The following is a 56,714-nucleotide window of genomic DNA, read 5'->3' on the forward strand; positions in this document are numbered from 1 at the left end:
CTGGCTGATGTCGTAGCGACTGAACTGGGCGAGGGTTTTGTTGTCGTCGGAGAGGAGGAATGTAATGGGCTTGCCGGTCTGCCCGTCGGCGGCGAAGTTGACGCTGATTTCGTCGTAGCCGGGGATCTCGCTCTTATGACGGTCGGAGACGGAGAGGACGTAGTCGGGTGGGATGTTCGACTTGGAGCGGATGAGGACTTCAATGCGGCGGGTGAGTTCGGGAGTGAGGGTGGCTTTCGGGGCCTGTGCGTGGCAGCTTAGGGTGCTCAGGGCGAGGGCTAAGGCGAGGGCGCGGAATGGAGTGACGGCAGTCAGCACAGTCTTTGATTATCGCATGTTGAGGTTGCGCGGGTGGGTTGGGTGCGGGCTCGCTTAGAAGAGGCGTTCGGCGCGTTTGAGGTTGCCGGCGGTGCCTATGTTCGCGAGGGTGATGTTAAAGCGATAGACGTTTTCGTTGCGGACGGAGCCTAGTTCGTACTTGCGGTACTCGACGGAGAAGCCGCAGCAGTCCCAGTTGTAGGAGGTCTGCAGAGCGGCATACTGGACCGAACCTACGTTGAGGTCCAGGCCGGCGTTTCCGGCGACCGAGAGGCCCGCGCGAGTGGGGGCGCCGAAGCCCAGGAGTACGCGCATCTGGCTGAAGTCGGAGACGGCGGATGCGATGCCCTCGGAGTATGAGCGGCCGGGTGCGTTGAGGCGGGCGTAGGAGAGGCCGGCGAAGGTGACACCCTCGTGGACGTCGACGAAGACGTTTGAGGAGGTGAACTTCTTTGCGCCGGTGTCGTAGTCGACGTCCCATTCGAAGTCGACCTTTTCCGAGGCGCGCATGCGGAGACGGGAGATGAGCGGGGAGATCTCGCGGGGCTCGGTGAGGAAGGCAATTCCGGAGAAGTCGAGGGTGGAGTCGAAAAGGTTGCGGCGTCCGTTCTGGACAGCTCCGCCGAAGGTGGGGTTGAAGAAGTATTTCTGGGTGAGACGCCAGGTGATCCACTCGCGAGTTCCGCAGCCGGGCTGGGGGGCGACGCTGTCCGTGGGGGTGTCGATCATGCTGTCGACGGAGCTGAGGAGGGGATTTTCGATCTGTTCGGCGTCGGTGGTGCAGGGGGCCTTACGCGCGCGGGGGCGGAGGAAGAGGCGCTGCGTGACGCCATATTCAAGCTCGTTGGTGTTGCTGGCCAGGTCTCGGTCGTCGAAGCGGAGGATGTTGGCGAAGTTGTTTATGCCGGTGACGTAGCGGTAGGTCACGGAGGGCTCGACGGTGTGTTTAACGTCACTGCCGAGGACGCGGCGGATGAAGCCGGAGTCGAAGGTGCGTTCGATAACGGGGGCGCGGGCGTCGACCTGGATCTCGACGTCGGAGCGATTGATGCCGGCGGTGCTCTCGGTAGGGTTCGGGATGATGTTGGAAGAACGGCTGCGGTTGTAGTAGGTTTCGCGGGCGCCGATGCTTGGGCGGAGATGCCAGCCTCCGGCGTTCAGAGGGTAGGCAAGTTCGGGATGGAGATCGAATCGCTCGACGACGCCAGCGGTCTGGAAGTTGGGCTGAACGCGCTTGAGACCCGAGGCGTCGACGTCGAAGTTCCAGACGAAGCCGCTGCGGCCGAGGGCGTGGTCGACGGAGGAAAGATCGAGGGATGGGACGTGGAAGATCCGGACTTGCTGGCCGACAATGATGGAGCCGTCGGCGGCGACGGAGGCGATTCGTTTGAGGCCCTGGTAACGGTCGACGAGGCCGGTGGCGACGTATCCGTCGTGGTCGTGAGTGACGTAGACGTCAGAGAGGATGTCGGAGGAGACGGCCTGGTTGAAGCTCTCGGAGAAGGCGGCGCGGTAGGTGAAGGAGGAGAGGTACTCGACGTCGGTGGCGACGCGGGTGTGAGGGGTGAAGTCGTGACGGCCGGAGAGAAGGAAGTCCTCGCCGCCCTGGTTTGCGGAGCCCTGGAGACGATCGAGGAGGCCGGAGTAGTGGGCGCGGACGAAGTCGTCGTTGCGGCCACGAAAGCGGAAGGTGGCCATCTGGGAGTAGCCACGGAGGGAGAAGTACTCGGCGCCGACGGTGAGGTCGGTGCTGCGGTTGATGGCGAGGTAGACCTGTTCGCCGATGATGAGGCCCTTGGAGGAGGACTGTGAGATAACAGGGATGAGGAAGCCGCTCTGCCGGTCCTCGGTGTCAACGGCGTGGGTGACGTACGGCAGGTAGAGCACGGGGACGTTGACGAGGTGAAAGATGCTGTTACTGGCCCTAGCGCGTTCGCCGTCGATGTTGAAGTGGCCGGCGGAGAGGATCCAATCGGGATGGGGCAGGGCGCAGGAGGTGACGGAGCCGTCGTACACGTCGTAGGCCTGGGGGCCGGTTTTGACGACAAGGCGGCCGTTGAAGAGGAAGGGGTTGCCGTTGGTGTAGACGAGGCGGGAGTTTTTCTTCTTGATGCCGACCGAGCCCTTGACGTCGTAGAAGCGGCCAGTCTGGGTCTTGAGGTTCATGGTGCCGTGGGAGGCTTCGATACGTTCCTGGTTTGTGCCCCCGGTCGCGACGAGATGGCCGGTGGCGACGAGGTCGCCGGATTCGCGGTCGTACTCGACGTGATCGGCCTCGACGGTGCGGTCGCCGTAGGTGATGACGACGCTGCCATCGAGGGTGAAGTGGCCGGCCACCGTGGTCTGGGTATCGGCAAGGATCTTGATGTCCGAGGCTTCGTCTTTGGCGGGAACGATCCGGGCGACGGGGTATTGCGGGGGAGCTTCTGGAAGGTCTTCCGCTGTTGCCTGGGGGGGTGCCTTGGTGGTCAACTCCTGGGCCGAGAGTTGTGCCCTCGATAAAGAGAGCAGCGTGGTAGTTAAGAAGATGAAGCTACCCAATTGAGATTTCAAGCGGGGCAAGCGAGGCTTTCCTGGTTGCGTAGGCTGAGTAGGGAATGGAATGCAGGGAATGGGCTCCGGAAGTGGAACCAACTGCCGGCCGCCTGCTGAACTGCCTTGATTCATGCTTGTACGCGTACCACCAGATTCAGGCTAAACGATTTCACGGAAGCGGGTCAGGGTTTGAGCAAAATGAGCGCTGCACAACTGGAGACGTCCGATCACGACGAGGCGTTAGCGCACATGGTGTCCTCGCCACTGAAGCAACAGGTGGCGGAACGGCTGGCGGCGCATCGGGCCCGGCGCACGAGGATTGGCCGGGAGCAGACGAGTCACCAGCCCACGCTGCTTGAGGCCCCGGCTCCTGCCCCGGCACGTGTGAACAAGATCGCCGCCGCGGTGGCGGAGCGATATGCGCAGTCGCAGAGCTACAACGCGTTTCTTCAAGCCGAAGCGGAGAAGGCGCTGCAGCAGGCGCAGGCGGCGGCGGAGGTCGCGGCACGCAATGCCCGAGCGATCGCCGAGGCGCAGAGAGAGATGCTCGCTGAGATGGCGCACAAGGCAGAGATCGAGGCGGCGGAACGGGCTGTGTTTGCGCCAGTTCTGGTTGAGCCGATCGCGCTCGCACCGGTCGTGGTTGCGCCAGTCGTGGTTGCGCCGGTTGCGTTCACTCAAGTTGCCGAGATCTATGTAGAGCCAATTGCGGAGCCGTTGGCTGTAGAGCCGCAGGCGCGGTGGTTCAAGGAAGAGATGCCACCAGCCGCCGCTCCTGTTGCGCCGCCGGTGGCGAAGCAGAAAGTGACCGTGAAGCAGACGTCGTCGTCCGGGTTCTCGGTGCGGCTGTATGAGGATGTTGGACGGCCTCACAAAGATGTGTCGCGGCGGGAGGGGAGTCTCGATTTTGAAGCCGAGGTTCGCCTGGATGACGAGGAGAGACGGGCGCTCGATGAGGAGATCGAGTTTCGGCAGGCTCCTACGTTTGAGCTGGAGCGGCCCACGACTCCTATTCCGGGAAACCTGCTCGAGTTTCCCCGGCAGCTTGTTGCGACGCGGAAGGCTCGGCCTCGGTATGCCGAGGGGCCGCTTCGCGAAGATGGCGCGATGGCCCATGACGGAGCACAGCTTCGAATCTTCGAGGTCGAGGCGACGCAGATCTCGGCGGCTCCGGCAGGGGAGTCGGTGGCGCCGGAGTGGTCTTCGATCTGGCTCGATGCGCTGAAGCCCGAGGTGCAGGAAGAGGTTGTTGAAGAGAAGGAGTACTCGGTGGTGCTGCCACCGCAGACTGCTCCGGTTTCGCGACGGGTCATGGCTGGGTTAGTTGACGGATGCCTGGTGACTGGCGCTACGGTGGCGTTTGGGACGGGGTTTGCGTATTATGCGCCCGCACTGCCTTCGCTGCCGGTGATGGGCATTGCGGCGGGTGGGGTGTTGGCGGCATTCTTCCTGATATACCAGATGCTCTTCTTTACCTTCTCGGATTCGACCCCTGGGATGCGGTACGCGCGGATCGGGCTGTGTACCTTCTCGGACGACAACCCAACTCGTGCAGCGATGCGGCGCAGGACGTTTGCCATGCTGCTGGCCTTGCTTCCGCTTGGTTTTGGATTCCTGTGGGCTTGTCTTGACGATGATCGGCTGGGGTGGCACGATCGCATCTCGCGGATGTATCAGCGAAGCTACTAAAGGCGCGTCGGGTATCCTGATGCAAGGAATACCCAGGATCCCGGTGCCTCATCTCCCTTTTAGTGTCCATCTGACCTCACACCAACAGGCGGCGGCCGCCGGTGTGGGGTTGTTCGCCGTGGCGGCAGGCGTCTTCCTTATGGTGCTTCGGAAGCCGAGACCGACTCCGGAGCAGGTGGAACGAGCTCGGCGGGAGAGACTGGCTCTGACCGGGCGGATCACGGATGGGAGTCTAGTGGATACGACCATGGTCGATGGGAGTTTTCTGGGGGAGGATTTCCGGACGGACGAGACGTCGCCGCACAAGCTGATGTATCACTACGGGATCGCAGGAGTGCGGTATGAGGCGGTGCAGGATGTGTCGGTGCTGCAGGATCGGGTGCGGGGGGTGCGGATCGACCTGCCGATCCAGGTGCGGTACGACCATTTGAATCCGGCAGATTCGATTGTGGTGGCTGAGGATTGGAGCGGGTTGCGGCTGCGGCGTGGCGATGAGACGGACCAGGCGCAGGCTTGAGTTGGCTTACGGCATGCCCATCTGGGCGTTGCCAGCGGTCACCATGTTGACGATGCGCTGGATGAAGATGGCGCGGGTGTTGATGTGGCGGGCGACGTCGGGTAAGAACTCGGTGATGAGATTGTTGACCGGGTCGGTGGCGAGGCCGGTGGCGATGCGCTCTACCGTGGATGGGCCGTTTCCATGGACGCCGGGGACGTAGAGGTTGCTGATCTCGGCGCTGATGGGGTAGGTGAAGAGGACGGCGTAGTTGGGCATGGAGGAGCCGTCGTCGTGCTGGGCGATGATGGTGCGGGAGAGAGCGTGGACAAGGCGGTGGCGGAAGGGGGCTCCGGGTTCGCGGTGATAGTGGGGATCCTCATGGAAGAGTGAGGGAATGAGAAAGGTTCCGAAGAACTCGCCGGTGACGTCCTGGGAGAAGCTGTAGCCGGTGTCGCGAAGGAAGCCACCGAAGCCCGGGCCATAGGCGGTGTGTGAGTTGGTGTCAACGGTGAAAGCGGCAGTGCCTACGATGGTGATGATGTTGCCGGGATCGCGGAAGTTATGGAAGGCGAGGTAGGCCTTCTGGGTGGGCGTCATGGGAACGGGCGCGGTGGTGTCGAGGAAGCGGTGGTAGGGGTTGATGGCGATGCAGGGGGGCTGGGGCTCGCCGGTGACGAGGGCCGAACTGGGGCAGGGTGGCAGCGGTGCGGGGGCGGTGGGGAGACTCCAGCTTGGAGCGTTGGGGAGGGCTTCCGTGTGGAACGCGGGGAGCGCGTCGACGTAGGCGAGGGTTTCGTTCTCGCGGACGATCGCCGCGATGGTTGATTCGGCAGACCCGGAGCCTTCGGTGAGGACGGTTGCGCTGACGGCGTGCGGGGTGGAAGTGTGAAACGTGGTCTGAGCGTGGAGCGCAAGACCGGGCAACAGGAGGAGGGAGGTGATATCGAGGCGTCGTCTTCGCGGCGTCATGGTCTTGCTCCTTCCGGTTCCTTTCTTCCTATCGACGGATTCCTTTTCTTCTGCTTCGTAAGACGCAAATCTTTCGGGTCGGGTTATGACGCTTTTGGGGAGTTTTTTGGGGTGGTGGGAGTCACCGGTCGTCGTGGCCGATCAGCGGCGATGGGGAGACGCGGCTCCGAGGAATCTCACGAGGCGGACCTCTTCCTAAAAATAGACGAGTGATGCAGAAACGGTGTCCTTCCCCTGATCACTATGGGAATGGCCGATGATAAGCATCGTCCTATCTCTCGAGCACCCTGGAAGGACCGTATGTCTTATCTTTTCAAAGGAAAGCTTTGCGGCTATCTCTGCGTCGATTGTTCCGAGCCTCTTTCGGACATCATCGTCCGTCTCTATCGTCATCAGCCGAATCAAAATGTGACAAGACTCGCCGTGGCCAATCCCAAGGACACGCTTGCCGTCCTCGATGCCGAGACGCTGCGCGGCAAAGAAGGTTCTCTCTTGGCGGAGGGCCGGACTGACGCGCAAGGCGCGTTCGCCATCGAAATCAGCGAACGCGGCTACGAAGGGGAAGCGTTCGAGGTCGATATCTATTGCGGCACCGTGCCGCACCGTAAGGTGGGCCGCAGGGTAGCGGAGCCGCGGCAGGCGACCATCACCACGATTCAGCCGATCTGGGGACGCACAGACGGCGGGTTCGTGGCGGGTTGGAATTACTGCATTCCGTACCGGTTCTGGTGCTACTTCCGGAGTCTGTTCGATGCGTGGGTGATCTGTGGGCACGTAACGCAATGCCAGACGAAAGGCGCGATCGCAAATGTGAAGGTCACAGCCTTCGATACGGACTGGATCCAGGACGATGATCTTGGCTCTGCGTTCACCGACGCCAGCGGCCACTTCCGCATTGACTACACGCATGAAGACTTCGAGAAGACACCGTTCCCTTTCATCAGCTTCGAGCTGTCCGGCCCGGACCTCTACTTCCACGTGGAGGACTCCGGCGGCACGGTGCTTCTGCAGGAACCCTCATCGCGCGGCCGCGACCGCGATAGGGAGAACTCGGGGCCATGCTTCTGCGTCGACCTGTGCGTTGACGTCAACCCTACCCCGCCGTTCAACAATCCCCTGTTCACGCACGTCGGTGACTTCGACATCAGTGGCGACATCAGCAGCACGAATGGACTCACCAATAAGATGGTGCTCGGCCACGGCGGTCCGAACTACGGATTCACAGGCGACCTGAAGCTCAAGGGCTTCTGCCCGAAGACTTCGCCCGTGGGAAGCCCCGATCCGATGCAGTACCGCTTCCTCTACACGACTCCGACGGTTCTCACCCAGCAGCCGATCACCGGCGGGATGCTGACTCCGGTCGTCGTAGGAACACGGCTCATTCAGTGGGACGTGTTTGGCACGGGCCTCGCCTATACCTTCCAGGACCTTTACATTCAGGGTTCGGGCGCGACACCGGATCCCACGCCGACGCCTGTGCTGCCTCCCGGAACACCGTGGGGTGCGCCGCCACCACATATCATCGTTCCCGACGCGGATGGATGGATCGCGGTCGACCAGAATGGGCTGGATAGCGGATTCTATGGCCCTCTGCTACGCTTCGTCTCGGCCTCCGTCGTCACCGGAGGGGTCGCGCCCGGGAACGGGGCGGGCCTTGCTCTTACGACGCCCGAGGGGGGGATGAGCATCAGCATCTTCTTCGAGGCCGGTCCCATCGGTCAGCCTGCTACCTTCACGAACAACCTGCCGAATATCTTCATCAATAACTGGACCCAGGTCTCGGAGCTGGACTTGACGGAGTTTCATACCGTCGGGGCTACTGCCTGCTCGGAGATCACGAACAGCCTGGATATCCTTTACACAGCCGACCACGAGCTCATGGCTTCGTGGGGCCTGGGAATCAGTAGCGCGGCGACTATCCCACTTCCACTGCCGGTATATCCAAGCGGCTCGGCACCCCGAGGCGGAATAGGAACATTTCACATCGATGTGTCGCTGTGGCCATCCTGCTCGTACCTGATCGGATTGACCACACGCAAATCGCTCACCGACGGGGAGACAGATGACTCCGGCGCAACAAGTCAACTGACGTTCTGTAAATAACCCAGGGAATTCTGGAGCGGGCCATCAACTAACGGCCCGCCCTGTTCTCTATGTCGTACTCAAGAAGTTGGTTATTCGGTCCAGCGCTTGAAGACTAACGAACCATTTGTGCCGCCGAAGCCGAAGGAGTTCGACAGGGCGTAGTCGATCTTCGCGGGTTGGGGCTTGTTTGGGACGTAGTTTAGGCGGCACTGAGGGTCCAGTTCGACGATGTTCATCGTTGGGGGGGCGATCTGGTGAAGCATGGCGAGGATGGTGATGCCTGCTTCGAGGCCGCCGGCTCCACCGAGGAGATGGCCGGTCATGGACTTTGTCGAGCTGACGAGGAGCTCGTGATTCTTCGCGCGGTCGCCGAAGAGGTTCTCGATGGCGCGCGACTCTAAAGCGTCGCCCAGGGGCGTCGAGGTGGCGTGGGCGTTGAGGTAGTCGATTTTGCCGGGTTCGATTCCAGCCACCTTGAGGGCAGCGTTCATGGCACGGTAGCAGCCTTCGCCCTCGGGAGCCATGCCGGTCATGTGGAAGGCGTCAGCGGACATGCCGTAGCCGATGACTTCAGCGAGGATCTTGGCTCCGCGAGCCTTGGCGAACTCGAGTTCTTCCATGATGAGGATTCCGGCGCCTTCGCCGACCACAAAGCCATCCCGGTCCTTGTCGAAGGGGCGGCAGGCGTGTTCGGGATCTTCGTTACGGGTGGAGAGTGCCTTCATGGCGGCGAATCCGCCGACGCCCATGGGGGTGATGGCAGCTTCAGTGCCTCCGGCGATCATGGCGTCGGCGTCGCCGCGCTGGATGATACGGAAGGCGTCGCCGATGGAGTGGGCGGACGAGGTGCAGGCGGTCGCGGTCGCTTCGTTCGGCCCGCGGGCCTTGTAGCGGATGCTGACGTGGCCGGCGGCGAGATTGACGATGGAGCCGGGGATAAAGAATGGACTGATCTTACGCGGACCTCCGGCAAGCATGGCGGAGTGCTCGCGTTCGATGACGTCAAATCCGCCGATGCCGGAGCCGATGTGGACTCCAAAGCGGTCGGAGTTTTCATCAGTGATCTTAAGGCCGGAGTGCTCCATGGCTTCGTGGGAAGCGGCCATAGCGAAGTGGATGAAGCGGCCCATCTTGCGGGCTTCCTTCTTGTCCACGAACTTGTGCGGGTCGAAATCCTTGACTTCGGCCGCGAATCGGACGGGGTGGCCGGTGAGATCGAAGGCCCTGATCTCAGCCATGCCGCTCTTGCCGGCCAACAACCCGTCCCATACCTCAGGCGCGGTTTTTCCCACGCCGCAGACGAGTCCGAGGCCGGTTACAACTACGCGACGTGGTTCCACCGGTTACTTACCTTTCTGGTTCTTTTCGATGTAGTCGACGGCATCCTTGACGGTCTTGATCTTCTCAGCATCTTCGTCAGGGATCTGTATGTCGAAGGCTTCTTCAAACTGCATGACGAGCTCGACGACATCGAGGGAGTCGGCGCCAAGGTCTTCCTGGAAGGAAGCGCCCGGGGTTACTTCGGCTTCATCCACCTGAAGCTGTTCGACAATGATTTGTTTTACTTTTTCGTCTACTGCTGCCATGACTTTCTCCTGATGCTTTCTAAAAGCTCAAACTTGAGATGTGTGCTGCAAAATACCCGGTGCACAAAGATCAACGATACCGAGCGCCTAGGTGAGTGTAAAGCAAAGGGGCCGACTACGTGGGTTGGTACCTGCCGGTTCGGCACGTCGTGGGAACGCTTCTCCCTTGGACGCGTAGATGCAGATTGATGCCTACACGATGGACTGGATGGGGTGCGAAAGGTCCGTTTATGTTGTTTTCGGGGTTGCGGAGACTGACTCACGGCGGCTGAAGGTGGAGAGGAGGGTCTTGAGGATGACGTAGAGGACAGGGATGAAGAAGAGGTTCAGGACTGTGGAGAGGAGCATGCCTCCGACGACGGCGGTGCCGACAGAGTGGCGTCCGTTGGCTCCGGCACCGCTGGCGAAGTAGAGAGGAAGGACGCCGAGGATGAAGGCGAAGCTGGTCATGAGGATGGGCCGGAGGCGGAGTTCGGCGGCGGTGATGGCGGCGTCGATGATGGATTTGCCTTCGGCGAGCTGTTGCTCGGCGAACTCCACGATGAGGATCGAGTTCTTGGCAGAGAGACCGATGAGCATGACCAGGCCGATCTGGACGTAGACGTCATCGACGAGGCCGCGGGCGGCGATCAGGGACAGGGCTCCAAGGATGGCGGTGGGGACGGCGAGAAGGATGATGAACGGAAGGGCGAAGCTCTCGTACTGGGCTGAGAGGGTGAGGTAGACCACGAGGAGGCCAAGGCCGAAGATGATGGTCGCCTTGCCGGCGGACTCGATCTCTTCGAGGGCGAGTCCGGTCCAAGAAAAGGTCATGCCCTGGAGCTTATTTTTGTCGAAGAGCCTCTGCATGTTTTCGAGGCCCTGGCCGGAGCTGAGGCCTTCAGCCGGGGAGCCGTCGATTTCGGCAGAGCGGAAGAGGTTGTAGTGGAAGATGACCTGGGGACCGGAGGTTTCTTTTGCCACGACCAGGTTGTCGAGGGGGATCATCTGGTTGGTGTCTGAGCGGACATAGAACTGGCGGAGATCCTGGGCGGTGCGGCGGAAGGGCAGGTCTGCCTGGACGTAGACGCGGTAGGCGCGGTTGTTGAAGTCGAAGTCGTTGACGTAGGTGGAACCCATGAAGGTGCTCATGGCGGCGGTGATCTGGGATAGTGGGACACCGATCGCCTTCGCCTTCTGGCGGTCGATGGTGACATAGAGTTGCGGGTCATTGGCAGTGAAGGTGGTGTTCAGGTTGGCGACTCCGGCTCCGGGCATGCGGGCCTCGCCGACCATGGTGTGGGCTACGCGGTCGATGTCAGCGAAGGTGTTTCGGCCTGCGTCCTGAAGCATGAACTGGAAGCCGCCGACGGAGCCGATGCCCTGAATGGCGGGTGGTTCAGCAGCGAAGGCGATGCCGCCGGGGATGGCGAAGAGCCTGGGCGAGATCGATGTCACGACATCGTGGGCGGAGTGCCCGGGGCCTTTCTTTGTGCGCTCATCGATCGGCTTGAGAGGGGCGAAGATGATGCCGGAGTTGGGGCTGCTGCCTCCGGAGAGCGAGAAGCCGATGATAGAGAAGGTGCCGAAGACGTCCTCGTTGTTGCGTACCTCGATGGAGACGCGGTCGGCGAACTCGGAGGAGTAGGAGAGCGAGGCTCCGGGGGGTGTCTGGATGATGAGGAGGAAGTAGCTCTGGTCTTCGGCCGGGACGAAGGCGGTGGGGACGTGGTTGTAGATCCAGGCGGTGGCGGCCAAGCCGGCGAAGAAGAGGAGCAGGACGGCGTAGCGGACCTTGACGACCCAGGTCACGGCTATGGCGTACCAGGCGATGACTCGCTTAATTCCTTTGTCGATCAGGCCGAGAAGGCCGCCGTGGCGAATTTCGGGGCGAAGGAGGATGGCCGAGAGCGCGGGCGAGAGGGTGAGGGCGTTGACGGCGGAGATCGCGATCGAGAAGGCGATCGTTAGGGAGAACTGCTTGTAGAGGATGCCGGTGGTTCCGGGGAAGAAGCTGACGGGAACGAAGACGGAGATAAGCACAAGCGAGGTCGCGATGACGGCGCTGGTCACCTCAGCCATGGCGACGCTGGTGGCTTCGTGGGGGTCGTGGATGGCTGCGCTGACGGGGACGCCGGGTTCGGGCGTCAGATGGTCCTCGAGGTGGCGCTGCACGTTTTCGATGACGACGATGGCGTCGTCGACCACGAGACCGGTGGCGAGGGTGATCCCGAAAAGGGTGAGGGAGTTGATGGAAAAGCCGAAAAGCTTGATGAAGGCGAAGGTTCCGATAAGCGAGACGGGGATGGTGACGGCGGGGATGATGGTCGCGCGCCAGTCCTGGAGGAAGAGGAAGATGACGAGGATGACGATGCCGATGGCTTCGCCGATGGTGACTTCGACTTCCTTGATGGAATCGGAGACGACGGTCGTCGTGTCGACCGCGATGATGCCCTCAAGGCCCGGCGGGAAGGATTTTTTGAGCTCGGCCAGGACGGCGCGGCATTGCTTGTCGACGTCGAGGGCATTGGCGTTCGAGAGCTGCTGAATGCCAAGGCCGACGGCCTCATTTCCTGAGAAGCGGAGACTCGTGCTGTAGTCCTCGGCGCCGATCTCGGCCCGGCCTACGTCTTTGAGGAGCACGAGGCCGGAGCCGTTGGTCGTGGTGGTAGCGTTTTTGAGAATGATGTTCTCGAACTCGCGCGGGTCGGAGAGACGGCCGACCACGCGGACAGCCATCTGGTAGGACTGGTTCGGGTCAGATGGCGGAAGGCCAAGCTGGCCTGCGGCGACTTCGACATTCTGCTCGGCGAGAGCGTTGGTGACGTCAAGGGCGGTGAGTTGACGGGCGGCGAGCAGGGCCGGGTTGAGCCAGATGCGCATGGCGTACTTGCGCTCGCCGAAGATGAGGACGTCACCGACGCCGGGAACGCGTTTGAGGGAATCTTTGACGTAGACGTCGAGGTAGTTCGAGATGAAGGCCTGCGAGAGCGAGTGGTCGGGCGAGACGAAGCCGGCGGTGAGGACGAAGTTGCTGTTCGCCTTGGTGATGGTGATGCCGGTGTTGTTGACGGCGGCGGGAAGGCGTCCCTGGGCGGCCGCGACGCGATTCTGAACGTCAACGGCGGCGATGGAAAGGTCATAGCCGGTGCGGAAGGTGATGGTGATGGAGCTTGTGCCGTCGTTTGAGCTTGTGGAGTTGATGTAGCGCATGCCCTCGACGCCGTTGATCTGCTGTTCGAGAGGAATGGTGACGGCGGATTCGACGATGGCGGAGTTGGCTCCGACGTAGTTGCAGGTAACGACAACCTGCGGGGGCGCGAGCTCGGGATAGAGCGAGATGGGGATCGTCGGGATGGAGACGGCGCCGGCAAGCACGATCAGGAGTGCGAAGACCGTGGCGAAGATGGGGCGTCGGATGAAGAAATCTACCAAGGGAGGGCCTTCAGTGCAGGGAGTAGGTAAGAGGGAGTAGGGAGTAAAAGACCGGGAGGCGATTAGGCTAAGGGCCTTACGGGTGCTCCTTCTTGCAGGAACTGGAGGCCGGAGAGGATGACCCGGTCGGATTGCTTGAGGCCAGCCAGGATGGGGTAGTTGTTGCCTACGGTTTCGCCGAGGGTGACGGCTACCTGGTGGGCGACGAAACCGTCTCCCTTGGGTTGAGCGACAAAGACGAACGCTTGGCCGCCGATACGGGTCACCGCGAGAATGGGTACGACCGGGGCTGGGTTGGTGTTCCAGGTGACGCGGGCGTTCACGATCTGCTGATTACGGAGCTTGCTGGACGAGGGAATTTCCGCCTTCGCCAAGATGCTTTGGAGGCCGTTGTCGACCTGAGGAGAGACGAAGGAGACGGTAGAGCGGGTGGTCACTGTGCCGGAGGTGTCTACGAGATCAACCGGGATTCCGGTGTGGACGAGGCCGGCGCGGTCGGTGGGAATGTAAATGTATGCCTCGAGCTGCTGATTCTCGTCGAGGGTGGTGAGGAGTGTAGTGGAGGAGACGTAGTCGCCCTGGTGAACGGGGATGTCTCCGACTATTCCCGCGAATGGGGCGCGGATCTGGTAGTAGGCGAGCTGCTCACGCTGGGTGTTGGTGGAGGCGGCGGACGAGTTGAAGGAACCTTTGGCGTTCTCGAAGGCCTGCACAGCCTGATCGTAGACCTGACGTGAGGTGATGCCGGACTGATAGAGGTTCTTCTGACGTTCAACCTCGGCCCTGTTGTAGTCGTACATCGCCTTCTGCTGCGACTCAAGGCCTTGTTGCGACTCGACCGTCGCAAGCTGTTTGAGGGGATCGATCTGCATGAGTACCTGGCCCGCCTTGACGCTTTGTCCAGAGGTTACGAATATGCGGGTGATATTACCGTCGACCTGCGGCTGCATGGTGGCGGAGCGACGGCTCTTGATGGTGGCGACGTAGGTGTCGCTATTAGGAACAGGGGTGAGCGAGACAGGCGAAACCTTGACCGGCATCGCCTGCGGAGGTAGTGCTGGCGGTGCGGTGGCCTTGCAGCCGGAGAAAACCAGGGCGAGACATGCCAGGGTTGTGAGCAGTGCTGCGGGGTGTGTGGTCCTGAACAAGGTGATCTCCTCAAGCGGCTGCCCTGAGTCGCGAACTGGCATGCTGCGTTGCTGGCTTTGGATTCGCGTCGAAAACTGATTCGTTCCTGGACTTACGTGGGTCTGGCATGCTGGCGGGCAGACATTACAAGTTTACTTTTGCCGAAAGCGCTTTCTTTGGCTATCGTTGCGGAGCAGCGAAGAGCGGCGGTCCACGCCGTTTTCGGAACCTCAGACTGTGCTGGATGGCCTCGCTGAGGATTATTGCTCATGGCGTGGCTTGATGTCGCGATGCAGGTTCCGAAGAAGTGAAATTTGGCAGGACATATGAAGCTCCTGTATATATCGCATCACAAGGAGTTGAGCATTTCTCCGGGCGCACTGTTTCCAGTTGTCTCGTGCAAGTGGCGAGGCAGTTTCTTCTCTAGTCACTTTTCGCATCTTGCCGTTACAATCAAACGGCAAGCACGAAAACCTTAGCTCTTGATTCGATTTTCGACTTCCGACATCCCACGTCCGACGCACTGCGCGCCTTTGAAGGAGACTACACGCCCCATGAAACTGACTGCACGGATTCCTGTTACGGCCGCACTGTTGGCGTTGACCCTGGGTAGCGCGACCGGTTGTAACAAGCTGAAGGCTCGCGATGAGCTCAACAAGGGCGTTCAAGCCTTTAAGAGTGCGCGCTTTGAAGACGCGACGAACCACTTTCAGACAGCGATCGCGCTGGATCCGGCGTATCAGGATGCCAAGCTGTACCTTGCGACGGCGTACGCCTCGCAGGTGGTGCCGAACCTCGAAACCCCCGAGAACCTGAAGATCGCGCAGAATGCGCTGGATGGCTTCAATGCGGTTCTGGCTAAGGACCCGAACGATCTGACGGCGCTGAAGCAGATCGCGTCGATTGACCGGAACATCAAGAAATTTGATGAAGCGAAGGAATATGAGAAGAAGGTCATTGCGATTGCGCCAAACGACCCCGAAGCGTATTACACGGTTGGATTCGTGAACTGGACGCTTGCGTACAAGAATGCCATTGCGATCCTGGCGGCAGACGGCTTGACCGACGCTGGCGACGGAAACCCGAAGAAGAGCAAGGACGCCTGCGCCAAGCTGCAGGCTGCGAATACGGGCCTAGTGACCGAGGGCATTCAGTACCTGAATAAGGCGATCGAGCTGAACCCGAACTACGACGATGCGATGCAGTACATGCAGTTGACCCTTCGCCGGAAGGCCGATCTTGAGTGTGGCAATGAAGCCGCCCGCAAGGACGATATGGCCCAGGTGGACATGTGGATCCAGAAGGCGATGGGCGCTCGTAAGGCAAACGAACTCGAGAAGGAAAAGAAGAACGCGGGTGGCGTTGTGATGCAGTAAGGTTCTCCCATGGCTGTGCAGTGAGGCCTCCCGGTCCCGGGGGGCCTTGTTGTTTTTGCTGCTGATTCCGAGGCGAAGGTGCCTGCGGATTCTTCCTTTCGAGGCGGGTTCGCGCGGCTACAATCCGGCTGAACGCCAGATCGGTAAGGAGTCGCGATGAGCGAGGTGGTCGGTGCAAAGCCGTTGAGCGAGGCGGAGCGCGTGGTGGATATGTTTATGGCGCCTTCGCTGACATTCGCTGACATTCTGCGAAGCACGACGTGGTGGCTTCCGTTTGTTCTGCTTGTGGTGGTGACGACAGCGGCGACGTTCACGATCGATCGGGAGGTGGGCTTCCAACAAGTTGCGGAGAATCAGATTCACCTGAGCCCGAAGCAGGAAGAGGCTTTGAATTCGCTTCCGCCGGCCGATCGGGCGACGCGCGTCGCGATCTCGGCGAAGGTGACGAAGTACATCTCTTATGCGTCGCCGGTGTTGATTCTTCTGTTTTCGGCCATTGGGGCTCTCGTGCTTTGGGGGAGTTTCAACTTCGGGCTGGGAGCGAGGACGAGCTTCGGTCAGATGTTCGCCGTGTGGATCTATGCTTCGCTGCCTCGACTGCTCTCGGGTGTCCTCGAGATCGTAACGCTTTGCTTCGGGAACAATGCCGATTCGTTCAATCTGAAGGAGCCGGTTGGGACAAACGTTGGGTACTACATGGCGGATTCGGCGCCGTGGCTGCGTACGGGGCTGGGGTTTCTGGATGTGATTGGGATCTGGAACATGGTGCTCTTGATCATTGGGACCGCCGTGGTTGCCAAGGTGAAGATGGGGTCGGCTGCGGCGGTGATTGTGGGCTGGTGGCTTTTGGTTCTTCTGCTGAGCGTAGGGGCTTCGGCGGCGTTCAATTGACTTGAGTCGACAGTATGCAAAAGGCCCATTTCAGGGGCCTTTTGCTCTTTGTGGACAGGTCGCACTCTAATCCGGTACGGACTTGGAGTTGTGGATGATGTTGAGGGCGCCACTAAGAAATTCACTGATTCCGAAGCCAACCGCTGAACCTGCGAGTGAGCCGCCGAAAGTCTTGAAGACCTCCGTGTTGCTCGTGTTCAAGCTGGGGTAGTAGGCCTTGGTGAGGAAAGCGCCTCCGAGGTTCCCTGCGAGAAGAGATATGTTCGGGGTAGCTCGCCCGCTGTCGGTGCGGCTGATGAAGACCCGCGAGATTGCATATGCGCCACGCTTTAGGGGGCTGTTGCCACGGCCCATTCGGTAGTAGCGGGGATCCTCGCGGAGGATGCTGGCGGCGATGGAGTCAGAAAAGATGGACTCGGAGCTGGCGCGAGCCGCCGATGCTCCGAGGCGCTGAGCGAATCCCCTGGCGTTGCCGCCGTAGTTCGGGCTGCCGTTGGTCGCCTGCTCATAGCCTGAGGAGATGAGCCAGCCGAAGGCCGCGAGGGGCGAGACGGAGTCCTTGAGGCCGAGGAAGACCTTGTTTCCGACGGAGAGTTGCGGGGCGGGTTGGCCGGGGGCGATGTACTTGTCCGTTCGGGCGGCCATGGGCTTCGTCGCCGATGTGTACTGGCCGCTGTCACGCCAAGCGGGATCGAGGAGCGTCGTGAGAGAGGAGGACGTTCCTTCAGTATCGGGTCGGGCGGAGGCGGCAAGGAGAGCGCCTGGGGAGTCAGGCAGGGAGTTCCCGGCTAGGAGGATCGGAGAAGAGTTGACCTGCTGGGCCACGACGCTCGAGGCAAATGCAAAAGCGAGGGATGCGGCGATCGCGAGGGCAGGGCGGCGAAGGGGTTGGGATGCCGCAGCCTGGTTGTGGCTCCTGGGTGTTTTCTTGTTCAAAGTCTCGTCCTCGTTCTATTGGTGTCTAGGAAGTGTGATGCTTGTTTTGCCGAAAGGACCTACCCGAAGGACAGATCTCAGCGCAAAGTGTAGATTCGAAGCCGATTTCGCGAGAGAGCCGGGTGTGGCGTCGTTGACGTGAAGGGTTCCGGTGCCGAAGTTGTGAGCACGAGCTTCCGAAAGAGGCGCATCGTAGGAGCAGCGAGGTAGCGCTATGACGGGCGAGACAAAGAGGCCGTGGGAACAGAAGCTGCAGGACGCAGGCGCGCGAGTCGAGGAAGACTTGAAGCGGTTAGTCAACTACATCAACGACGAGGTGGTTCCGGATGTCCGGCGCAACAGTTCCGAGGCGCTGCGGGCTGCTGCGATCGAGCTTCATCGCCTTGCGGAGAAGATGGACGACCGGCGGGGTGGAACGGCGTCCGCGCCTCCACCACCCTCATCGCCATATACAGCAGACGGGCCGAAGAGGTGATGACGCTGCGGAAGAGTCCGAGCTATGTGATGGTGAGCTTATTGACGATTGCGGCAATGGGGCTCGCCGGGTGCCATCACGATACGCGGGCTTATCAGCCTCCAGTGGCACCGAGCTATCCGTCACCTGCGTCAGGTGCTGGATCGCGTGGTGCGGATACAAGTGTTGGAGCAGTGCGGGTCCCAGAGTTCACGCCTGTGATTCCGGCTGATGCGTCTCTGCTTTCGAGTGAGGTGGGGCTTGCGAGCTGGTATGGTCCAAACTACAACCACGGCAGGAGTGCGAACGGCGAGGTATACGACCAGGACGGGATGACTGCCGCGAGCAGGACGCTTCCGTTGGGGGCGATCGTGCGCGTGACAAACCTCGCAAGCGGAGAGGTGGCCGTCGCGAGGATCACCGATCGGGGCCCTTTTATCCCGGGAAGGATCATCGATCTTTCACTTGGGGCGGCGAAGGCGGCCGGCCTTTATAGGATTGGTGTGGGGAAGGTGCGGGTGGAGGCGTTCGAACTGGCCGGTGCGGTGGTGCCTCCAGCGAAGTGGTGTGTGCAGATCGGGGCTTTCATGGATCCGGACGATGCGTTGCAGATGAAGAACGATCTGAAACGACGATACGGAGCGGCGAACGTGATCTCGTTCAAGGGGCCGACCGGAAGCTGGGTTCGGCTGACGCTGCCGGTGCCGGATAAAGAACCTTCGGCGGAAGTGGCGGCCACGGTTCGAGTTCCGGACCCGGGAGTCGAGGCGTATGTCACGAGGACGAATTGAAGTGGCGCGAAGGCTTGTCTGGTGCCGGTTTCGGGGGGCTCGCCGTTTGACCCTGTGTTTGGGGACACCTATAATTCAGGTGTTCTGGTAGTTCTCTCGCTCCCTGGCTCGTTCTGCTCCTGGTGCGTTTGGAGCGCCTCTTTCGGGCCCTCCGTTTGCACATCCCGGGTGGAATCAAAGGTCAGGGTGCCGCGTTGTGACCAGCGCGATTTGGGTGAGTCAAACAGGGCGTGGCCGGGAAGAGCGGCCGGTTGATGTTTTTCCCCCGGAAAATTCTCGATCTTATCTGATTTGCAAGGAGTTCTACCCCGCATGAATCGCACTCAAAGTCTTGTCTCCGCCTTTGGCGCGGGAATCGTTGCCTTGTCCACCCTGTCTGGCGTGGCTCAGACCGCACCCGCCCCGGCTCCCGCTGCAGCGGCCCCGGCGGCGGTCGCTCCGCAGGCGATCCCGGCGAAGATCGCACTGATCGCGTTCGAGCAGGCGGTCGTTGCGACGAACGAGGGCCAGCGGAGCGTGCTGGAAGTGCAGAAGAAGTATGAGCCGAAGAAGGCGCAGATCGACACGCAGTCGGGCGAAGTGGAATCGCTGAAGAAGCAGCTTCAGGCAGCCCCTGCGACGATGACCGACGAGGATCGTCAGTCGCGCCTGCGGACGATCGACACAAAGGAAAAGCAGCTCAATCGCGACGCGGAAGATGCGACCAACGCCTACAACACCGACCTGCAGGAAGCGCTGAGCAAGGTCGCCCAGAAGGTTTCCGTGACGATGCGCGACTACTGCCAGAAGAATGGATATACGCTTCTGCTGGACGTGGGAGGTCAGCAGAGCAACGTGCTTTGGGCAAATCAGGGAACGGATGTGTCGCAGGCTGTCGTTCAGGCCTACAACACGACTTCGGGCGTAGCGGCTCCCGCACCGTCGGCACCGTCGGCGACTGCGACCCCGCGTCCCCGCGCCACCACGCCTGCCGCTCGACCGGCTGCCAAGTAGCTCCATTGAGTACGATTGGAGTAGTGAAAAGGGAGGTCCCCACGGGCCTCCCTTTCGCGCTGTTAGCAGGCTAAATTGTGGAAAAGTGTGTGGAACGCTTTGGACAGTCCAAGCCAGTCCAGATGAGGAATGCGGAGCAGCATTACTTTCGTCGGTTCACTTTGGGCATTGTGGCCTAATAGAATCATTGAGATAAATAGCTGCCTGTGAGGTCATGGCAAAGCAAAAGCGAACATCTTTGTTTCCAACTGAAAATTTCTTGTTTCCACAGGCAAACGTTACGATTTGGTGACGCGAACATATACCTGTGTGGCGTTGTCAAAGGTAAATTCGTGGAGACCGGCCGTCGTCTGCGGCGGCTTGTCGTCCGGTAGGCGCGGCCCGGGAACAACGTAGTATGGAGTTAAGGGAGCTATTGATGGATCACATGGTTTACTGCGCGAAGTACAAGGCGGAGATGAAGGGATTGGCAGAGCCGCCGTTCGACTCTGATTTCGGTCAGAAGATCTACAAGAACGTGTCGGAGAAGGCGTGGGGCGAATGGGTGGAGCGGCAGAAGATGCTTTTGAATGAATACCGACTGCAGCCTTGGACACGCGAGGCGCAGGAGTTTCTCGTGGAGCAGATGAACGAGTTCTTCTTTGGTGAGGGTGGTGCATTGCCGAAGGAGTACGTGGCCCCCGAGTAGAGTGTTTTCGCGGTTGTTCGCCTCGGTTTGTACGGGTCGCTCGTGTACACTTAGGTCTGTAGGATAACCCCACCGTTGGCACACTTCGCGAACGGGCAGTACAGTCGGGACGTGGCTCAGCCTGGTAGAGCGCACCCTTGGGGTGGGTGAGGTCGCTAGTTCGAATCTAGTCGTCCCGACCATTCATTTGTAAAGTTCAAGTCGGAATTTGCAGACAACGCCCGGACATGTGTTCGGGCGTTGATGCGTTTGGGCGCATTTCCGGCTGTGTTTGGATAACGCCGGTGCCAGATCGGTTTAGACGAGAAGTTTTTCCGGTCGATTACCATTTTCCTGTTGCCAGCGGGGATGTGCATTCGTAATCTCCTATCGCAAGCGAAGAGTCTGGGCGCGAGGTGCTGTCACGGATTTGGCTTTGGCGACAGCAGAGCGTTTTCTTGAGGCGATGACCTAGGGAAGATCCGGTTGGAACCTATCCAAGCAAGGGAATCGGGAGTGGCTGCGTCTCTGATGCAGTTCATGCTTTCGATGCTTTACCCTGCGCGACTTGCTTGAGCTTCGCAGCCAGCGCTCGGACGTTCGACACAAAGTTTGAAAAAAGTTACGCGTAGGAAAACCGGGATTCGATCCGGGACGTTAGTAGATCAAAGGGCGGGCTTGATGATGATGGTCAACAGGGTTCCAGTGGTTCTGAAAGGGTTAGGCGCCACCGCGCTTGCCCTCCTCCTGACTGCCTGTAACAACGGCAGCAATAGCGCAAACAACACCACCACAACATCCCCGGCCACCTTAACGACGGCTGACCTGAGCGGGACTTATATCTTTTCCGCGGCCGGAACCGATTCGAGCGATGGCGATTACTTCGTGGCGGGAAGCCTCGTGGCGGATGGTAAGGGCAACATTACGAGCGGGATTGCCGACTACAACCTTGGCTCTGGGATCGACTCCAGTGTTCCATTGACCGGGACCTATACAGTTTCCGGTGGCGTGGCTTCCTTCAAGATCACAGATTCCGGCTCGGTGACGGACACGTTTACCGCCTCGGTGATCAAGACGGGGTCGACCGCTTTGACCGCCTTTGACGGTACGGGCACCGGCACGCTGTATGCACAGGGGTCGGGCTTCACGTCGCCTGGTAGCTACTTCTACACGCTGAAAGGCGAGGGGCAGGGAATCGTCACAGGAAGCGGGGAGTTCGTCGTCGGGGCGGCACAGACCTTGACGAGCGGAACGCTCAGCTACACAGATGGTTCGAACACCATGACCTACCCGACGATCACTGGATTTTTATTTGCTCCTGATCCGAACGGGCGCGGACAGGCTGCGCTTGGCGGCAATGACTTCAGCTACTATCCGGTGTCCTCTACACAGGTTCTTATGGTGGGCCTGGATGACAGGAACCTTCTTATGGCATCGGCGCAAAAGCAATAGATGATATCGGTCGATTTTCTTGATAGTTAGGGGACAGCAAGGAGGCTAGATATGACGGGCAAAATGGGCTGGATTCGAGGAGTTGCGACGGTTGCGATCGCTGCGATGACGTTCACGATGGTTTCACCCAAGGTGTTTGCTTCAGACCACCGTGAGGCTCCAACAGTCGATGGGATCCCTGAAGGCGATCTCACCGACGTGTATGTCTTTACTGATCCCAACGATTCGACGCGGTGCGTTCTGATCATGAACGTCAATCCCTTCTCGAACTCCTCCGAGGCCGCGAGCTATGCGTTCTCGCCAGACCTTCTCTATCAGTTCAAGATCGATAACACGGGCGACGCGAAGGAAGACCTGGTGATCCAGGCGGTGTTCGACCAAGCAGGACAGTCGCAGACTGCGTCGATTTACGGTCCGGCGCTTCCGACAACGACCGGGGCTCGGAACACACTGCTTTCTTCGGCTCCGACCGCTACTGGCAAATTCGGAACGGTATTCGGGACTTCGGGTGCGGTGCAAGCGTATTTTGGACTGCGGGACGATCCATTTGTGTTCGATTTCGCGCAGTTCAACCGGATTCTGAATAATACGCAGGACTTGTTCCGCCAAGTTGGGACATTTCGAGGTCGTCCCGTGCGTACGGATGGAACGTCAGGAGTAGATAGCTTCGCCGGATTCAATGTGACGTCGCTCGTGGTGTCGGTACCGAAGTCGATGCTGCGTGGGTCATCCTCGAAGATCAACGTCTGGGCGACGGTGAGCTCTCGAGTCCCGACGCGACAGGGTGCGAAGACCTACCAGCAGTTCGAGCGTCAGGGGCAACAGGCATTTGCGACGATCTTCATCCCAAAGGGCGCGGCACGCGATGCGGAGAACTTCGAGATTCCCGAACACGATGTCGCGAACTACTCGGCTCTCATTCCTGATGCGTTGACCACGGTCGACAATGACGGGAGTGGAAACACGATTGCGGGACGCGCGGCTGTGCTGACCTCGCTTGGTCTGACGGCCCTTCCAAACGGAGCGCCACTGCTTCTGCCGGCGAGCTTCAACAATCCGAGCAAGGATCTGTTGCGTATTGCGCTTCTGCCAGACGTACTGCGATTCGATCTCGACCTCGATCCAAGCAATCCAGCGATTGGGCAATTCGGCTTGCAGAACGGGCGTACGCTGAGTTTTTCGTCGATCGATGTGCCGTTGCAATTATTGCGTCAGCTCTCGGATGTTCACTTCCCTTCGGGAATTCCGGGTGGTGGTTCGCTAGGTTCGCGTGTCGCGCTTGATTGCAGTGGATTCAATCCACCCACAACGACATGCACGGATCGTCGCGTGAATGTAGTGCTGCAAGGGACGCAATTCATCAAGCCGGACTCGACGATTGCGAACTATGTCACAGTCGGTAACGATCAGCCATTCCTGACGACGTTCCCGTATGTCGCGAATCCGGCTCCGCTGCCTGGTGAGCCGGGTACGATTGGATATCCTCCGCAGCAGTAAGGAACGGGCCATGACTCACACGGATATGAATGTGAAGGGCCGGCTCTGGTGGCCGGCCCTTGCTGTCTTCGCTGCTTGTTCGGGGCTGGGCTGGAGCCAGGGGACGAGTGCTTCGGCTGGCGCAGTTAAGCATGTGGATCCGGCGGATCAGAGGATCTGGTTTTATCAAGCACAGTTGAAGCGCGATCCAGACTATTGGATGAACTACAACCGGCTTGCCTCGGCGTATGCGCAGAAGGCTCGGGAGACGGGGGACATCAGCTATTTCGAGTTGGCGGAGACAGCGCTGAACCAGTCGTTGAAGCTGGAGTCGACGCATACGGACGCTGCTCCGGCTTATACGCAGTTAGCTACGGTGCATCTTGCGGAGCATAAGTTCAGCGAGGCAGGGGAGGATGCGGCGAAGGCAATTGCGCTGGAGCCTTCGGAAATGTTCGCGTACCCGTCTGCCGGGGATGCGGAGCTTGAGATGGGGAACTATGCAGCTTCGCGGAAATATTATGAGCAACTGACCGAGCCTCGGGACGGGAGGCCACATCTGGGGATTGCGTTTCTAGCGGCGAGCCATGGGGCTGGGCTGGACTGGATTAGAGGAGATACGGCGCAGGCGACGGCGGATCTGGAGAAGGCGATTCAGCTTGCCAAAGAACTGCACCTTCCTGCGGAGAATCTGGCGTGGACACAGTTCATGCTGGGCGAGCAGTTCTTTCAGATGGGAGATCTGGTTTCGGCGGAACGGGAGGAGATGGCTTCTCTGAGTGCGTTTCCGCGGTATCACCGGGCACTGGCAGCGATGGGCCAGATCCGGGCATCGCAGGGCCGTTACCCCGAGGCGATCTCTTTCTATAAAGATGCGGTCTCGATCATCCCTCTACCGATCTACATCGCCGCGCTTGGGGATGTCCATGCGGTGAGTGGGGATAAAGCGGAGGCGGAGAAGGAGTACTCGCTGGTGGAATACATCGGAAAACTGAGCGCGATCAACAAGCAGGTCTTCAACCGGGAGCTTGCACTCTTTTATGCGGACCATGACCGAAAACTGGCGGATGGGCTTGTGCTCGCACAGAAGGAGCTAGAGGTGCGGCACGATGTGTACACCTCGGATGCGCTGGCGTGGGCTCTGCTGAAGAATCGGCAGGCGGCGAAAGCGAAAGAAGAGATGGAGAAGGCGCTGCGGATGGGGACGCAGGATGCTTTGATGGAGTATCACGCGGGGTTGATCTACGGGGCGCTTGGAGACACGGCACAGGAAAGCGCACATTTGAAGCGGGCGCTGGCGATCAATCCTGGGTTCCATGTCATCTTCGCGGGGCAGGCGGCTAAGATGCTTGCAGGGCTCGAAGGACACGGGACAGGAGCCACGGTTACGGCCGCCGGAGTAGCAGATGCGCATTAGGATTGGTTTCGCGGCGGCGGTGATGCTGGTGGCGATGGCTCAGGTGTGCCTCGCTCATCCGATGGGGAACTTCAGCATCAACCACTATGCCGGGATTCACGTGGAGCGGGATGCAGTTGAAGTGCGGTACATCGTCGATTTTGCCGAGATTCCGACCTACCAGGAGATTCAAGACGCAGGTATCGTGGCGCAGGTCGGGGATGCTTTTCTGCCGAAGTATCTCGCGAAGCAGGCTTCGGTCTGGGGTAAGAACCTGACGGTTCAGGTGAATGGCGATCCGGTGCGTCTGGTAGCGGCTTCGGAGAAGGTGATCTTTCCCCCCGGAGCGGGTGGGCTGCCTACGATGAAGATCGGGGTGGTGTATCGGGGGGTAATTCGGACTAAGGGTCATGGGCCGCTGCGGCTGCATTACGCGGATGGGAACTTCGCGGGGCATGCGGGTTGGAAGGAGATTGTCGTTACCGCTGGTAGCGGGGTGACGCTCGAGGGAAAACAGCGGTACATGGTGGATCGCAGCGGGCAGCTTACGAACTATCCGACTGATCTGTTGAGTAGTCCTCCACAGGATCTGGAGGCGGAGTTTAGCTACTCTGTTGTGGGCCTGGCTCCGATGCTGGCAGAGAAAGCTGGTTCGGTTAGGGCGAAAGCAGTTGCGGTTGTGCCAGAGGTTGCGTCTGCGACGGTTCCGGTGGTGGCTGCACCTGCTCCTGTGCTTCTTCTGGAAGCGAATAAGCAGGCCACTCCGCGAAGCCGGTTTACGGAGCTGATTACGACCAAGGAGACTAGTCTCTGGTTTCTGATTACCGCGGCCTTCTTTGCCGCTGGTCTTGGGGCCATGCATGCTCTCGAGCCCGGGCACGGGAAGACGATCGTGGCGGCCTATCTGGTTGGCTCGCGGGGGCGGACGCGGCATGCGGTTGGATTGGGATTGCTGGTGACAGCGGCGCATACGGCGGGGGTGTACCTGCTGGGAGCGGTGGTACTGTATGCGTCGAAGTATGTCATTCCAGAGAGGATCTATCCGTGGCTGAGTATCTTCTCCGGGCTTGTGATCGCTGTGCTTGCGGCTTACCTGTTTCTGCGGGCTTGGACTGGACTTTCGGAGCCTGAGGAGCATGCGGAGGGAGTGCTGCATACGCATTGGTATTCGGTGCGGCGGGATCCGGTCACCGAGACTGCTGCGAGTCCTGCGGATGAGAAGACAGTTCCTCTGAAGCAATTGATCGTGCTTGGGATTACCGGTGGGATTATTCCTTGTCCCGCAGCGCTTGTAGTGCTGCTGAGTGCGGTTTCGCTGCATCGGGTGGGGCTTGGGTTGTTCCTGATCGTGGCGTTCAGTCTTGGGCTGGCGGCGGTGTTGATTGGCATTGGGATCCTGATGGTTCGTGCGAGAGGGCTGCTTTCGCGATGGAGGAGCGATGCTCCGTGGATGCACCGCTGGCTTCCGCTGGCTTCGTCTTCGGCTATGTTCCTCGCCGGGTTGGCGATTGCGGGAGCGGCGATTCCTGCTATCGGCTCATCGGGGAATCTGTTTGCCAGGATTGAGACGCTGGCGCATGAGCATCTGGCTTCGTTTGCGGCGATCGTTGGCCTCGGACTTTTTCTCGGGATGCGGCACTCGACGGATCCGGATCATGTGGTGGCGGTTTCTACGATAGTGAGCCGGGAGCGTTCGGTGGGACAGGGTGCATTTATCGGGATGATGTGGGGGTTGGGGCATACGCTGACCATCTTCATAGTCGGGGCGGCAATCATCCTGTTCAAGCTGACGATTCCTCCACGGCTTGGGCTGTCGATGGAGATGGCTGTGGCGGCGATGCTGATCCTGCTTGGGGTGCTGAACCTTACCGGGGTGCTTCAGAGGCTCACGGAGCGGTTTGCTCCGGCCTCTTGGAAGAAGGATTCGATCGAGGCTCCCGTTGGGCGTGGGCGGCTGCTCGAGCGGTATGGATGGTTTCACCTAATGAGGCCGTTGGCGATCGGGCTGGTGCATGGACTTGCTGGATCGGCTGCGGTCGCTCTGCTTGTACTTTCGATGATTCGCAGTCCGGCGTGGGCGGTTGCTTACCTTGTGGTGTTCGGGCTCGGGACCGTGGTTGGAATGATGCTGATGACGACCGCGATGGCGATTCCGGTGGCGCTTACCGGGAAGAAGTTTTCGCGGTCGCTGACGGTGGTCTCCGGGCTGGCGAGTGTCTGCTTTGGGCTGTTTCTCGTCTACCAGATCGGGTTTGTGGATGGGCTGTTCCGGAGCCATGTGCACTGGACGCCGCAGTGATGATGTTGTTCGTCCCGCTTACGCCGGTAAAAGACCGGACGCGCGGTAGTTTTCGATGAGTGCGTCGTAGAGCGCGATGTCGGAGCGGCTCCTCGCCATAAGCTGAGCGCCGGAGACGGCGGCGAAGATGGCGCGGGCGCGTAGTTCGCTCTCTTTCGGGGGGACCATCTTCGCAGCGGAAAGAAGCCTGCTCAGCCAGGCTACGTTGACGTCAGCGAATCTCTGAACTTCCTCTTTTACAGGGCCTGGCAGGTCGTCGTATTCGGCGGCCATGAAGCCGCTGAGGCACATGCGGTTTTCGTTCTCGAGCGCGTAGCGAAAGGTCTGGGGATATTGTCGCAGAGCGGCGCGAGGATCGGCGGACTTGACCAGGAGAGCTTCGAGGCCTAACGCTGCGTCCTCCCAATAGCGTTTGGCTACCGCCGTGGCGAGATCGGCTTTGCTGGGGAAGTGGTGGTAGATGCTTGCGGCGCGGATGCCGACATCTTCGGCGAGATCACGAAAGTTGAGCCCACTATAGCCGTGCGCCTGCGCCACCAGCCTGGCGGCCGCCAGGATTTTTTCCCGTGAATCTGAACTCACCCTATGCCTCGATGTCCTAAGGAAAAATAATATTCCGAATTTGAGAATCTACCAAGTGGCAGGTAGTATCTACTCATTAGCCTACCAAGTGGCCGGTAGGTTAATGAGAGTAGCCCTCGTTTTTCTTCGCGACTGAGCCTTCTCCACAGGCGCGGTCGCCCGCTTCGCTTCTTCTTCACCGAACTTTGCAACACAAGGAGAATGTCATGCCGTTTGCACGTATCGATCTGGCTCAGGGAAAGACCACCGAGTATCGCGCCACTGTGGCCGACATTGTGTACGGGGGGATTGTGGGAGTGCTGAAGGCCCCGGATGGCGACCGCTTCATGGTCGTCGGCGAGCACAGCCCGGAGAACCTCGTGTTCGATCCAAACTTCCTCAACATCAAGCGCTCGCCCGACCTGATTTTTATCCAGGTGACCAGCACAGTCGGCAATACGAAGGAGCAGAAACAGGCCTTCTTCCGGCAGATGGCGGATGAACTGAACCGTCGGCTGGGGGTGCGGCGTGAGGACGTGTTTGTGAGTTTGGTGTTTGTGGACCGGGATGATTGGTCGTTTGGGAATGGCGAGCCTTGGTGATGGCTTTCCTGATGGTGGAGCATAGAACCTCGTGCAAGAACAAAGGCAACGGCGAGATACAGGGGTCCTTCGCTTCGCTCAGGATGACGACGTAAAGCGGGCAACGGCAAACGCAGATTCCCTTCAGGAATGACAACCAAAGGGACAATGGCGACGGCAACACTAACTGCAACTGCAAGGCGAATAGAACGGAAAGAAAAGACTATGAGATCTAATTTGATTTACTTCGACGCGACTAAGCTGGCTGAACTGATTCGGAACCGCGAGGTCTCGCCGGTCGAGGTGGTGCGGGCGCACCTTGACCGCATCGAGGCCGTCAACCCTCAGCTCAATGCGGTTGTGACGATCGCGGATGGGGCGCTTGCTGCCGCGAAGATGGCGGAGGCAGAGGTGATGACGGGGGGTGAGTTAGGTCTTTTGCATGGGGTTCCGTTCACGGTGAAGGACTCGATCGATACTGAGGGACTTCTGACGCAGCGCGGCTCGCCGATCTTCAAGGGCCGGATTCCGGAGGCAGATGCTACGAGTGTGGCGCGCATGAAGAGTGCTGGAGCGATTCTGCTGGCGAAGACGAATCTGCCGGAGTTCTCTTACTCGACCGAGACGGACAACCTGCTGACGGGACGGTCTAACAATCCGTGGAACGTGGATCGGACACCGGGCGGGTCGAGCGGCGGCGAGTCGGCTTCGATTGCAGCGGGGATGTCTCCGCTTGGGCTTGGGACGGATCTTGCGATCTCGGTGCGCGGGCCGGCGGCGAATACGGGCATTATCGGGTTCAAGCCTACGCATGGGCGCATCCCGATGACGGGAGTTTGGCCTCGGGTGCCGCGCCGCAACTGGCATGTGGGACCGATGGCTCGGAGCGTTCGCGATGTGGCCCTGGCGTACTCGCTTCTTGCTGGACCGGATGGTGCGGATAGCTTCTCTACGACTCCTCTCCGTTTCGACGTGGGAGTGGGGGCGTCACCGGTGCAGCCAATTCGGGTGGGCTGGCTGGTTGAGCCCGGGTTTGGGCCGATCGACGCCGAGGTTGCAGCGACGGTGCAGAAGGCGGCGGAGGCGTTGCATGGCGCGGGCTGTGTCGTCGAGCCGGTTCGGATTCCGGCGCTCGAGCAGGAGGATGCGCTTGATATCTTCTGGAAGCTGCACCGGATGGAGGTGAAGCCTGCGTTCGCGGAGGTGACTGCCGGGCATGAGGACCAGATGTTCACGATCTCCAAGGCTATGCTCGCGACGCCGGATACGACGATGGTCGAGTTCGTGCTCGCGGAGCAGGCGGCGGAGAGGCTGAGGGATGGGTTCGCGGAATACTTCCAGCGGTATGACGCGCTGCTTTGCCCGGTGTTGCCGCTTCCGGCGCATGCGCATGGGCTGTCGGAGTTCGTGATCAACGGGCAGAGGGTGCCGGCGGCGCATAGCCTGAGCGCGACGGTGCCGTTCAACGTGACGGGGCTTCCGGGGTTGTCCATCCGGTTTGGCACGAGTGGGGAAGGGCTGCCGATTGGGGTGCAGTTGGTGTCGAGGTGGTTTGCGGAGTCGACTATTTTGTATCTGGGTTCGGTGCTGGAGGGAGTTAGTCCGGCGCGGAATCTTTGGCCAGCGATCTGATTGGATTGGATCCCAGGCGACGGGAGCTTTGCTTATTGAGTGTCAGCGATCGAGGCCTTTTGTCGCGACATCGGACGCGGGCGGTACGTGGAATGGTTCCACGGAGATGCGCTCGTATCGCACCTCCAGCACAGTCAGGGTTTCCATGCCGCCCGGCGCACGAAGAACCACTTCGTCGTCCTCTGCCGCTTTCATGAGTGCGCGGCCGAGGGGGGAGTCCCAGCTGATGTGGTTGCGGTCGAGATCGACTTCATCGGTGCCGACGATGCTGACCACTTTTTCGGCACCTGCGGCATTCGCGTAGCGTACGGTGGCTCCGAAGAAGGCTCTTGTCGCCCGCTGGCCTGTTCTTGGAGCTTCCGGATCGATCACCTCCGCGGCTTCGATTCGCTTGGTGAGGAAGCGAACGCGTCCATCGATCTGCCGCAGACGCCGCTTGCTGTACTGATAGTCGGCGTTTTCGCTGCGGTCGCCATTACTCGCAGCCCACGCCACCACCTGCACTACGGCCGGGCGGTCCTTGGTGAGCAGGAAGTGGCGCTCATCTTTCAGGCGTTCGATCCCGGCTGGAGTGATGTAGTTTTTGCCGTGGTTGGCGGCGGGCTCTTCTGCTTTCGGTCTTCTTGTAAAACCTTTTTGCATCCTGCGGCCTTCTCTGCGCGATTTGAGTATCGGCGTTTACCGATACTAATCCGGCATGACTGCACCTAAGAATCGGAAGGTCGCCATTGCCGTAACACTGACTTTCGGGAGGTTATCCTTTAGCAATTGGGATGAGAGTGAACGAGCACTGCTGTGACATGATGACGACCAATCTTGCGGGAGGCGAGACTGCCATCCTGTTTGTGCCAAAATTTCGGGAGTATGGCATTCGAGTGCTCGACGGAGGCTCCGGTTTCATCGCGATTGAGCATTGTCCGTGGTGCGGCAAAAGCCTTCCCAGTGCACTCCGTCACGTTTGGTTCAAGGAGATTGAATCCAGAGGGTTCGAGGTTGGCGACGAAGCCATTCCTACAGAATTCCTCTCCGATGCATGGTGGAGAGCACGGCCTCAGCAGTGAAGTTGCCGACAACAACGACTTTCCGGGAGTGTCATTGGAGACAGAGCTGATGACCCTTTAGAGTGTAGGGATGTTTGGTATTGAGCCTCAAGAGCAGTGGACAGAAGAAGAGCAGGCTGACTTTGAGGAACATGCCGCTGCGCGCCTAAAAGCGTGCAAGTCTTCTGCCTCTAAGGCAGGAGTAGCCCTGCTGATAAACATTGCGATCATAGTCCCCTTCAGCGCTGGACAGCAGTTCCATAGTCATTGGCGGCAAACTCGATTTCTCGTCTTTACCGCCGAACTGATCTTTCTCTGGTTTGTGATCAGGGTCGGCTTCGTTTGGAGTTCATGGCAGAGTTCTCGCGAAGTGAGGCGCGAGTACGAAAGGCCGAGCGTGATTGAAAGGCAAGCTGACTACATACGCGCTCACAAACACTGCATCGAGAACCGTGCTGAGGTCGAAGCGAGCGTTCTTTGCGGATGTTTCTACTGCATGTCCATCTATCCACCCTCAGAGATCGTGGACTGGATAGAAGATAGAGAAGCTCTCACGGCTGACTGCCCCCGCTGCGGGATCGACGCGGTAATAGGATCAGCTTCCGGATTCCCGATCACACCCGAGTTCCTGAACCTCATGAATGAACACTGGTTCGAGGGACATCGCCCTTCATAAGTCAACTCGGCATCCGTTCTTCTCGCAAGACGGCGTTTTCGGAAATGACACCGTGATGAGACAGATGTCGGCTTATTGGACGAGTAAGACGGGAGCTCGCCAGAAGTTTGCCTTCTGCGTGGCGGGGTCGAGGATGGTGACCTGGCAATCGTACTCGCCGGGGGGGAGGCCGTTCATACCTAGGTTGAAGTTCAGGGGTGTGGTGCCGAGGCGGGAGGTGGCGTTGGCGGTGACGGCGGTGGGGGAGCTTTCGAAGGCTTTGGCGCCGTTGCGGTAGAGGGTTACGAAGGCGAAGAAGGGTTGTGGGGTGGGTGCCGAGGTTGCGGGTGGGGTCTGGGGTTTGTAGGCTTGCAGGAAGACGTACATCTCGCATGTGGTGCTGAAGACGCGCGTTACGCTGGGGACGAGCTTTTTGCCCTCGGTGACCAGCGGGTTGACGGCTACTTCCTTCTCTTTATCCTTGCCCCTCATGACGTCGAAGAGGGCATCTTTGAGGTCTACGCGCTGGCTGCTCAGGATGACGGAGCTTATCGGGATGCGCTGGAGTTCCTTGTTGAGGTTGGGGATGACGAAGGTGGTCTGGTAGGTGCCGATGCGGCCGGTTTCGTCGTCGCGGGCGAGGAACTTGATCATGTACTTGCCGGGCAGAAGGGTGAAGCCGGCGTCGTACTCGATGGGGCGGTGGGCGAGGTCGGCGGCGGTGGCGTCGGAGAGCTTGATGTTGACGTTGTCGCGGACGTTTGAGACTGTCGTGCCGCCGACCAGGTCTTTGATTTCGCCTACGAAGTCGATGAGGGTGTGCTCGGCTCCGCCGCGCTTGGCGAGGGCTAGCTCGCGGCCGGGGATTTTGACGACGATGGGGACGAAGTACTCGGCGCGGTTGAGCTGGAAGTGGTCGATCTCCATGGCGATGGAGAGCTCGGTGATGGGGTTGTCGAGCATGAGGGCGTCTTCGAGCTGGCGCTCCTTGTCGACGGTGGTGAACTTGGTGAACTGCTTGTCGGCGTAGTAGCCCTTGCGGTAGTCGAGGGTGGCGGCCTGGTTGTCGGCGAGGGTGACGTTGACTTTGCGGAAGCGGCCGTTTTGGGCGGTGTTGGTGGTGTAGTAGCCGATGAGGTAGTAGTCGGAGATGGATTGCTGGGCCTGGACGATGCCTCGGGTGAGGTCGTTGTTGTCGAAGAGGGCCTTGCCGCCGGTGTCGCCGGCGAGGGCGAAGAGGGTGTCCTGCGACTGCTGGAAGTTGGTGGTGTTGGCCTGGGCGGCGGTTCCGCTGTAGACGCCGGCGTTGCCGGGCGAGCCCTGGGTGGGGTCGCCTGACGGGGCCATGGCGACGAGACCGCGGGCGTCGACGGGCCAGAAGGAGACGCCTGATTTGATGGCGGTATCGACGGTGGCGTGGAGCTGGGCCTGGTTGTCGATTCCGTTGAGGCGGAGGCCGCTGGCGAAGTAGATGAGGGATTTCTTCTCGTTGAGCTGCCCGAGCATCTTGGCGGCGGTTTGGAGGGCGGAGAGCTGGCGGTCGGTGTTGAAGACATTGAACTCGCTGTCGTCCTGGCCGAAGGCGGCCCCGGTGTCGGCGCTGCTGGCGTCGTCGACGGACTCGACGGAGCCCTGGCCCTCGCCGACGATCATGGTGGTGAGGATGGAGAGGAGCTTGTTGCGGTCGGCGGAGAAGTCCTGGAGGATGTCGACGGAGCCGCCCTGGTAGCGGAGGATGGAGACGAGGTCGGCGGTGGTCATCTGCGTGCGCAGGAAGGTCTCGGCGGCGGTGAGGGCGCGGAGCTGGTCGGCGGGGCGCATGGCGGTCATGTCGAAGTAAAGGGCGAGGAGGCGGTGGTTCTTGTAGCGGTCCGGGCCGACTCCGACGATGGCTGGGGTGATCTGGGTGCGGGTGAGACGTTTGTAGAGGGTGATCTCTTCGTCTTCAGACTTGGAGGCGGGCAGGAGATCGGAGGTGGTGGCGAGGTCCTGGTGCTCGGCGAACTTGATGACCTGGGGGGCGCCGTCTTCGGTGATGGTGAAGTCTTTGGCGGTGAGGTTGGGGATGAACTTGCCCTGCTTGTCCTTGACGGTGACGGCTTCGACGACGAGCTGGGATTTTACGGAGAGAGTGTAGGTGTCGGTGCCGTCGGGGTTTTTATTCGAGCCGATCTGCTGGGCGTGGACCAGTGAGGTCGTGAGGAGGGTGAGGGTGGTGAGGGTGGTGAGAAGGGTTTTCATCAGAATCGCAGCCTCAGGGTGGCTTGCATGCTGCGCATGGCGTTGGCGGAGACAGGGACGCCGAACTGGGTGCTGTTGATCTGGGTGTTCCAGGCGGTGAAGACGGCGTGGTTGAGAAGGTTGGTGGCGTCGATGCGACCGTCGAGGAAGATCTTCTTCGATGGGCGGAAGGTGCGGGCGAGGGAGGCGTTGAGGGTGAAGCTGTCGGGGCCTTCGATTGAGTTGCGGCCGGCGGTTCCGAACTGGCCGGCGACAGGAGCGGTGAAGGCGGCGGCGTTGAGGTGGACGTTGCCGGAGTGGATGTAGAGAGGGGTTCCGGTGGGGTTGGGGCGGATGATGTTGAAGGCGGCTGCTCCGGGGATGGCGGCGAAGTAGATGGGGTTGTCGGGGAGGCCGGAGCCGGCGGCGATGGTGGTGACGACGGTCCACTCCTTGAGGAGGCGTCCGCGCCAGCCGCCCATGAGGCCGCCTCCGCCGAGACCTTCGCCGCTGGTGTACTGGCCGGTGAGGTTGAGGAGGTGGCGCTGGTCGAAGCTGGAGCGGGAGCGCTCGGCGTTGAGGTCGCGCCAGTTCTGTGCGACGGAGGCGCTGGGGTCTGGGGTAGCTTCGGTCTGGGCGCTGGAGGTGACGTGGCCCTGGCCGCCGAGGAAGGCGTCGTTGTCGATGGAGTGGGCGTAGGTGTAGATCATCGAGGCACTGAAGCCGCTGCGTAGACGGCGGCGGAGCTGGATCTGGCCGGAGTTGCGGATTGAGCTGCCGTTGGAGGTTTTGTAGAGGAAGCCGGATGGGCAAGACGGGCAGGGGTCGGTGCCGCCGAGGGCGTAGGTGTTGGGGTAGAACTCCTGCGGGCCGTGGGAGCCTTTGGCTCCGAAGTACGTTGCCGTGAGCTGGAGGGCGGCGGGGAGGTCGCGCTGCACCGAGAGCTGCCAGGTCTGGGCGTAGCCCACGCGGAAGTTCGGGTCGACGGCGAAGGTGTTGGCCGTGGTCTGGGAGCAGGGGGTGAAGCCGTTGGCGAGGGTGAGAGGGCAGGTGGGGGTGTTGGTGACGCTTAGGGATGTCGAGAGGGGAGCCTGCTGGGCGAGGGCGAGCGTCGTGGACTGGTAGACGGAGGTGTCGTGATAGACGCCGTAGCCGGCCCGGACGACGATGGTGGAGGCGGGGATGGGACGCCAGGAGACGCCGACGCGGGGCTCGAAGTTGGTGCGGTCGGGGCGGAGGAGGGAAGTGGGGTAGTTGCTGCCGGTGAGAGGGCCTACGGGGTCGGAGGCTAGGACCTGCATTACGTTGATGAAGCCGGGGGCGACGTCCAGGTTGACGAGGCGGTTTTTGATCTCGGTGATGGGGGCGCCGTACTCCCAGCGGATGGCGGCGTTGATGGTGAGGATGGGAAGGATGCGCCAGTCGTCGGCGGCGTAGAGGTCGTAGACGGGCTGGCGGAGGTATTTGTCGGCGTTGCCAAAGGCGATGGTGCTGGTGTCGGGTGTGCCGAGGAGGAAGTCAGCGAGGTCGGAGCCTGTCGTGATGCCCTGGGTGGCGGCTCCGGTGAAGGCGAAGGTTCCGCGTGGGTCCTGCTGGGTGAAGTAGTTGAACTCCTGCTTGCGGAGGTCGCCGCCGACGGTGATGTTGTGGTGGCCGTGGTAGATGGCGGCGGAGAGGGAGAAGGCGTCGGTGCGGTTGCGGTTGAAGGCGCTCTGGGCGTCGGTGAGGGGGGAGATGCCGCTCGAGAAGTTCAGGGAGGGTGGGCCCCAGTTGGCGGGGTCCTGGTTGTTGCCGGTGATGTTGGCCTCGCCGGAGATGTTCTGGCGGTTGTCGAAGTTGGGGGTCGTGAGGGTGCGGAAGCGGCTGAACTTGTAGCTGGCGTAGGTGAAGAGGCGCTGGTTGAAGCGGTGGGACCAGTTGATGCTGGTGTTGAGGCCGAGAGTGCTGGTGCGGTCGGTGAAGCCGAAGAGGTTGGTGCTGCCGGAGCGGATGCTCTGGAAGTTGATGGTGCCGTAGAGCTGGTCTTTGCGGCCGAGGGTCTTATCGAGGTGGGATTCGAGGGAGTCCGTATGGCTGCTGTTGAGGACGGGGATCTGGTAGTTGTAGGTGCTGGTGACGGGGATGTTCGGCAAGGGATACAGCGCGAGGAGGGCGGCGGCCTGGGTACTTACCGGGACCTGGTTGTTGGCGAAGGGCAGGCCGGTTTGCGGGTTGTAGATAGGAGTGGCGACGCCGGAGAGGTCGCCGGTGCGTTGGGCGGCGGTGGGGACGAGGCCGAACTGGGTGGCGGCGGTGTTGATGCGGCTCCACTGATAGGCGACGAAGAAGTTGGGGCCTTGGGGAAGGATGTGGGGGATCTTAATGGGGCCGCCGATGCTGGCGAGGCCGGTGACGAGGTTGTAGGAGGGCTTGTCGGTCTGGATGCCGCTGATGGAGTATGGGCGGGCGTTGAAGGTGGAGTTGCCGAGGGTGAGGCCGAGGCCACCGTTGTAGAGGCCCTTGGTGCCGGGGCGCTGGTTGCCGAAGGCCTGTGAGAGCGCGTACTGGGTGGTGGCGGCGTTGCTGCTGCTGCCGTTGACGAGGAAGCCGTCGGACGGGCGAGGGGTGTCTTCGGCAGGTTTGGGGATGTCGGCGGGGCTGCCGTCGGGCTTCTTCGCTACGGCCTTGGGAGCGGCGGGAAGAGGGGTGACAGGAGCTTTGAGGATCTTCGTTTGCGCGAGGAGCTGGTCGATTGGAAGGAGGGTGAGATCGTACTTGCCGGGGGAGGTGGCGGGGGCGATGGTGATGTCGGCGTGGAGCGGAGTGAAGAGCTGCATCTCGACGTCGATCTTCCATGGACCGTCGGGGAGATCGGCGAAGGTGTAGTTGCCGGCGGAGTCGGAGACGGTGGAGAGCTTCTTTGTGCCCTGGGTGGCGGTGATTGTGGCTCCGGGAAGGGCGAGACCGCCGAAGAGGATCTGGCCGTGGTACTCGGAGGCTACGGCCGGGGGCGCGATGGCCGCGAGGGCGAGTATTAGCCGTAGGGCGAGATGGGTTCGTCGTTTGGCCATCGCTTCGTCTTTCGCGTCCTTGTTTTCCTTATTGGTTGATGGTGTCCGGTCTTGCGGCTGCGATCAAGAATGGGCAACTGCTAGAACGAAATACAGGGGTCCTTCGCTTCGCTCAGGATGACGGCGTAAAACTTACAAAGGCAACAGCAAAGGCGAGTACGACGGTAACTGCCAGAGCTCGCGGTTAGGCGGTTTTTGTTCCCACCTTAGTCGACGGTGAGACTGTCGACGAAGATGGGGCACCCGAGTTCGGGGTGGTTCGAACTAACTGCGATAGCAACGGCAACAGCGACGGCAGTAATTGCTGGAACCAAGTCTAGTTGTCGGTGGGCTTTTCTACGTGGTCGACGACCATCACGTCGGTGGGAGCTTTGGTGGGGTCGAGCTTGAGGCCGATCTGCTCCTGGATGGCGGTGTAGAGGGCGGGCGGGGCGTTGGCGGCGTCGGTGGGGGGGGGGATCTTCGCTCCCATGCCGCCGAACTGCGAGTCGTCGGGGGTCCACCTGAGGCGGAAGTTCCAGCGGCCGGTGAGGCCGGTTTGGTCGACGACGGGGCGGTCGAGGACGGCGGACTGCATGAGGCCCGCGAAGTCCTTCATGGTGGCGTTGGTTACGTTGAGAACGCCGAGGCCGCGGAACCAGAGGCCGGGAAGACCGTCGGGATTCTCGGTGTTCTGTTCGAGCTTGGGGCCGGTCTTTGCGACGGCTAAGACGTAGACGGAGAGTTCCTTCTTGTCCTTGTGGAAGGTGAGCTTGAAGCGGTCGGTGAGGAGCTTCTGGGTCATCTCCTTTAGCTGGCGGTCGCTTGGAGTGCCTTCGAGATCGGGTACGGCTTCGAGGTCGAACTTGTCGGTCTCGACCCATGCTGGTGCTCCCACGACCTGCTTGGCGTGGACGCCGTAGGCGAAGGAGATGATCTCGCTGAGGGTGGTGTTGAGGGTGTTGAACTTGCGTCCCTGGACGCGAAACATCTTGCCGGGGGCGTCGGGCTTGCTGGGCTTGATGGTGGCGACTTCGAAGACGGGGTGAGCGTCGGCGGGCATGGGCGGGAGTCTTGGGGGCGGGACCGGGATGGCCCAGGCGGTTTCGGGGGTGGCGCGGGTGAGGATGAGGGGCTTGGGTCCTCCCTGGGTCCAGGTGCCGTCCATGGTCTTGCCGTCGGGGCTTAGCTTGCCGGTGTAAACGCCGTCGATCTGCTCCAGAGTCATTTTGACGTCGGAGCCGTCGAGGGTGATTTTGGTCACGGGCATGCTCCCGGGGCCCTGGTCAATGCTGGAGAAGGCGGCTTTGTAGCCGCCTTTATCATCCTTTGTGATCTTGACGACGAGTCGGAGATCGCGTTCGCCGTGGAGCGTGCCCTGCCAGGTGTCGGCGATGTCCTTGGGATTGGCGGGTGCGGTCTGGGCGTAAAGGCGCGGAGCCTGGATGAGGCCGAAGGTGAGAGGAAGCGCGAGGACGGCGGCGGTGCTGAGGTTCAGGAAGATCTTTCCCGGGTGCTTCGAGTTGCTGGTCATGACGCGCATCCTTCTGAGGATTGGCTTGCCTTGAGAACGAGAGTGCTGTCGGGCGATTGCTCGATGGAAGGAAAAGCTGCTTTCCCGTTGGTACGGTGAGGATGGCCCGATTGTTCCTTTGGACTTATGGACGTAAGACGATGGGTTTCGGCGTCTGCTGACTGATTACTTTGTTACTTAGTTTTCGGAAGGTTTCTCGAGATGGTCGATGACGAGGACGTCGGTGGGGGCCCGGGTGGCGTCGAGCTTGAGGCCGGCCTGTTCCTGGATGGCGGTGAAGAGGTTGGGCAGAGGTTCGGTGTCGGTTGCAGGTGGAGCACTGGCTGCCGCGCCGCCGAACTGCGAATCGTCGGGGGCCCAGTTTAGAGGGAAGTCGTAGCGGCCGGCGAGACCGGTCTGATCGACGACGGGACGGTCGAGGATGGACTCCTGCATCATCTGGGCGAACTCGGGCATAGTGGAGTGGAAGACGCTCAGCTTGCCGAGGCCGCGGAACTGGAAGCCGGGGAGGCCGTTCGGGTCGTCTTCGCCCTTCGTCATCTTGGGGCCTGACTTGGCGACGCTCAGGACGTAGACGGAGAGATCGCGCTTGTCGTGATGGAGGGTGAGCTTGTAGCGGTCGACGAGAAGCTTGCGGACCATGCTGCGGAGTTGGGCGACGTTGGGGGCGCCGGGAGTGTCGGGGACGGCGGTGATGTCGTACTTTTCGGTTTCGTACCAGGCGGGAGCGCCGACGATCTGCTTGAGCTGGACGCTGTAGGCGAAGGAGATGAGGAAGCTGAGGGGCCGGTTGACGACCTTGAAGTCGTGGCCATCGAAGATGAGCATCTTGCGCTTCTCGTCGGGGGCGGTGGGCTCGATGGTAGCGACCTCGAAGGACGGGTCGGCCTTGGGGTCCATGGGCGGGGTGCGGGGGCGTGGCTCGGGGATGGCCCATGCGGTTTCGGGGGTGGTGCGGGTGTAGACGAGCGGAAGAGGTTTTTCGCCCTGCGAGGCTTCCCCGGTGATGGTCTTGCCGTCGGGGCTCAGCGTGCCCACATACTTAATGCCAAACAGGGGAAGTTCGTACTTCAGGATTTTGTCCTGAAAGGTCGTGGTGGGGACGGGTGTTGCCTGTCCGCCCTGGTCGATGCTGTAGAAGGTCGATTTCCATGTGCCGTCGCTTGCCCTGGTGATCTTGAGGACGGCGCGGAGATCGCGGTCAGCGTGCAGGGTGCCTTGCCAGGTGCCGGAGATGTCTTTGGTCAGATCCTGAGGGACGGCGATCTGGGCGTGGACGTTCTTGACGTGGACGAGGCCGAAGGTGAAGGGGAGTGCGAGAGCTACGGCAGCGGTGAGGCCGAGGAGGAGCTTGCGGTTGAGGTCGAGCTTGTCGGCGATCTGGGCGGTCATGATGCGGACGATCCTTTGCTTGAGGTCGGAGCCGGTGACTCCGGAGACGCAAGTGAGCGGGGACTCGACGTAGAACTTGCAGACGTTGAGGATGCTTTCGGCGTAGACCTCGGCCTCGTTGCCGGACTGGAGGACGGCTTCGTCGCAGGCGCGCTCGCGCTCCTCAAGGAGGCGGGACTTGATGAACCAGACGGCGGGATGGAACCAGAAGAGGGTTTCGACGGCCATGTGGATGGCGGCGGTGAGGTTGTCGCGGCGGTGGATGTGGGAGAGCTCGTGGGCGAGGATGCTGTTGAGCTGTGCGGTGGTGAGACGGTCGGTGATGCCTTCGGGGAGGATGAGGACCGGGCGGGCGATGCCGAAGACTCCCGGCTCGAGCATGGAGGCGGAGGACAGGATCGGGATGCCGTTGATCTGGTCGATCGGTCTTGCGGCGTGGGCGGTGGAGCGAACCTTCGACCAGCGTAGGAGCCAGGTGGCGAGGAGGAAGAGCGAGCCGGAGAGCCAGACGGCAAGGATGATCGAGGGTAGGACGCTGTGGTGGGGCGTGAGAGCAGACGCTGGGGTGAGCGACGATGCGGTGGGATGGGAGGAGGTGATCGAGAAGCTGTCCTCCATGGCGGTGACGGGCTCGATGACGGCGGAGAGCGCGGGCGTCGGGATGGGATGAAGGGTTTTGGTGCGGAGGGTCGCGCCGAAGGAGATCAGGAGGGCGAAGGGGAGAAGGAACTTCATCGAGGCGATCATCCAGATCCAGTAGCGGGCTCGCGCGTGGTTGCGGCGGAGGGCTGTCGCGAGTAGCCAGGCGAGGGCTGCGACGAGGGTGGACTGCCATAGGTGGTCCGCGAGAGGGGTAAGCAGAAAGGCGGAGAGGGTCGTCAGCGTGGTCATAGCGTCTCCTTCTTGGACAGCTTTCTCAGAGCCTTTTCGGCTTCCTTGACGTCTTCGAGCGACAGCTTCCCTGATTCGACCAGATGGGCCATGACAGGTTGCGTTCGGCCTCCGAAGAGGGCGAGAAGATCGTCGATCAAGGTGTGTTGCGCGGTGTCGCGAGAGATGACGGCTGCGAAGACGTGGAAGTTTCCGACCTTGCGGACGCGGCGAATGACCTTCTTGGTTTCCATGCGATAGACGGTTGTCTGGATGGTGGTGTAAGCAGGCCTTCCTTTTTCGGGGAAAGATTCCTGAATATCGCGGATGGACGCCTCTTCGCGTCCCCAGAGCGCTTCCATGATCTGGAACTCGAGTTTGGACAGCTTTGCGTTCGGCATGCTGGTTCTCCTATGCTTGTGTGCATTATTACTACATATGTTTGTTTTACGGCAACAGTTTTTTCACCTCACATTTGGTCTGGTTTTAGGGCTTGGGCGTGGTGAGAGGGCGTCCGAAGAGAACCGTGAGACCTTCGGCGATGGTGGGGTGGGTGAAGGTGGAGTCGCGGAGGACGGTGTAGGGGATGCCCTGGGTGATGGCTAACTGTACGGGGGCGATGACCTCGCCGGCGTCGATGCCGAAGGCGGTGAAGCCGAGGATGCGGTCGCTGTCGGTGGCGATGAGGGCCTTCATGAAGCCTTCGGTCTCGGACACGGTGCGGGTGCGGAGGACGGCAAACATGGGGATTTTTGCCAGGCGGTAGGGAATGTGCTGTTCGCGGGCTTCGGTTTCGCTGAGGCCGACTCTTGCGAACTCGGGGTCGGTGAAGAGGCAGAAGGGGACGAGGCGGTCGCTCGTGGAGCGATGCCCTCCGGCTAGGTTGTCGCGGATGATGCGGTGGTCGTCGAAGGCGATGTGGGTGAAGTGTGGGCTTCCGGCGCAGTCGCCTACAGCCCAGATGCCTTCGGCTGTGGTCTCGAGGCGATCGTTGACCTGGATGTCTCCTTTGGGGCCAAGATCGACGCCGGTGAGGTCGAGGCCGATATTTTCGGTGTTGGGGGTGCGGCCTGTGGCGGCTAGGAGGTGGGAGCCTTCGATCTGGAAGGGGGCGCCGTTGCGGGTGGCGTGGACGGTGACATGGTCGCCGGAGAGGCCGGTGATGGTGTCGATGGTGGTCTCGGTGATGATCTCGATGCCTTCGCGGGCGCAGAGCTTGTGGAGGAGGTCGGTGACGTCGTGGTCTTCGCGATGGGCGAGGCGGGCGTTGCGCTCGAGGACGGTGACGCGGCTGCCGAAGCGGCGGGCGGCCTGGGCTAACTCGAGGCCGATGTAGCCTCCGCCGAGGACGATGAGGTGCTCGGGGATGTGGTCGAGTTCGAGGAACTCGATGTGGGTGAGAGGCTGGGACTCGTAGAGGCCGGGGATGCTGGGGATGGTGGCTCTCGAGCCGGTGCTGAGGATGATCTTGGGAGCGGTGAGCGTGCGGGTGGTGCCGGTGTCGGTGGTGACTTCGATGGTCTTCGGGGCGGTGAAGCGGCCGTGGCCGAGGATGAGTTCGGCTCCACTGTTGCGGAAGTTGTCGAGGTGCATGGTGACGAGGCCGTCGACCATGAGGCGCTTGCGGGCGCGGACGCCGGCCATGTCGATCGAGCCGTTTTCGACGTGTAGACCAAACTCGCGGGCGCGGAACATGTAGCTGGCGACCTTGGCGGAGTGGATGACATTCTTGCTTGGGAGACAGGCGATGTTGGGGCAGGATCCGCCGATCCAGCGGCGTTCCACAAGTGCAGTGCGATGGCCCTTGGAGGCCATCGACCATGCGAGGTATTTGCCGGCTTCGCCGCTGCCGAGGACAAGGAAGTCGTACTGTTCCATCGATGCCATGTTCCACCCTTCGTCTTTGCAGACAATTCAAAGTATCCCCTACGCAGGACGCTTCCCAGTCTCTTGTTCAGAGTGTACGAGGCATTTTTTGTGGTGGATCGATCAGGGATGAGGGCGATGGGATGATGATTCCGGGTCGTGCAGGGGACATGGATACGTTGCAAAATATCGCTTGCACTCCTCTTCGGTGAAGGCAGGAGAGGTACGGGTGATGCGGATGCGGGCCAGATTGAGTAGATCCTGGATGTCCAGATCGAAGATCTGGAACCCGTCGTTGCCCTCCGTCAGCAGCTTTTTGCCGTCAGCACTGAATGTCGCGTGGCGGACGCCACCACTATGACCATGCAGGGTCAGAAGTGTTTGCCCTGTGACTGGGTCCGCCACCTTTGCGACGTTTCCGCTGGTTCCCGCGATCTGCTTTCCGTCCGGGCTGAAAGAAGCATTGTTGAACAAAGGCACACTTGCCACCTTTTGAACCGGTCCGAGGTTCCAGATCTCAGTCGTGCCCTCAATTCCGATGGACGTGTTGCTCGACGCGAGAAGCTTTCCGTCGGGGCTGAATTCGAGGTGGCCACGATCCTGCTGACTCTTGAAACTTTGCTGCCTGCGACCAGTTTTGCGGTCCCAGACCTCCACGATGTGAGGACCTGCCGTCGCCATCCGCTTTCCATCCGCACTGTATTCGATTGCGAAGACGGGACCTGTTGGTTCGTCTAACGCGGATAGCCTCTGCCCGGTGAGAGCGTCCCACATGGTTACGGTCCTATCCTGGCTGGCGACGGCCAGTTGCTTTCCGTCGGGGCTAAAGGCCAAGGCGCGCGTACCACTTTTGTATTCCGTCAGCATGGTCACTTTTCCGGTGGTCGAATCGTAAATCTCGACGTCCGTGCCTATCTCGCAGATGGCGATTCGATTCCTGTCCGGGCTTATCGTGATGGGGGCGACAGGAATAGCACGTAGGACTCGGTAGCGGTGAAGAGTCAGGACTTCGCGTCCGCTGCTGACATCGAGAACTTTCGTTACTTGCCGGGTGTTTGGAGCTGTGCCTTCCGTGGCGTCTCTGAGGCGATACCCCCCAGAGGCAGAGGAGCTTCCGCGAACGGGCGCATGAAACTGAGCCAAGCCGGTACCGGGCTCCTCCGAATTGGGTTCTGCCCAGATCTTTGCGAGGTAGTCCTGGTCCCCGGTGGCAAGGGACTCACCGTCCGGGCTAAAGGCCATTGCGGTAATTCCGTCAGAGTGGCCGGGCATGCGGATGGTAGAGCGCGATTCGCCGGCATGCCAGATACGCACGGAGCCTTCGCGACCTGATGCGGCGAGTGTTCCGTTACGGCTGTAGGCGAGCAACCTGATTCCACTCGGTGGTCCGCCGCTCAGGGGCGGCCATTCCCTGCCCGTGGCTATATCCCACCGCGCGATGGTGTCTCCCACTCCAGGGGTTACGAGGGTGCTGTCGTTGGGATCGAATGCGAGAGCACCTTCGGTATATGTGCTTTTTGAAAGGCCGAGATCGAATAATTCCTTGCCGGTCGATGGATCCCATATCTTTACGGTTGCGTCCGAGCTCGCAGTGGCAAGACGCTTGCCGCTATGGCTGAAGGCGACACCGGTCACTCCGCGGGTGTGGCCTTTGAGGGTGAGAAGCTCGTGGCCTGTGACGGTATCCCAGAGCTTGACTGTCTGGTCCTCGCTCGCGGTGGCGAGAAGTGTTCCGTTGGGGCTGAGTGAGATAGCGTTCACGCGTGCCGCATGCCCTCGCAGTGCGCGTGTTTCCTGCCTGTTGTCTATATTCCAGATACGAATGACACCATCCTTGCCGGCGGTCAGCAAGCCAAGACTATCGGGCATGAAGGCGACGGCATTAAGTCCTCCAGAGTGGCCTGGCCAGGAGGACAGCTCTTTTCCCGTGGCGGCATCCCACATCTTTACGGAGTCGTCGTCGCTGACCGTTGCGAGGCGTTTGGAGTCGGGGCTGAAGGCTACCCCTGTGACATTTTTGGTGTGTCCGTGAAGGACGTGGCGCAGGTTGGCGGCGAGGAGAGCCCGGTGCAGGGCGTCCTCAGATTCTGGTAGAGGAGTATCGCCGGATTGCAAGCTTGTGTTCGCGGCTTCCATGGCAAGGAGCACCGCTCGATCGGCGTCTTCATTGAGGCGAGGTCCGTGCCGTCGGCACGTCGACAACTGATAAACGCATCGAATTGGAATTCCCGAACCCCTTGTTCCATGCGTTCCGCCTGTGTTTGCGCGTCCGAAATGATAACGATAGAGGCGGCGATCAGGATTAAGGACGGAGACCGGCGTTGATGGCGTCGAGCAGGACGTTGTTCGGGTCTCCGGTGTACTCCCAGAACATCATGCCGCCGAGGTGGTAGTCGCGGACGTAGAGGGTTTTGTGGGCTAGAGATTCGGCGTCTTCGTAGTCTACCCAGGTCTGGGTGGTTGGGTTGTAAAGGTAGGGGGAGTCGGAGGTTGCGTCCCAGTAACGGGTGTAGCCGGACGTGGGTTGGAGAAGGGTAGAGGCGATGCTGCCGTAGTTGAGGTAAACATTATGGGTGGGGGCGCCTGATTGGAAGAGGCCGTTGTTGGTGGCGGTGACGTTCGACCAGCTTTTGCCGTAGAAGGGGACGCCGAGGACGATCTTGTTGGGTTTGACTCCGGCTTCGAGATAGTTGTGGACGGACTTGTTGGAGGAGACGTGCTTGGGGTCGTCGGGGTGCTCATAAAGTGGGGAGTGATGGCCGGTGTTCTTGTCGCCGCCGTACATGTCGTAGGTCATGAGGTTGATGGAGTCGACGTAGTGCTGGACCTTCGCCATCTCGGTGTGCTCGAAGAAGTTCTTGCTGGCCCCGGTGGCGATGGAGGTGTAGAGATGGCGATGGAGGCGGCGGCCTTCGCGGTCGAAGCGTTGGCGTAGCTCCTTCAGGAGGGCGGTGTAGTTCTCTTTGTCTTCGGGGCGGAACTTGTTGTCGTCGCCTTTGAGGCCGGGGTACTCCCAATCGATGTCGAGGCCGTCGAGGTTGTAACGGAGGACGAAATCTACGGAGCTGTCGATGAAGATGCGGCGGCTTTCCTTGGTGAGGGCGGCGTCGGAGAAGTTTTTTGACCAGGTCCAGCCGCCTACGGAGACGAGGATCTTGAGGGTGGGGTTCTGCTGCTTGAGGGCGTTGAGGATGGCGAAGTTTTCGCGATCGTGCGCGAAGCCTTCGACGACCTTGCCGTCGGTGACGTTGGCGAAGGCGTAGTTGATGCGGGTGAGCTTGGTGGCGGCTACTTCGTTGGGGGCGAGGATGCGATCTTTGGGGAAGACGTAGGCGATGATCTCGGTCTTGTTGGGGAGGGTGGTTTGCGCGGCGGCGGGGAGGGTGAGGAGGGCCAGGAGAATCGCTTGGTGGAGGCGCATGGGGGTGAGTTTAGCTGATATCGGCAGGTGAGGTTCTGCGACCGATGACGATTGGCCGGCATCCTAAAGGTGCCGAAAAACGCTGAGCCGGATTGGTAAGCCCGGTTCGCTGTGGATGCTTCGTCCACAGTCCAGTCAAGTCCGCTATGCGGAGGAGGGACCCACGGCGATAGTGGCAGTGCTTAGGCGCTGCTGCCTGTCGCATGGTGCGTTTTGGCTATGGCTTTGGCGAGCCGCGCGATGGAACTTCTGTACGGGGGAATCGCGATGGCTACTTTGAATCACACAAACCTGACAACCTATGACGTTCCGGCACTGGTGGAGTTCTTCTCGACCGTGTTCGGTTTTGATGTTCTGGATACGCGCGGCGACAAACTGGCCGTGCTGCGGAACTCGGACGGCTTTCTGCTTACGCTGATGTACGACAAGCGCATGACGCCGGAGCAGGGGTATCCCGGGCTGTTTCATGTGGGCTTCCTGCAGGCGACAAGGCTGGATGTAGACCGGACGTATGAGGAGCTGAGTGGGCGGAGTTATACGGCTCCGAAGCCTGACAGGCTGCAGCGTGGCGGGCCTGAGACGTATGGGTTCTACTGTGCTGCTCCGGGCGGGGTGCTGGTGGAGGTGAGCACGATGAATGTCGTGGAGGGTGCGTAAAGAAAAGGCGGGCGAGACTCACGGGGTCTCGCCTGTTTCCGGTTGGGCTAGAGGTTGAGGTCGGAGAGGCTGGGGTGATCTTCGGGGCGGGGACCCTGGGGCCAGTGGAAGAGGCGGTCGGATTCGGCGATGGGCAGGTCGTTGATGCTGGCGTGGCGGTGGCTCATGAGGCCGGCGGCGTCAAACTGCCAGTTTTCGTTGCCGTAGGAACGGTACCACTGGCCTTCGTGTTGGCACTCGTAGGCGAAGCGGACGGCGATGCGGTTTTCGTTGAAGGCCCAAAGCTCCTTGATGAGGCGGTAGTCCTGCTCGCGGGACCACTTGCGGGTGAGGAACGCTACGATCTCGGCGCGGCCGGTGACGAATTCGTGACGGTTGCGCCAGATGCTGTCAGGAGTGTATGCGAGGGAGACCTTCTCGGGGTTGCGGGAGTTCCAGCCATTTTCGGCGGCGCGGACCTTGAGGATGGCGGTCTCACGGGTGAAGGGTGGGACGAGGGGTGTGGTCATAGCGTTTCCTGGGAGAGTTCGGTGGTGAGGAGTTCGTCGATGGCTTCGGCGATTTCGTCGGGGTGGGTCTCAAGGGCGAAGTGGCCGGTGTCGAGAAAGCGAACGGTGGCCATGGGGAGATCGCGCTGGAAGGCTTCGGCTCCGGGTGGAATGAAGAAGGGGTCGTTCTTTCCCCAGATGACGAGGGTGGGGGGTTGGGACTCGCGGAAGAAGTGCTGGAAGGCGGGGTAGAGGTCGAGGTTGTTGCGGTAGTCGAGGATGAGGTCGAGCTGGATTTCGGTGTTGCCGGGGCGGTCCATGAGGGCCTGGTCGAGGTAGTAGGACTCGGGCGGGACGGAGGCGGGGTCGGCGACGCCGTGGACGTACTGGAAGCGGGTGCCTTCGAGGGCGAGGAAGCCGCGGAGGGCTTCGCGGTTGGCGGGGATGGGGTTGGCCCAGTAGGTCTTGATGGGGTCCCACGCGGAGCCGAGGCCTTCGAGATAGGCGTTTCCGTTTTGTGAGATGAGGGCGGTGACACGTTCTGGGTGGGCGACGGCGAGGCGGAGGCCGGTGGGAGCACCGTAGTCGAAAATGTAGAGGGCGTAGTGCTTGAGGGACAGGGCTTCGGTGAAGGCTTCGAGGGTGGTGGCGAGGTTGTCGAAGGTGTAGGTGTAGTTGCGTTCGGGCGGGACGGTGGTGAAGCCGAAGCCGGGTAGATCGGGGGCGATGATGTGGTACTTCGAGGCGAGACGGGGGATTAGGTTGCGGAACATGTGCGAAGACGTTGGGTAGCCGTGGAGTAACAGAAGTAGAGGTGCGTCCGTCGGGCCGGATTCGCGATAGAAAATCTCGATACCGTCGGCCTGGATGGTGCGGAGTGCTATGTGCGGGATGCTCGTAATGGCCGGCATGAGTGCTCCTGAGGTTCTGCGCGCTGATGGGTTCGAGTGCGAGGGCCGGGGTTACGATACAAGAATTTTCAGCGTACAGGCTTATGATCACGGTGCAGTGCATGGAGGGTCGATGGATGCGGAGAGAGCGCGGGCGTTCTTGTTGAAGATGCCGCACGTTGTGGAGACGCTGCAGTGGGGAAACAACCTCGTGTTCTGGGTGGGGGATAAGGCGATCGGTGGAAAGATGTTTGTGCTGATCGACCTGGACAGGGGCGACAAGGCCATTGTGTCGTATGCGGCGGGGCCGGAGCGGTATGGGGAGTTGCTGGAACTGGATGGGTTGATACCGGCGCCGTATATGGCGAGGATCTTCTGGGTGGCGGCAGGGCACTGGGGAGCGCACAAAGATTCGGATTGGGAGAGGGAGTTGACTGCGGCATACGAGTTGACGATGCGGAAGCTGCCGCCGAAGGTGGTGCGGGTACTCGCTTTGCCGGCGGCGGAGAGGAAGAGAGTGGTTGCGGCGGCGCGGAAGGCTGCCAAGGCCAAGAGATGAGGATGGTTGCTACGAATTCGAAGATGCTGGAACGGTTTTCGACGGCGGTGCTCTATGGTGCGTTTGCACTGACGGGGGTGGGGGTGGCGTTGCCGGGGGCGGCGTTGCCGGGGATCGTGGCGCACTGGTCGATGGGGGACCGGGGGGCGGGTTTCTTGTTTCTGATGGCGTGGTCGGGGTCTTCCCTTGGGGCACTGCTTTGCCGGGGTAGAGCGGCGGCTGCGCTGGGGCGGGGTGTGACGCTGCTGACTCTGGTGTGTGTGGCGATTGTGCTGGCGGCGACTTACACCCCGGGGGCCGGTGGGCAGGCACTGGCGCTGGGGTTGTTCTTTCTGTATGGGGTCGCGCTTGGGATCACGATGACATCGACGACGCTGCTGCGGGCGGGACGACGGGTGGTGGGGACGGCGCAGGAGTTGAACAGGCTGAACTTGATGTGGGTGGCTGGGGCGCTGCTATGCCCAACGATCGCGGTCCATGCGCTGCGGACGGGTGGGATCCGATATGCGTTTGGCGGGCTTGGTTTGCTGTTTGCGCTGGATGCGATCTGGGTATGGAGTGTTGAGGCGCGGGCATCGGGCGACGGGGAGCCGGTTAGGGGGACTGAGGCGGCGCAGCGGTTGTCCGGACTACCGCTGCTTGTGGGTCTGTTTGTGGCTCTGACGGTGGGGGTGGAGAGCTCGATGAGCGGGTGGTTGACGACCTATGCCGAACGGGTTGGTGGGAGGGTTGCGGGGGCGGTGACGGTGTCGACGCTGTTTTGGCTTGGGCTGCTGGTGAGCCGAGCGGTAAGTTCGACGCCGATGTTCGAGCGGTATAACTCTCCGGGGCTGCTGCGGTCGGGGTCGTGGATGGTGGCGGTGGGTGGTGGGGCGTTGTGGCTTGGTGGGGGGCACGCGGAGTGGGCGCTAATGGTGGGTGCGTTCGTGACGGGGCTGGGAATCGGGCCGATGTATCCGATGCTGCTGGCACTTGTGCTGCCACGATATGGGGGATCGAAGGTGTTCTTTATCGCGGGGGTGGGGTCGGGGGTGGTGCCATGGTTGACGGGCGCGGTGTCGGGATGGAACGGATCGCTGCGGATGGGGCTGATGGTGGCTTGGGTTGGGGCGGGGCTGATGGTGGCGGTACGGCCATGGCTTCCGCGTGGGTTTCGCGAGCGGGAGTAGATGCTTGCGTGGGGCGGGGGCTTTCGATAGGGTCGGGGAATGAGTTTGCAGGGGACGGGTGTGTGGTTGTCGTTGGCGGGTAAGGTGGCGCTGGTGACGGGTGGGTCGCGGGGGATTGGTGCGGCTACGGTGAGACTGTTTCGGCAGGCCGGGGCGCGGGTAGTGTTCAGCTATGTATCGGCTGAGGCGCGGGCGTTGACGTTGGTTGAGGCTTGTGGTGGAAGCGGGGTTTGCCGGGCGGTGCGGCAGAAGCTCGATGGAGTGGAGGATGGACGGGCTTTGGTGGAGGCGGCGGTTGAGGAGTTTGGACGGCTTGACTGCCTGGTGGTGAATCACGGGATCTGGCCATCGCACGATGCACCGATCGCTTCGATGACGACGGAGCAGTGGCGTGGGACGATGGGCACGAATCTCGACAGCGCGTTCGGACTGGTGCGGGCGGCGGTGCGGCAGATGCTGGTGCAGGAGCCGAGCGGTAAGGTGAAGGGGCACGTGGTGCTTGTGGCATCGACGGCGGCACAGCGTGGTGAGGCGTTCCATGCGGACTATGCGGCGAGCAAGGGCGCGATGGTGAGCTTCACGAAGAGCCTATCGAGCGAGCTTGCCGGGCAGGGGATTCTTTGTAACTGCGTGGCTCCGGGATGGGTGGCGACTGAGATGTCGGCTGCAGCCTTCGACGATCCGGAGACGTCCAAGAGAGTGCTGGCGACGATTCCGCTGGGAAGGCCCGCGCAGGTGGATGAGATCGCCGGGCCGATTCTGTTCTTGTGCACGCCGTTCGCGGGGTTCTGCTCGGGTGAGATCTTCAATGTGAACGGTGGAGCTGTGCTGGTTGGTTAGGAGCTTCTGGATGAAGAGATGGGTGCTGTTTGCGGTGGTAGTGGTTGGCGGGATGCGTAGCGGTGTTGCGCAGAGTGGTGAGACTTCGCCGCAGAGCAAGAAGGGGCAGATGCTGCTTGACCAGATGGTGACGGCGCTTGGGGGGCAGGCGTGGGTCGAGATGAAGCAGTGGGAGGAGGATGGGCGGATTGCGGCGTTCTTCCGGAACGAGCCGAATGGGTCGAATGTGCAGTTCTTCGACTACAAGCGGGAGCCGCTGTCGGAGAGGATCGAGTTCGCTACGCCGAAGAACCTGATGCCGGGGTCGGTGCGGGACGTGGTGCAGGTTTGGACGCCGGTGATGGGGTACGAGGTGACGTACAAGGGCCGCAAGGAATTGCCGGAGAAGCAGGTGACGGAGTACAACCGGCGGCGGATGCATTCGATCCGGCAGGTGGTGACGGTGTGGATGAAGCGGCCTGGGGTGATTGTGGTGAGCGAGGGGACTTCGGTGGTCGAACGGCGGATCGCGGATAAGTTCACGGTGCTGAGTCCGGATGATGATGCGGTGACGATCGAGACGGATGCGAATACACATCTTCCGCTGCGGAGGACGTTCCAGTGGCGGAATCCGCTGTTCAAGGATCTCGATGAGGAGATCGAGGAGTACGAGGACTATCACACGTACGACGGGTTTCCGACGGCGCTGTCGGTGACGGAATATCACAACGGCGATATGGTACTGCAGCGGTTTCTGACGAAGGCGGTGTATGGGCACGCGCTGCCGGATGAGATGTTCGATCCGGATCATCTTTTGCAGAAGAAGAAATAGGGCTTCGGGCTACCTAAGAGCAAGTCCGGGGACCTTACTCCAATGCTTACGTAGCGATTGCACGATCTCTCCCGGCACCCTCGGAACCTCGTCCACATCGAACATCTGGTATCCAAACTGGAAGTTTTTGCAGCGCCAGTGGGCTTTGGGAAGACCTTGAAAGTCCGCCGACAAGGTCTCAATGGTAATAGCCTGCGCATCCTGAATCGTGAAGGTGACCCCGTAGGAGGATCCTGTGGCGGCAACACTTCCTTTTCTTGGCCGCACGGCGAGATGCACGTTCGTGATCTTACGGGCCAGTTCCGGATGAAGCTTTTCAGAGCGTTCCTGACCGACACCACAGAGATAGAAGAGGCGATCCTGAAGTTCGATGGAGCCGTCGGTCATCTCTGGATAAATCTGGGGAGCGGTATTTGAGACGAGGCATCCGATGCAGTGCTTCCATGGTCTGAATCCGTGGACGTACCGGCCCCAGAGATGTTTGAACTTCATGGGAGCAGTGTTGAGGCCGGAGATCGTAAGGTGCATGGGCCATCGTAGCCTACACGGTAGATCCCGGTGGCGCTGCACCTCGAAGCCTACGGTTCATGGGTTCGGAGAGGTAGCGAGCGGTGAGCCAGCCCAGGGGCGCGGTGAGCAGGGGGATCGCGAGGAACCAGAGCAGAAGTGGTCCGCGATGAATTTTGGCGTAGAGCATAGTTCCCCAGACGATGAGGAACTCGTGGGTGAGATAGACCTCGTAGCTGTGGCGTCCGTACCAGCGGATGGGAGCGGTCCACGGGCGTCCGCGGCGTGGGCGGAGAACCGTTGCGAACATGATGAGGCAGGCTCCCAGAGCCAATGTGCTTTCAGCGATGCCACTGCGGCCGAAGGGGCGCATCCACGTGTAGCGAGGCCAGATGATGATCCAGAGGATCGTGGCTGCGCCGATGACGTTGAGAGCGATGAGGAGCGCTGGTCTGATGGGGCGCTTTGCGAGGTGGTTAGTGAGGAGTGCGGTGAGGCAACCGAGGGCGATGCCATCCATGCTGGCCAGGTAGGAGGTGTCCCTCCACATGTCGTTCGCGGGCAAGACGCTTCGGGCAAGGGGGCCGAGGATGATGAAGGTGGTGAGGATGGTGAGGAAGATCCATCTGCCGCGTGGGAGGCGGAAGGCCAAGAGGCAGACGAGGGGGAAGAAGACGTAGAACATCTCTTCGACCGAGAGGCTCCAGAGGACGTCCCAGTTGGCGGGGAGGTAGGAGTGCATTTTGATGGCTTCGAGCCAGTTGAGGTGGAAGGTGAAGGCGGAGAAGAGGGCTAGGGGAAGGGTGGTTCCCTTGACGCGGAAGCCTGCGGCGTGGGTGAGGTGGAGGACGCTGAGGATTGCCAGCAGGGATAAAAGAAGGGGCGCGATGCGGGCGAAGCGGATGCGGTAGAAGGTTGCGGGACGCATGTTCTCGAGTCCACCGAAGCGGCGGAGCGAGGTGAGCGTGATGAGGAAGCCGGAGACGGCGAAGAAGAGGGTGACGCCGTTGCCTCCGTTGCGGAAGAGGATGTACTGCAGGCGCGGGAGGATGTGCTGATCGAGTTGGAAGCCGGCGAAGTACATGCGCAGCCAGAGGTGGAGCAGGACGACGGAGAGGATGGAGAGGCCGCGGAGCAGGTCGACACCCGCGAAGCGTGGGGTGACGGGCCCGGAAGCTTCGTTCGGGGTCATGGGTCGATGGTATCGGGGTGTGGGGCAGGTGGAGGGGGATGTGCCGTTATACTCAACAGTGCGATGAGTGATGAGAATCAGGTGAATGTTGGCGAGGCTGTTGCGGTGGAGGAGGCGAAGGCCGCCGCGCCGCAGACGATGAACATCAACGAGATTATGGCGCTTCTGCCGCACCGATACCCGTTCCTTCTTGTCGACCGGGTGCTTGAGGTGGAGCGGAAGACTCGGATCGTCGCCATCAAGAATGTGACGATCAATGAGCCTTTTTTTCAGGGACACTTTCCTGGGTATCCGCTGATGCCGGGCGTGCTGATGGTCGAGGCGATCGCGCAGACGGGCGGGGCTCTGCTGCTGTCGGAGATTCCGGATCGGGACTCGAAGCTGATGGTGTTTACCAGCATTGAAGAGGCGAAGTTTCGGCGGCCGGTGACTCCGGGGGATCAGCTACGGATTGAAGTTACGGTGCTGCAGTGGCGGAGCCGTGCGGTAAAGATGAAGGGTGTGATCACAGTTGAGGGCAAGACTGTTTGCGATGCGACGGTGATGTGTCAGGTGGTGCCTCGGGCGGCGAAGAAGGCCGTGGAGGCGGAGGGCGCTTGAGCATCCATGCGACTGCGATCGTTGCAGAAGGCGCGAGAGTTCCGGACTCGTGCAGCGTGGGGCCTTACTGCATCGTTGGCGCGGATGTGGTGCTGGGTGAGGATTGCAGGCTGGTGTCGCATGTGGTGCTGGATGGGCATACGACGTTAGGGGCGCGGAATAGGGTGTTTCCGTTTGCGAGCCTTGGCTGCTCGCCACAGGATCTGAAGTATGCGGGCGAACCTACGCGGCTTGTGATGGGGGATGACAACACGGTGCGGGAGTCGGTGACGATCTCGCGGGGGACCGTTGGCGGTGGGGGCGTGACGACTGTCGGGTCGGGATGTTTGATCATGGCTTATACGCATATCGGGCACGACTCGCATATCGGCAACGGGTGCATCTTGGCGAACTCGGCTACGCTAGCGGGGCATGTGATTGTCGAGGACTATGCGGTCGTGGGGGCGCTTTGCCCGGTGCACCAGTTCTGCCGGATCGGAAAGTACAGCTATATCGGTGGGGGCACGACGATCACGCAGGATGTACTGCCTTTCTCGCTGACGAGTATCGAACGGAATAACCATGCGTATGGGTTGAACAAGGTCGGGCTGGAGCGGAGGGGATTCACGCCGGTGCAGATCAAGGAGCTTCGGCATGCGTATCGATTGCTGACAGGCTCGAAGATGAATACGAGCGATGCCCTGAAGGCGATGCGGGAGACGCTCGAGGGGTCTCCTGATGCGGAGCATGTGAAGTATCTGGTTGAGTTTATTGCGGCGAGTGAGCGCGGGATCATCAAGTAGGTGGGTGTGGCTTCGATGGGCGAGATTTCGATCAGCGATACTGGGCGGCTCGGGCTGATCGCTGGGAACGGGCGCTTTCCCTTTTTGTTACTGGAGGCGGCTCGGGCGCATGGGTTGACCGTGGTGGTTGCGGCGATCAAGGAAGAGACCGATGCGGAGATGGATGTGAGGGCGGTACATGATCCGCAGGTCATTGTGCACTGGCTTTCGCTTGGGGAGTTATCGAAACTGATCGAGACATTTCAACGTGAAGGTGTGGCTCGGGCCGTGATGGCGGGGCAGGTGAAGCATAAGCAGATCTTTTCTTCGATACGGCCGGACTGGCGGCTGGCGAAGCTTCTGATGAGTCTGCGAACGCGTAATACGGACATGCTGCTTGGGGCTATTGCGAAGGTGCTTGGAGACGAGGGGATCGAGTTGATTAGCTCGACGGCTTATCTTGAGCCTCTGCTGGCGAAGGTTGGGGTGTTGACGGCGCGGGGGCCATCCGATGAAGAGCAGAAGGATGTGGCTTATGGACGCTCGGTGGCGCGTGGTCTGGCGGCGTGGGACCTGGGGCAAACGGTGGTGATCGCGGGGCAGGCTTGCGTGGCGGTCGAGGCGATGGAGGGAACGGACGCGACGATCCTGCGGGCGGGTGAGTTGTTGCGGGGTCGAGGTGTTGAGGAGACACTGCTGGGAAGTGCGTTGACGGTGGTGAAGGTCGCGAAGCCAAACCAGGATATGCGGTTCGATGTGCCGGTGATCGGGGTGGCGACGATTGAGGCGATGAAGAAGGCAGGGGCCACTTGTTTATGCGTTGAAGCGGGGCGGACGCTGCTGTTCGATCCGGAGGCGGTGGTGAGGACGGCGGACGGAGCGGGGATCGCCATTGTGGGCGAAAGTGCTTCGCAGGTTTGAGGGCTTCGTGACACAACCAAAGCGGGGCGGGCGTAGTATGGCTAGTGCGTGCCTGGGCGCTCGTGTTGTGCGCGAAGCTTCTGACCCCGGCACCGATAGGGAGTGAGAGATGATTCGCAAAGGACTTCTGGGCAAAGCTCTTGGTGTTGCCGCTGTGGCAGCCGCCGTCACTGTAGGCGGTTTTGGACTGAAAGCTCACGCTGCCGCAGGCGATTCCGTTCAGCCGGGTGCGGTCGCACCCAACTTCACCCTGCCTTCGCAAGAAGATAAGCCCGTGTCGCTGACGGACTATAAGGGCAAGTGGGTTGTGCTGTACTTCTATCCGAAGGACCAGACGACGGGATGCACGATCGAGGCACATAACTTCCAGCGGGACATGCCGAAGTACACGGCGGCGAACGCGGTGGTGCTTGGCGTGTCGCTCGATACCGTGGAAGGGCACAAGGCTTGGTGCGCGAAAGATACGTTCAGCTTCAAGCTGCTAGCGGATCCGGATCATAAAGTTGTGGATGCGTATGGCGTTCCGGTGAAGAGCATGGGCCCGATGAAGTTCGCGAGCCGCGAGACATTCCTGATCAACCCGGATGGCAAAGTGGTGAAGGTGTGGCCGGACGTAAAGGTCGCGAACCACAGCGAAGAAGTGCTTGCCGAGATCGCCACGGCGAAGTAATAAGGTAGGGATGAAAGGCCCGGTTCCTCAAGTGAGGAGCCGGGCCTTTTTCTGTTAGGGCGACCGTAAGACCGCGAGGAGGTGCTTACTTCTTGGCAGCGGTCTTCTTGCTCGCAGCTTTCTTTGCCGGGGCTGCCTTCTTGGCAGTCTTCTTGGCTGGGGCGGCAACCTTCTTGGCGACCGTCTTCTTTGCCGGAACCGCTGTCTTCTTAGCGGGGGTTGTTTTTGCCGGAGCCTTCTTGGCTACCGTCTTCTTCGCCGGAGCCGCCGTCTTCTTCGCTGCTGCTTTCTTCGTTGCCAAGGGAGTACCTCTCGTTAGTAGTTTTGTGCTGCCGATGCTCTTTTTGGCGGTCGCCTTCTTAGGAGCGACCTGACCGCCGCGTTGAGCACTCGACTTCTTCGCGGCAGATGTTGGAGTGGATTTTTTAGCGGCCTTTTTCAAGGTTGCGCCCTTCTTGGCGGGGACGGATTTCACCGGCGTTTTCTTCGCCGGGATCTTTTTGGCGGCCTTCTTCAGCGGCGCGGCCTGCTTGAGCGGAGCGCTCTTCTTCGCAGAAGCCTTGACTGGAGCGGCCTTCGCAGAAGCCTTGACTGGAGCGGCCTTCGCAACCACCTTCACGGGCGCGCTCTTCTTGGCGGAAGCGGCTTTGATAGGCGCAACTTTCTGGGCTGGCGCCGGGGTTGTCTTCGTGAAAGTCTTTTTAGCTGCGATCTTTTTAGAAGCGATCTTCTTCGAGGCGACTTTCTTTGCCATCTTCTTTGCTGCTGGCTGATTCGATGGCAGGCTCTTGAGTGCTTCGCCTACGCTGACTGCTGCGGCGCTTGGTTCCGGCTCTTCGGATAGCGAGGTAGCCGGCGTGTATCCATCGACTGGGTTCGAGGGAGCGGCTTCGA

General features: G+C 60.8%; 49 protein-coding genes and 1 tRNA gene (2 of these 50 only partly in view). 27 read left to right on the forward strand and 23 right to left on the reverse strand.

Annotation, left to right across the window (positions count from 1 at the left end; all coding sequences use genetic code 11):
* Both GRAN_RS10305 and GRAN_RS10310 read right to left on the reverse strand, forming a co-directional pair.
* Nucleotides 1-318: the beginning of a DsbA family protein gene (locus GRAN_RS10305; RefSeq protein WP_128912780.1), read on the reverse strand. It extends 636 nt beyond the left edge of the window; 318 of the gene's 954 nt are visible here — the first part of the coding sequence; the start codon lies at nt 316-318; the stop codon falls past the left edge of the window.
* Nucleotides 319-372: 54 nt separating this feature from the next.
* On the reverse strand, nt 373-2,880 hold the full coding sequence (locus tag GRAN_RS10310; protein ID WP_241654452.1) for an LPS-assembly protein LptD: 2,508 nt from the start codon (nt 2,878-2,880) through the stop codon (nt 373-375).
* Between the two features lie 171 nt (nt 2,881-3,051).
* Between GRAN_RS10310 and GRAN_RS10315 the strand changes: the two genes are divergently transcribed.
* Nucleotides 3,052-4,542, forward strand: coding sequence for an RDD family protein (locus tag GRAN_RS10315; protein WP_128912782.1), 1,491 nt, complete (start codon nt 3,052-3,054; stop codon nt 4,540-4,542).
* Nucleotides 4,543-4,585: 43 nt separating this feature from the next.
* Nucleotides 4,586-5,059: a hypothetical protein gene (locus GRAN_RS10320; RefSeq protein ID WP_128912783.1), complete on the forward strand. Its 474-nt coding sequence runs from the start codon at nt 4,586-4,588 to the stop codon at nt 5,057-5,059.
* Nucleotides 5,060-5,065: 6 nt separating this feature from the next.
* On the opposite strand, the gene GRAN_RS10325 is transcribed toward GRAN_RS10320, so the two are convergent.
* On the reverse strand, nt 5,066-6,010 hold the full coding sequence (locus GRAN_RS10325) for a hypothetical protein (RefSeq protein ID WP_128912784.1): 945 nt from the start codon (nt 6,008-6,010) through the stop codon (nt 5,066-5,068).
* 300 nt (nt 6,011-6,310) lie between these two features.
* Here GRAN_RS10325 and GRAN_RS10330 point away from each other — a divergent pair, with 300 nt between their 5' ends.
* Nucleotides 6,311-8,113 carry a transthyretin-like family protein gene (locus tag GRAN_RS10330; RefSeq protein ID WP_128912785.1) on the forward strand — a complete coding sequence of 601 codons (1,803 nt, stop codon included), beginning with the start codon at nt 6,311-6,313 and terminating at the stop codon, nt 8,111-8,113.
* Nucleotides 8,114-8,184: 71 nt separating this feature from the next.
* Here the strand turns inward: GRAN_RS10330 and fabF are convergent, their stop codons facing one another.
* From fabF to GRAN_RS10350, 4 genes are all read right to left on the reverse strand, one after another.
* Complete coding sequence (gene fabF, locus GRAN_RS10335; RefSeq protein WP_128912786.1) at nt 8,185-9,435, reverse strand: beta-ketoacyl-ACP synthase II; 1,251 nt, start codon at nt 9,433-9,435, stop codon at nt 8,185-8,187.
* Between the two features lie 3 nt (nt 9,436-9,438).
* Nucleotides 9,439-9,681 (reverse strand): acyl carrier protein, encoded by a 243-nt coding sequence (locus GRAN_RS10340; RefSeq protein WP_014263586.1) that lies wholly within the window; start codon nt 9,679-9,681, stop codon nt 9,439-9,441.
* Between the two features lie 228 nt (nt 9,682-9,909).
* The gene (locus tag GRAN_RS10345) at nt 9,910-13,095 is read right to left on the reverse strand and encodes an efflux RND transporter permease subunit (protein ID WP_128912787.1); all 3,186 of its coding nucleotides are present in this window, start codon (nt 13,093-13,095) and stop codon (nt 9,910-9,912) included.
* A gap of 62 nt (nt 13,096-13,157) precedes the next feature.
* Nucleotides 13,158-14,243, reverse strand: a complete 1,086-nt coding sequence (locus GRAN_RS10350; RefSeq protein WP_241654453.1) for an efflux RND transporter periplasmic adaptor subunit — start codon at nt 14,241-14,243, stop codon at nt 13,158-13,160.
* 534 nt (nt 14,244-14,777) lie between these two features.
* Between GRAN_RS10350 and GRAN_RS10355 the strand changes: the two genes are divergently transcribed.
* Together GRAN_RS10355 and GRAN_RS10360 are read left to right on the forward strand one after the other, a co-directional pair.
* A complete protein-coding gene (locus GRAN_RS10355; protein ID WP_128912788.1) occupies nt 14,778-15,599 on the forward strand; it encodes a tetratricopeptide repeat protein in 822 nt (273 codons plus the stop codon).
* A 156-nt stretch (nt 15,600-15,755) separates the two neighbouring features.
* Complete coding sequence (locus tag GRAN_RS10360) at nt 15,756-16,490, forward strand: YIP1 family protein (RefSeq protein ID WP_128912789.1); 735 nt, start codon at nt 15,756-15,758, stop codon at nt 16,488-16,490.
* Between the two features lie 66 nt (nt 16,491-16,556).
* Here GRAN_RS10360 and GRAN_RS10365 read toward each other — a convergent pair whose 3' ends face one another.
* Nucleotides 16,557-17,426 carry a hypothetical protein gene (locus GRAN_RS10365; RefSeq protein WP_128912790.1) on the reverse strand — a complete coding sequence of 290 codons (870 nt, stop codon included), beginning with the start codon at nt 17,424-17,426 and terminating at the stop codon, nt 16,557-16,559.
* Nucleotides 17,427-17,640: 214 nt separating this feature from the next.
* On the opposite strand from GRAN_RS10365, the gene GRAN_RS10370 reads away from it, so the two are divergent.
* The 9 genes from GRAN_RS10370 to GRAN_RS10410 all read left to right on the forward strand — a co-directional run bounded on the left by GRAN_RS10370 (nt 17,641) and on the right by GRAN_RS10410 (nt 26,954).
* Entirely contained in the window at nt 17,641-17,901 is a 261-nt protein-coding gene (locus GRAN_RS10370) for a hypothetical protein (RefSeq protein WP_128912791.1), read from the forward strand.
* Nucleotides 17,901-18,671 (forward strand): septal ring lytic transglycosylase RlpA family protein, encoded by a 771-nt coding sequence (locus GRAN_RS10375; protein ID WP_241654454.1) that lies wholly within the window; start codon nt 17,901-17,903, stop codon nt 18,669-18,671. Before GRAN_RS10370 ends, GRAN_RS10375 begins: the two co-directional genes overlap by 1 nt.
* Nucleotides 18,672-18,983: 312 nt before the next feature.
* Nucleotides 18,984-19,664 carry an OmpH/Skp family outer membrane protein gene (locus GRAN_RS10380; protein WP_128912792.1) on the forward strand — a complete coding sequence of 227 codons (681 nt, stop codon included), beginning with the start codon at nt 18,984-18,986 and terminating at the stop codon, nt 19,662-19,664.
* Between the two features lie 418 nt (nt 19,665-20,082).
* Entirely contained in the window at nt 20,083-20,352 is a 270-nt protein-coding gene (locus GRAN_RS10385) for an oxidative damage protection protein (RefSeq protein ID WP_128912793.1), read from the forward strand.
* Nucleotides 20,353-20,457: 105 nt separating this feature from the next.
* Nucleotides 20,458-20,534 (forward strand) — tRNA-Pro (locus GRAN_RS10390).
* Nucleotides 20,535-21,012: 478 nt separating this feature from the next.
* Nucleotides 21,013-21,783, forward strand: coding sequence for a hypothetical protein (locus GRAN_RS10395; protein WP_128912794.1), 771 nt, complete (start codon nt 21,013-21,015; stop codon nt 21,781-21,783).
* Between the two features lie 51 nt (nt 21,784-21,834).
* Nucleotides 21,835-23,280, forward strand: a complete 1,446-nt coding sequence (locus tag GRAN_RS10400; RefSeq protein WP_128912795.1) for a DUF4331 family protein — start codon at nt 21,835-21,837, stop codon at nt 23,278-23,280.
* 10 nt (nt 23,281-23,290) lie between these two features.
* A complete protein-coding gene (locus GRAN_RS10405) occupies nt 23,291-24,676 on the forward strand; it encodes a tetratricopeptide repeat protein (RefSeq protein ID WP_161570924.1) in 1,386 nt (461 codons plus the stop codon).
* Nucleotides 24,666-26,954 carry an urease accessory protein UreH domain-containing protein gene (locus GRAN_RS10410; protein ID WP_128912797.1) on the forward strand — a complete coding sequence of 763 codons (2,289 nt, stop codon included), beginning with the start codon at nt 24,666-24,668 and terminating at the stop codon, nt 26,952-26,954. The genes GRAN_RS10405 and GRAN_RS10410 overlap by 11 nt, the downstream gene beginning before the upstream one ends.
* Nucleotides 26,955-26,972: 18 nt before the next feature.
* On the opposite strand, the gene GRAN_RS10415 is transcribed toward GRAN_RS10410, so the two are convergent.
* On the reverse strand, nt 26,973-27,536 hold the full coding sequence (locus tag GRAN_RS10415) for a TetR/AcrR family transcriptional regulator (protein ID WP_128912798.1): 564 nt from the start codon (nt 27,534-27,536) through the stop codon (nt 26,973-26,975).
* Nucleotides 27,537-27,742: 206 nt separating this feature from the next.
* Between GRAN_RS10415 and GRAN_RS10420 the strand changes: the two genes are divergently transcribed.
* Both GRAN_RS10420 and GRAN_RS10425 read left to right on the forward strand, forming a co-directional pair.
* Nucleotides 27,743-28,117, forward strand: coding sequence for a tautomerase family protein (locus tag GRAN_RS10420; RefSeq protein ID WP_128912799.1), 375 nt, complete (start codon nt 27,743-27,745; stop codon nt 28,115-28,117).
* Nucleotides 28,118-28,321: 204 nt separating this feature from the next.
* On the forward strand, nt 28,322-29,728 hold the full coding sequence (locus tag GRAN_RS10425) for an amidase (protein WP_128912800.1): 1,407 nt from the start codon (nt 28,322-28,324) through the stop codon (nt 29,726-29,728).
* Between the two features lie 42 nt (nt 29,729-29,770).
* Here GRAN_RS10425 and greB read toward each other — a convergent pair whose 3' ends face one another.
* Complete coding sequence (greB, locus tag GRAN_RS10430; protein WP_128912801.1) at nt 29,771-30,370, reverse strand: transcription elongation factor GreB; 600 nt, start codon at nt 30,368-30,370, stop codon at nt 29,771-29,773.
* Between the two features lie 131 nt (nt 30,371-30,501).
* Here greB and GRAN_RS26990 point away from each other — a divergent pair, with 131 nt between their 5' ends.
* Together GRAN_RS26990 and GRAN_RS25880 are read left to right on the forward strand one after the other, a co-directional pair.
* Nucleotides 30,502-30,789, forward strand: coding sequence for a DUF6980 family protein (locus tag GRAN_RS26990; RefSeq protein ID WP_128912802.1), 288 nt, complete (start codon nt 30,502-30,504; stop codon nt 30,787-30,789).
* 70 nt (nt 30,790-30,859) lie between these two features.
* On the forward strand, nt 30,860-31,444 hold the full coding sequence (locus GRAN_RS25880; RefSeq protein WP_206662731.1) for a hypothetical protein: 585 nt from the start codon (nt 30,860-30,862) through the stop codon (nt 31,442-31,444).
* Nucleotides 31,445-31,516: 72 nt separating this feature from the next.
* Here the strand turns inward: GRAN_RS25880 and GRAN_RS10445 are convergent, their stop codons facing one another.
* The 8 genes from GRAN_RS10445 to GRAN_RS10480 all read right to left on the reverse strand — a co-directional run bounded on the left by GRAN_RS10445 (nt 31,517) and on the right by GRAN_RS10480 (nt 45,755).
* The gene (locus GRAN_RS10445) at nt 31,517-33,664 is read right to left on the reverse strand and encodes a VWA domain-containing protein (protein ID WP_128912803.1); all 2,148 of its coding nucleotides are present in this window, start codon (nt 33,662-33,664) and stop codon (nt 31,517-31,519) included.
* On the reverse strand, nt 33,664-36,693 hold the full coding sequence (locus GRAN_RS10450; RefSeq protein WP_128912804.1) for a TonB-dependent receptor: 3,030 nt from the start codon (nt 36,691-36,693) through the stop codon (nt 33,664-33,666). The genes GRAN_RS10445 and GRAN_RS10450 overlap by 1 nt, the downstream gene beginning before the upstream one ends.
* A 316-nt stretch (nt 36,694-37,009) precedes the next feature.
* Nucleotides 37,010-38,206, reverse strand: a complete 1,197-nt coding sequence (locus GRAN_RS10455; RefSeq protein ID WP_128912805.1) for a TIGR03435 family protein — start codon at nt 38,204-38,206, stop codon at nt 37,010-37,012.
* Nucleotides 38,207-38,383: 177 nt separating this feature from the next.
* On the reverse strand, nt 38,384-40,489 hold the full coding sequence (locus tag GRAN_RS10460) for a M56 family metallopeptidase (RefSeq protein ID WP_128912806.1): 2,106 nt from the start codon (nt 40,487-40,489) through the stop codon (nt 38,384-38,386).
* Nucleotides 40,486-40,869, reverse strand: coding sequence for a BlaI/MecI/CopY family transcriptional regulator (locus GRAN_RS10465; RefSeq protein ID WP_128912807.1), 384 nt, complete (start codon nt 40,867-40,869; stop codon nt 40,486-40,488). The genes GRAN_RS10460 and GRAN_RS10465 overlap by 4 nt, the downstream gene beginning before the upstream one ends.
* Before the next feature lie 85 nt (nt 40,870-40,954).
* Nucleotides 40,955-42,355, reverse strand: a complete 1,401-nt coding sequence (locus GRAN_RS10470) for an FAD-dependent oxidoreductase (protein WP_128912808.1) — start codon at nt 42,353-42,355, stop codon at nt 40,955-40,957.
* A 102-nt stretch (nt 42,356-42,457) separates the two neighbouring features.
* Nucleotides 42,458-44,470 (reverse strand): WD40 repeat domain-containing protein, encoded by a 2,013-nt coding sequence (locus tag GRAN_RS10475; RefSeq protein ID WP_128912809.1) that lies wholly within the window; start codon nt 44,468-44,470, stop codon nt 42,458-42,460.
* A 166-nt stretch (nt 44,471-44,636) separates the two neighbouring features.
* On the reverse strand, nt 44,637-45,755 hold the full coding sequence (locus GRAN_RS10480; RefSeq protein ID WP_128912810.1) for a glycoside hydrolase family 18 protein: 1,119 nt from the start codon (nt 45,753-45,755) through the stop codon (nt 44,637-44,639).
* A 267-nt stretch (nt 45,756-46,022) separates the two neighbouring features.
* Between GRAN_RS10480 and GRAN_RS10485 the strand changes: the two genes are divergently transcribed.
* Nucleotides 46,023-46,412 (forward strand): VOC family protein, encoded by a 390-nt coding sequence (locus GRAN_RS10485; RefSeq protein WP_128912811.1) that lies wholly within the window; start codon nt 46,023-46,025, stop codon nt 46,410-46,412.
* 47 nt (nt 46,413-46,459) lie between these two features.
* Here the strand turns inward: GRAN_RS10485 and GRAN_RS10490 are convergent, their stop codons facing one another.
* Both GRAN_RS10490 and GRAN_RS10495 read right to left on the reverse strand, forming a co-directional pair.
* The gene (locus GRAN_RS10490; RefSeq protein ID WP_128912812.1) at nt 46,460-46,921 is read right to left on the reverse strand and encodes a nuclear transport factor 2 family protein; all 462 of its coding nucleotides are present in this window, start codon (nt 46,919-46,921) and stop codon (nt 46,460-46,462) included.
* Nucleotides 46,918-47,811 (reverse strand): alpha/beta fold hydrolase, encoded by an 894-nt coding sequence (locus GRAN_RS10495; RefSeq protein WP_128912813.1) that lies wholly within the window; start codon nt 47,809-47,811, stop codon nt 46,918-46,920. Before GRAN_RS10495 ends, GRAN_RS10490 begins: the two co-directional genes overlap by 4 nt.
* A 112-nt stretch (nt 47,812-47,923) precedes the next feature.
* Here GRAN_RS10495 and GRAN_RS10500 point away from each other — a divergent pair, with 112 nt between their 5' ends.
* The 4 genes from GRAN_RS10500 to GRAN_RS10515 are packed head-to-tail and all read left to right on the forward strand — an operon-like array spanning nt 47,924 to nt 51,169.
* The gene (locus GRAN_RS10500) at nt 47,924-48,349 is read left to right on the forward strand and encodes an MmcQ/YjbR family DNA-binding protein (protein ID WP_128912814.1); all 426 of its coding nucleotides are present in this window, start codon (nt 47,924-47,926) and stop codon (nt 48,347-48,349) included.
* 2 nt (nt 48,350-48,351) lie between these two features.
* The gene (locus GRAN_RS10505) at nt 48,352-49,518 is read left to right on the forward strand and encodes an MFS transporter (protein WP_128912815.1); all 1,167 of its coding nucleotides are present in this window, start codon (nt 48,352-48,354) and stop codon (nt 49,516-49,518) included.
* Nucleotides 49,519-49,557: 39 nt separating this feature from the next.
* Nucleotides 49,558-50,358 carry an SDR family NAD(P)-dependent oxidoreductase gene (locus GRAN_RS10510; protein ID WP_128912816.1) on the forward strand — a complete coding sequence of 267 codons (801 nt, stop codon included), beginning with the start codon at nt 49,558-49,560 and terminating at the stop codon, nt 50,356-50,358.
* A gap of 10 nt (nt 50,359-50,368) precedes the next feature.
* On the forward strand, nt 50,369-51,169 hold the full coding sequence (locus GRAN_RS10515) for a hypothetical protein (protein WP_128912817.1): 801 nt from the start codon (nt 50,369-50,371) through the stop codon (nt 51,167-51,169).
* A gap of 9 nt (nt 51,170-51,178) precedes the next feature.
* Here GRAN_RS10515 and GRAN_RS10520 read toward each other — a convergent pair whose 3' ends face one another.
* Together GRAN_RS10520 and GRAN_RS10525 are read right to left on the reverse strand one after the other, a co-directional pair.
* Nucleotides 51,179-51,697, reverse strand: a complete 519-nt coding sequence (locus GRAN_RS10520; protein ID WP_128912818.1) for a hypothetical protein — start codon at nt 51,695-51,697, stop codon at nt 51,179-51,181.
* 13 nt (nt 51,698-51,710) lie between these two features.
* Nucleotides 51,711-52,868: an acyltransferase family protein gene (locus GRAN_RS10525; RefSeq protein WP_128912819.1), complete on the reverse strand. Its 1,158-nt coding sequence runs from the start codon at nt 52,866-52,868 to the stop codon at nt 51,711-51,713.
* Nucleotides 52,869-52,931: 63 nt separating this feature from the next.
* On the opposite strand from GRAN_RS10525, the gene fabZ reads away from it, so the two are divergent.
* The 4 genes from fabZ to GRAN_RS10545 all read left to right on the forward strand — a co-directional run bounded on the left by fabZ (nt 52,932) and on the right by GRAN_RS10545 (nt 55,820).
* Nucleotides 52,932-53,468: a 3-hydroxyacyl-ACP dehydratase FabZ gene (gene fabZ / locus GRAN_RS10530; RefSeq protein WP_128912820.1), complete on the forward strand. Its 537-nt coding sequence runs from the start codon at nt 52,932-52,934 to the stop codon at nt 53,466-53,468.
* Entirely contained in the window at nt 53,465-54,250 is a 786-nt protein-coding gene (gene lpxA / locus GRAN_RS10535; RefSeq protein WP_128912821.1) for an acyl-ACP--UDP-N-acetylglucosamine O-acyltransferase, read from the forward strand. Before fabZ ends, lpxA begins: the two co-directional genes overlap by 4 nt.
* A 15-nt stretch (nt 54,251-54,265) precedes the next feature.
* Nucleotides 54,266-55,150 carry an LpxI family protein gene (locus GRAN_RS10540; RefSeq protein WP_128912822.1) on the forward strand — a complete coding sequence of 295 codons (885 nt, stop codon included), beginning with the start codon at nt 54,266-54,268 and terminating at the stop codon, nt 55,148-55,150.
* A 109-nt stretch (nt 55,151-55,259) separates the two neighbouring features.
* The gene (locus GRAN_RS10545; protein WP_128912823.1) at nt 55,260-55,820 is read left to right on the forward strand and encodes a peroxiredoxin; all 561 of its coding nucleotides are present in this window, start codon (nt 55,260-55,262) and stop codon (nt 55,818-55,820) included.
* 85 nt (nt 55,821-55,905) lie between these two features.
* Here the strand turns inward: GRAN_RS10545 and GRAN_RS25885 are convergent, their stop codons facing one another.
* Nucleotides 55,906-56,714, reverse strand: partial view of a hypothetical protein gene (locus GRAN_RS25885; protein ID WP_161570925.1) — the 3' portion only. It continues 235 nt past the right edge of the window; the window shows 809 of its 1,044 coding nt (coding positions 236-1,044); its start codon lies off the right edge, out of view; its stop codon occupies nt 55,906-55,908.

It is taken from the genome of Granulicella sibirica, assembly GCF_004115155.1.
GTDB classification, from domain to species: Bacteria; Acidobacteriota; Terriglobia; order Terriglobales; family Acidobacteriaceae; genus Edaphobacter; species Edaphobacter sibiricus.

What these genes read in the sequence shown, in the direction of transcription:
- GRAN_RS10400 (WP_128912795.1), top strand. Translation starts at nt 21,835, where the DNA reads ATGACGGGCAAAATGGGCTGGATTCGAGGAGTTGCGACGGTTGCGATC.
- GRAN_RS10315 (WP_128912782.1), top strand. Translation starts at nt 3,052, where the DNA reads ATGAGCGCTGCACAACTGGAGACGTCCGATCACGACGAGGCGTTAGCG.
- GRAN_RS10455 (WP_128912805.1), bottom strand. Translation starts at nt 38,206, where the DNA reads ATGACCAGCAACTCGAAGCACCCGGGAAAGATCTTCCTGAACCTCAGC.
- GRAN_RS10360 (WP_128912789.1), top strand. Translation starts at nt 15,756, where the DNA reads ATGAGCGAGGTGGTCGGTGCAAAGCCGTTGAGCGAGGCGGAGCGCGTG.
- GRAN_RS10520 (WP_128912818.1), bottom strand. Translation starts at nt 51,697, where the DNA reads ATGCACCTTACGATCTCCGGCCTCAACACTGCTCCCATGAAGTTCAAA.
- GRAN_RS10395 (WP_128912794.1), top strand. Translation starts at nt 21,013, where the DNA reads ATGATGATGGTCAACAGGGTTCCAGTGGTTCTGAAAGGGTTAGGCGCC.
- GRAN_RS10330 (WP_128912785.1), top strand. Translation starts at nt 6,311, where the DNA reads ATGTCTTATCTTTTCAAAGGAAAGCTTTGCGGCTATCTCTGCGTCGAT.
- GRAN_RS10460 (WP_128912806.1), bottom strand. Translation starts at nt 40,489, where the DNA reads ATGACCACGCTGACGACCCTCTCCGCCTTTCTGCTTACCCCTCTCGCG.
- fabZ (WP_128912820.1), top strand. Translation starts at nt 52,932, where the DNA reads ATGAGTGATGAGAATCAGGTGAATGTTGGCGAGGCTGTTGCGGTGGAG.
- GRAN_RS10545 (WP_128912823.1), top strand. Translation starts at nt 55,260, where the DNA reads ATGATTCGCAAAGGACTTCTGGGCAAAGCTCTTGGTGTTGCCGCTGTG.
- GRAN_RS10485 (WP_128912811.1), top strand. Translation starts at nt 46,023, where the DNA reads ATGGCTACTTTGAATCACACAAACCTGACAACCTATGACGTTCCGGCA.
- GRAN_RS10470 (WP_128912808.1), bottom strand. Translation starts at nt 42,355, where the DNA reads ATGGCATCGATGGAACAGTACGACTTCCTTGTCCTCGGCAGCGGCGAA.
- GRAN_RS10510 (WP_128912816.1), top strand. Translation starts at nt 49,558, where the DNA reads ATGAGTTTGCAGGGGACGGGTGTGTGGTTGTCGTTGGCGGGTAAGGTG.
- GRAN_RS10380 (WP_128912792.1), top strand. Translation starts at nt 18,984, where the DNA reads ATGAATCGCACTCAAAGTCTTGTCTCCGCCTTTGGCGCGGGAATCGTT.
- GRAN_RS10375 (WP_241654454.1), top strand. Translation starts at nt 17,901, where the DNA reads ATGACGCTGCGGAAGAGTCCGAGCTATGTGATGGTGAGCTTATTGACG.
- GRAN_RS10445 (WP_128912803.1), bottom strand. Translation starts at nt 33,664, where the DNA reads ATGAAAACCCTTCTCACCACCCTCACCACCCTCACCCTCCTCACGACC.
- GRAN_RS10525 (WP_128912819.1), bottom strand. Translation starts at nt 52,868, where the DNA reads ATGACCCCGAACGAAGCTTCCGGGCCCGTCACCCCACGCTTCGCGGGT.
- GRAN_RS10370 (WP_128912791.1), top strand. Translation starts at nt 17,641, where the DNA reads ATGACGGGCGAGACAAAGAGGCCGTGGGAACAGAAGCTGCAGGACGCA.
- GRAN_RS10505 (WP_128912815.1), top strand. Translation starts at nt 48,352, where the DNA reads ATGGTTGCTACGAATTCGAAGATGCTGGAACGGTTTTCGACGGCGGTG.
- GRAN_RS10500 (WP_128912814.1), top strand. Translation starts at nt 47,924, where the DNA reads ATGGATGCGGAGAGAGCGCGGGCGTTCTTGTTGAAGATGCCGCACGTT.
- GRAN_RS10405 (WP_161570924.1), top strand. Translation starts at nt 23,291, where the DNA reads ATGACTCACACGGATATGAATGTGAAGGGCCGGCTCTGGTGGCCGGCC.
- GRAN_RS10450 (WP_128912804.1), bottom strand. Translation starts at nt 36,693, where the DNA reads ATGGCCAAACGACGAACCCATCTCGCCCTACGGCTAATACTCGCCCTC.
- GRAN_RS10340 (WP_014263586.1), bottom strand. Translation starts at nt 9,681, where the DNA reads ATGGCAGCAGTAGACGAAAAAGTAAAACAAATCATTGTCGAACAGCTT.
- GRAN_RS10420 (WP_128912799.1), top strand. Translation starts at nt 27,743, where the DNA reads ATGCCGTTTGCACGTATCGATCTGGCTCAGGGAAAGACCACCGAGTAT.
- GRAN_RS10385 (WP_128912793.1), top strand. Translation starts at nt 20,083, where the DNA reads ATGGATCACATGGTTTACTGCGCGAAGTACAAGGCGGAGATGAAGGGA.
- GRAN_RS10540 (WP_128912822.1), top strand. Translation starts at nt 54,266, where the DNA reads ATGGGCGAGATTTCGATCAGCGATACTGGGCGGCTCGGGCTGATCGCT.
- GRAN_RS10355 (WP_128912788.1), top strand. Translation starts at nt 14,778, where the DNA reads ATGAAACTGACTGCACGGATTCCTGTTACGGCCGCACTGTTGGCGTTG.
- GRAN_RS25880 (WP_206662731.1), top strand. Translation starts at nt 30,860, where the DNA reads ATGTTTGGTATTGAGCCTCAAGAGCAGTGGACAGAAGAAGAGCAGGCT.
- GRAN_RS26990 (WP_128912802.1), top strand. Translation starts at nt 30,502, where the DNA reads ATGAGAGTGAACGAGCACTGCTGTGACATGATGACGACCAATCTTGCG.
- GRAN_RS10495 (WP_128912813.1), bottom strand. Translation starts at nt 47,811, where the DNA reads ATGCCGGCCATTACGAGCATCCCGCACATAGCACTCCGCACCATCCAG.
- GRAN_RS10490 (WP_128912812.1), bottom strand. Translation starts at nt 46,921, where the DNA reads ATGACCACACCCCTCGTCCCACCCTTCACCCGTGAGACCGCCATCCTC.
- GRAN_RS10480 (WP_128912810.1), bottom strand. Translation starts at nt 45,755, where the DNA reads ATGCGCCTCCACCAAGCGATTCTCCTGGCCCTCCTCACCCTCCCCGCC.
- GRAN_RS10325 (WP_128912784.1), bottom strand. Translation starts at nt 6,010, where the DNA reads ATGACGCCGCGAAGACGACGCCTCGATATCACCTCCCTCCTCCTGTTG.
- greB (WP_128912801.1), bottom strand. Translation starts at nt 30,370, where the DNA reads ATGCAAAAAGGTTTTACAAGAAGACCGAAAGCAGAAGAGCCCGCCGCC.
- GRAN_RS10410 (WP_128912797.1), top strand. Translation starts at nt 24,666, where the DNA reads ATGCGCATTAGGATTGGTTTCGCGGCGGCGGTGATGCTGGTGGCGATG.
- GRAN_RS10425 (WP_128912800.1), top strand. Translation starts at nt 28,322, where the DNA reads ATGAGATCTAATTTGATTTACTTCGACGCGACTAAGCTGGCTGAACTG.
- GRAN_RS10515 (WP_128912817.1), top strand. Translation starts at nt 50,369, where the DNA reads ATGAAGAGATGGGTGCTGTTTGCGGTGGTAGTGGTTGGCGGGATGCGT.
- GRAN_RS10475 (WP_128912809.1), bottom strand. Translation starts at nt 44,470, where the DNA reads ATGGAAGCCGCGAACACAAGCTTGCAATCCGGCGATACTCCTCTACCA.
- GRAN_RS10465 (WP_128912807.1), bottom strand. Translation starts at nt 40,869, where the DNA reads ATGCCGAACGCAAAGCTGTCCAAACTCGAGTTCCAGATCATGGAAGCG.